The sequence below is a fragment of the Franzmannia qiaohouensis genome (assembly GCF_031451695.1).
In the GTDB taxonomy this organism is placed as follows: Bacteria; Pseudomonadota; Gammaproteobacteria; order Pseudomonadales; family Halomonadaceae; genus Franzmannia; species Franzmannia qiaohouensis.
Genome location: NZ_JARWAM010000005.1, coordinates 1 through 56,300 on the forward strand (window position 1 = coordinate 1; position 56,300 = coordinate 56,300).

At 66.0% G+C, this 56,300-nt stretch carries 52 protein-coding genes, 1 tRNA gene and 1 pseudogene; 38 read left to right on the forward strand and 16 right to left on the reverse strand.

The features are described 5' to 3' along the window. The first annotated feature begins 763 nt into the window (after positions 1 to 763). The gene (locus QC821_RS07480) at positions 764 to 1,450 is read left to right on the forward strand and encodes a YagK/YfjJ domain-containing protein (RefSeq protein WP_309719129.1); all 687 of its coding nucleotides are present in this window, start codon (positions 764 to 766) and stop codon (positions 1,448 to 1,450) included. 502 nt (positions 1,451 to 1,952) lie between these two features. Then, a complete protein-coding gene (locus QC821_RS07485; protein ID WP_309719132.1) occupies positions 1,953 to 3,407 on the forward strand; it encodes a YfjI family protein in 1,455 nt (484 codons plus the stop codon). A gap of 180 nt (positions 3,408 to 3,587) precedes the next feature. Here the strand turns inward: QC821_RS07485 and QC821_RS07490 are convergent, their stop codons facing one another. After that, entirely contained in the window at positions 3,588 to 4,316 is a 729-nt protein-coding gene (locus tag QC821_RS07490) for a hypothetical protein (protein ID WP_309719134.1), read from the reverse strand. Positions 4,317 to 4,687: 371 nt separating this feature from the next. Here QC821_RS07490 and QC821_RS21740 point away from each other — a divergent pair. Together QC821_RS21740 and QC821_RS07495 are read left to right on the forward strand one after the other, a co-directional pair. After that, a pseudogene (locus QC821_RS21740) lies at positions 4,688 to 4,831 on the forward strand (helix-turn-helix domain-containing protein); the annotation flags it as partial. 44 nt (positions 4,832 to 4,875) lie between these two features. Next, the gene (locus QC821_RS07495; protein WP_309719136.1) at positions 4,876 to 5,892 is read left to right on the forward strand and encodes a tyrosine-type recombinase/integrase; all 1,017 of its coding nucleotides are present in this window, start codon (positions 4,876 to 4,878) and stop codon (positions 5,890 to 5,892) included. 53 nt (positions 5,893 to 5,945) lie between these two features. On the opposite strand, the gene QC821_RS07500 is transcribed toward QC821_RS07495, so the two are convergent. Next, a tRNA-Leu gene (locus QC821_RS07500) sits at positions 5,946 to 6,032 on the reverse strand. A gap of 156 nt (positions 6,033 to 6,188) precedes the next feature. Between QC821_RS07500 and queA the strand changes: the two genes are divergently transcribed. The 5 genes from queA to secF all read left to right on the forward strand — a co-directional run bounded on the left by queA (position 6,189) and on the right by secF (position 11,708). Beyond that, positions 6,189 to 7,229: a tRNA preQ1(34) S-adenosylmethionine ribosyltransferase-isomerase QueA gene (gene queA / locus QC821_RS07505; RefSeq protein WP_309719922.1), complete on the forward strand. Its 1,041-nt coding sequence runs from the start codon at positions 6,189 to 6,191 to the stop codon at positions 7,227 to 7,229. 53 nt (positions 7,230 to 7,282) lie between these two features. Continuing rightward, positions 7,283 to 8,404: a tRNA guanosine(34) transglycosylase Tgt gene (tgt, locus tag QC821_RS07510; RefSeq protein ID WP_309719924.1), complete on the forward strand. Its 1,122-nt coding sequence runs from the start codon at positions 7,283 to 7,285 to the stop codon at positions 8,402 to 8,404. A gap of 53 nt (positions 8,405 to 8,457) precedes the next feature. Further along, on the forward strand, positions 8,458 to 8,790 hold the full coding sequence (yajC, locus tag QC821_RS07515; RefSeq protein WP_076749173.1) for a preprotein translocase subunit YajC: 333 nt from the start codon (positions 8,458 to 8,460) through the stop codon (positions 8,788 to 8,790). 135 nt (positions 8,791 to 8,925) lie between these two features. Continuing rightward, positions 8,926 to 10,779 (forward strand): protein translocase subunit SecD, encoded by a 1,854-nt coding sequence (gene secD / locus QC821_RS07520; protein ID WP_309719139.1) that lies wholly within the window; start codon positions 8,926 to 8,928, stop codon positions 10,777 to 10,779. Positions 10,780 to 10,790: 11 nt separating this feature from the next. Then, positions 10,791 to 11,708, forward strand: a complete 918-nt coding sequence (secF, locus tag QC821_RS07525) for a protein translocase subunit SecF (protein ID WP_422720097.1) — start codon at positions 10,791 to 10,793, stop codon at positions 11,706 to 11,708. A 74-nt stretch (positions 11,709 to 11,782) separates the two neighbouring features. Here secF and QC821_RS07530 read toward each other — a convergent pair whose 3' ends face one another. Next, complete coding sequence (locus QC821_RS07530; protein ID WP_309719144.1) at positions 11,783 to 12,676, reverse strand: LysR substrate-binding domain-containing protein; 894 nt, start codon at positions 12,674 to 12,676, stop codon at positions 11,783 to 11,785. A gap of 124 nt (positions 12,677 to 12,800) precedes the next feature. Here QC821_RS07530 and QC821_RS07535 point away from each other — a divergent pair, with 124 nt between their 5' ends. The 7 genes from QC821_RS07535 (at position 12,801) to QC821_RS07565 (ending at position 19,486) form a co-directional block, all read left to right on the forward strand. Further along, complete coding sequence (locus QC821_RS07535) at positions 12,801 to 13,844, forward strand: isopenicillin N synthase family dioxygenase (protein WP_309719147.1); 1,044 nt, start codon at positions 12,801 to 12,803, stop codon at positions 13,842 to 13,844. Then, positions 13,841 to 14,647 carry a hypothetical protein gene (locus QC821_RS07540; protein WP_309719150.1) on the forward strand — a complete coding sequence of 269 codons (807 nt, stop codon included), beginning with the start codon at positions 13,841 to 13,843 and terminating at the stop codon, positions 14,645 to 14,647. The genes QC821_RS07535 and QC821_RS07540 overlap by 4 nt, the downstream gene beginning before the upstream one ends. A 32-nt stretch (positions 14,648 to 14,679) precedes the next feature. Then, positions 14,680 to 15,816, forward strand: a complete 1,137-nt coding sequence (locus QC821_RS07545) for an ABC transporter ATP-binding protein (protein WP_309719153.1) — start codon at positions 14,680 to 14,682, stop codon at positions 15,814 to 15,816. A 72-nt stretch (positions 15,817 to 15,888) separates the two neighbouring features. Next, positions 15,889 to 16,998, forward strand: a complete 1,110-nt coding sequence (locus QC821_RS07550) for an ABC transporter substrate-binding protein (protein WP_309719156.1) — start codon at positions 15,889 to 15,891, stop codon at positions 16,996 to 16,998. 22 nt (positions 16,999 to 17,020) lie between these two features. Beyond that, positions 17,021 to 17,854 carry an ABC transporter permease gene (locus QC821_RS07555; protein WP_309719158.1) on the forward strand — a complete coding sequence of 278 codons (834 nt, stop codon included), beginning with the start codon at positions 17,021 to 17,023 and terminating at the stop codon, positions 17,852 to 17,854. Between the two features lie 15 nt (positions 17,855 to 17,869). Further along, on the forward strand, positions 17,870 to 18,685 hold the full coding sequence (locus tag QC821_RS07560) for an ABC transporter permease (protein WP_309719161.1): 816 nt from the start codon (positions 17,870 to 17,872) through the stop codon (positions 18,683 to 18,685). 27 nt (positions 18,686 to 18,712) lie between these two features. After that, complete coding sequence (locus tag QC821_RS07565) at positions 18,713 to 19,486, forward strand: class II aldolase/adducin family protein (RefSeq protein WP_309719164.1); 774 nt, start codon at positions 18,713 to 18,715, stop codon at positions 19,484 to 19,486. 130 nt (positions 19,487 to 19,616) lie between these two features. Here QC821_RS07565 and QC821_RS07570 read toward each other — a convergent pair whose 3' ends face one another. Next, complete coding sequence (locus QC821_RS07570) at positions 19,617 to 20,411, reverse strand: inositol monophosphatase family protein (RefSeq protein ID WP_095622262.1); 795 nt, start codon at positions 20,409 to 20,411, stop codon at positions 19,617 to 19,619. 197 nt (positions 20,412 to 20,608) lie between these two features. Between QC821_RS07570 and trmJ the strand changes: the two genes are divergently transcribed. The 14 genes from trmJ to der all read left to right on the forward strand — a co-directional run bounded on the left by trmJ (position 20,609) and on the right by der (position 33,993). Beyond that, positions 20,609 to 21,385, forward strand: coding sequence for a tRNA (cytosine(32)/uridine(32)-2'-O)-methyltransferase TrmJ (gene trmJ, locus QC821_RS07575; RefSeq protein ID WP_309719170.1), 777 nt, complete (start codon positions 20,609 to 20,611; stop codon positions 21,383 to 21,385). Between the two features lie 40 nt (positions 21,386 to 21,425). Further along, a complete protein-coding gene (gene cysE, locus QC821_RS07580) occupies positions 21,426 to 22,328 on the forward strand; it encodes a serine O-acetyltransferase (protein ID WP_309719173.1) in 903 nt (300 codons plus the stop codon). Between the two features lie 87 nt (positions 22,329 to 22,415). Continuing rightward, positions 22,416 to 22,886, forward strand: a complete 471-nt coding sequence (gene iscR, locus QC821_RS07585; protein ID WP_309719176.1) for a Fe-S cluster assembly transcriptional regulator IscR — start codon at positions 22,416 to 22,418, stop codon at positions 22,884 to 22,886. Continuing rightward, the gene (locus QC821_RS07590; protein ID WP_309719179.1) at positions 22,883 to 24,031 is read left to right on the forward strand and encodes an aminotransferase class V-fold PLP-dependent enzyme; all 1,149 of its coding nucleotides are present in this window, start codon (positions 22,883 to 22,885) and stop codon (positions 24,029 to 24,031) included. Before iscR ends, QC821_RS07590 begins: the two co-directional genes overlap by 4 nt. A gap of 86 nt (positions 24,032 to 24,117) precedes the next feature. Further along, positions 24,118 to 24,444, forward strand: a complete 327-nt coding sequence (locus QC821_RS07595; protein WP_095622267.1) for a HesB/IscA family protein — start codon at positions 24,118 to 24,120, stop codon at positions 24,442 to 24,444. A gap of 249 nt (positions 24,445 to 24,693) precedes the next feature. Further along, positions 24,694 to 25,119, forward strand: a complete 426-nt coding sequence (ndk, locus tag QC821_RS07600) for a nucleoside-diphosphate kinase (RefSeq protein ID WP_095622268.1) — start codon at positions 24,694 to 24,696, stop codon at positions 25,117 to 25,119. A gap of 65 nt (positions 25,120 to 25,184) precedes the next feature. Continuing rightward, positions 25,185 to 26,312, forward strand: a complete 1,128-nt coding sequence (gene rlmN / locus QC821_RS07605) for a dual-specificity RNA methyltransferase RlmN (protein ID WP_309719185.1) — start codon at positions 25,185 to 25,187, stop codon at positions 26,310 to 26,312. 130 nt (positions 26,313 to 26,442) lie between these two features. Beyond that, entirely contained in the window at positions 26,443 to 27,189 is a 747-nt protein-coding gene (gene pilW, locus QC821_RS07610) for a type IV pilus biogenesis/stability protein PilW (RefSeq protein ID WP_309719188.1), read from the forward strand. 30 nt (positions 27,190 to 27,219) lie between these two features. Beyond that, positions 27,220 to 28,287 (forward strand): RodZ domain-containing protein, encoded by a 1,068-nt coding sequence (locus QC821_RS07615; RefSeq protein ID WP_309719191.1) that lies wholly within the window; start codon positions 27,220 to 27,222, stop codon positions 28,285 to 28,287. Positions 28,288 to 28,297: 10 nt separating this feature from the next. After that, on the forward strand, positions 28,298 to 29,413 hold the full coding sequence (ispG, locus tag QC821_RS07620; RefSeq protein WP_309719194.1) for a flavodoxin-dependent (E)-4-hydroxy-3-methylbut-2-enyl-diphosphate synthase: 1,116 nt from the start codon (positions 28,298 to 28,300) through the stop codon (positions 29,411 to 29,413). 10 nt (positions 29,414 to 29,423) lie between these two features. After that, positions 29,424 to 30,731, forward strand: coding sequence for a histidine--tRNA ligase (gene hisS, locus QC821_RS07625; RefSeq protein WP_309719197.1), 1,308 nt, complete (start codon positions 29,424 to 29,426; stop codon positions 30,729 to 30,731). A 54-nt stretch (positions 30,732 to 30,785) separates the two neighbouring features. Continuing rightward, on the forward strand, positions 30,786 to 31,445 hold the full coding sequence (locus QC821_RS07630; RefSeq protein ID WP_309719200.1) for a YfgM family protein: 660 nt from the start codon (positions 30,786 to 30,788) through the stop codon (positions 31,443 to 31,445). Continuing rightward, a complete protein-coding gene (gene bamB / locus QC821_RS07635) occupies positions 31,442 to 32,593 on the forward strand; it encodes an outer membrane protein assembly factor BamB (protein ID WP_309719202.1) in 1,152 nt (383 codons plus the stop codon). The genes QC821_RS07630 and bamB overlap by 4 nt, the downstream gene beginning before the upstream one ends. Then, complete coding sequence (gene der / locus QC821_RS07640) at positions 32,590 to 33,993, forward strand: ribosome biogenesis GTPase Der (RefSeq protein ID WP_309719204.1); 1,404 nt, start codon at positions 32,590 to 32,592, stop codon at positions 33,991 to 33,993. Before bamB ends, der begins: the two co-directional genes overlap by 4 nt. 59 nt (positions 33,994 to 34,052) lie before the next feature. Here the strand turns inward: der and QC821_RS07645 are convergent, their stop codons facing one another. Continuing rightward, positions 34,053 to 35,144, reverse strand: a complete 1,092-nt coding sequence (locus QC821_RS07645) for a PQQ-dependent sugar dehydrogenase (RefSeq protein WP_309719207.1) — start codon at positions 35,142 to 35,144, stop codon at positions 34,053 to 34,055. Then, complete coding sequence (locus QC821_RS07650) at positions 35,141 to 35,563, reverse strand: hypothetical protein (RefSeq protein ID WP_309719210.1); 423 nt, start codon at positions 35,561 to 35,563, stop codon at positions 35,141 to 35,143. Before QC821_RS07650 ends, QC821_RS07645 begins: the two co-directional genes overlap by 4 nt. A 171-nt stretch (positions 35,564 to 35,734) precedes the next feature. Between QC821_RS07650 and QC821_RS07655 the strand changes: the two genes are divergently transcribed. Next, positions 35,735 to 36,358, forward strand: coding sequence for a hypothetical protein (locus QC821_RS07655; RefSeq protein WP_309719213.1), 624 nt, complete (start codon positions 35,735 to 35,737; stop codon positions 36,356 to 36,358). A gap of 8 nt (positions 36,359 to 36,366) precedes the next feature. Here QC821_RS07655 and QC821_RS07660 read toward each other — a convergent pair whose 3' ends face one another. Next, positions 36,367 to 37,230: an ATP-binding protein gene (locus QC821_RS07660; RefSeq protein WP_309719216.1), complete on the reverse strand. Its 864-nt coding sequence runs from the start codon at positions 37,228 to 37,230 to the stop codon at positions 36,367 to 36,369. A gap of 105 nt (positions 37,231 to 37,335) precedes the next feature. Here QC821_RS07660 and QC821_RS07665 point away from each other — a divergent pair, with 105 nt between their 5' ends. Both QC821_RS07665 and QC821_RS07670 read left to right on the forward strand, forming a co-directional pair. Next, positions 37,336 to 38,139 (forward strand): M48 family metallopeptidase, encoded by an 804-nt coding sequence (locus tag QC821_RS07665; RefSeq protein ID WP_309719219.1) that lies wholly within the window; start codon positions 37,336 to 37,338, stop codon positions 38,137 to 38,139. A gap of 15 nt (positions 38,140 to 38,154) precedes the next feature. Beyond that, a complete protein-coding gene (locus QC821_RS07670; protein WP_309719222.1) occupies positions 38,155 to 38,412 on the forward strand; it encodes a hypothetical protein in 258 nt (85 codons plus the stop codon). A 56-nt stretch (positions 38,413 to 38,468) separates the two neighbouring features. On the opposite strand, the gene QC821_RS07675 is transcribed toward QC821_RS07670, so the two are convergent. The 9 genes from QC821_RS07675 to QC821_RS07715 all read right to left on the reverse strand — a co-directional run bounded on the left by QC821_RS07675 (position 38,469) and on the right by QC821_RS07715 (position 50,033). Then, positions 38,469 to 40,787: an ABC transporter ATP-binding protein gene (locus QC821_RS07675; RefSeq protein WP_309719224.1), complete on the reverse strand. Its 2,319-nt coding sequence runs from the start codon at positions 40,785 to 40,787 to the stop codon at positions 38,469 to 38,471. Continuing rightward, positions 40,784 to 42,520, reverse strand: a complete 1,737-nt coding sequence (locus QC821_RS07680) for an ABC transporter permease subunit (RefSeq protein ID WP_309719226.1) — start codon at positions 42,518 to 42,520, stop codon at positions 40,784 to 40,786. Before QC821_RS07680 ends, QC821_RS07675 begins: the two co-directional genes overlap by 4 nt. Next, a complete protein-coding gene (locus tag QC821_RS07685; protein ID WP_309719229.1) occupies positions 42,517 to 43,497 on the reverse strand; it encodes an ABC transporter permease in 981 nt (326 codons plus the stop codon). The genes QC821_RS07680 and QC821_RS07685 overlap by 4 nt, the downstream gene beginning before the upstream one ends. Before the next feature lie 96 nt (positions 43,498 to 43,593). Beyond that, positions 43,594 to 45,162 carry an ABC transporter substrate-binding protein gene (locus tag QC821_RS07690; protein ID WP_309719232.1) on the reverse strand — a complete coding sequence of 523 codons (1,569 nt, stop codon included), beginning with the start codon at positions 45,160 to 45,162 and terminating at the stop codon, positions 43,594 to 43,596. A 238-nt stretch (positions 45,163 to 45,400) separates the two neighbouring features. Next, a complete protein-coding gene (aroE, locus tag QC821_RS07695) occupies positions 45,401 to 46,213 on the reverse strand; it encodes a shikimate dehydrogenase (protein WP_309719235.1) in 813 nt (270 codons plus the stop codon). Beyond that, positions 46,210 to 47,136 (reverse strand): oxygen-dependent coproporphyrinogen oxidase, encoded by a 927-nt coding sequence (hemF, locus tag QC821_RS07700; protein WP_309719238.1) that lies wholly within the window; start codon positions 47,134 to 47,136, stop codon positions 46,210 to 46,212. Before hemF ends, aroE begins: the two co-directional genes overlap by 4 nt. 42 nt (positions 47,137 to 47,178) lie before the next feature. Continuing rightward, positions 47,179 to 47,748: an L-threonylcarbamoyladenylate synthase type 1 TsaC gene (gene tsaC, locus QC821_RS07705; protein WP_095622289.1), complete on the reverse strand. Its 570-nt coding sequence runs from the start codon at positions 47,746 to 47,748 to the stop codon at positions 47,179 to 47,181. 90 nt (positions 47,749 to 47,838) lie between these two features. After that, a complete protein-coding gene (gene dprA, locus QC821_RS07710; RefSeq protein ID WP_309719241.1) occupies positions 47,839 to 48,915 on the reverse strand; it encodes a DNA-processing protein DprA in 1,077 nt (358 codons plus the stop codon). 26 nt (positions 48,916 to 48,941) lie between these two features. Next, a complete protein-coding gene (locus QC821_RS07715; protein WP_309719245.1) occupies positions 48,942 to 50,033 on the reverse strand; it encodes a LysM peptidoglycan-binding domain-containing protein in 1,092 nt (363 codons plus the stop codon). Positions 50,034 to 50,202: 169 nt separating this feature from the next. Between QC821_RS07715 and def the strand changes: the two genes are divergently transcribed. The 5 genes from def (at position 50,203) to QC821_RS07740 (ending at position 56,094) form a co-directional block, all read left to right on the forward strand. Continuing rightward, positions 50,203 to 50,715, forward strand: a complete 513-nt coding sequence (gene def, locus QC821_RS07720) for a peptide deformylase (protein ID WP_309719248.1) — start codon at positions 50,203 to 50,205, stop codon at positions 50,713 to 50,715. Positions 50,716 to 50,832: 117 nt separating this feature from the next. After that, complete coding sequence (fmt, locus tag QC821_RS07725; protein WP_309719251.1) at positions 50,833 to 51,819, forward strand: methionyl-tRNA formyltransferase; 987 nt, start codon at positions 50,833 to 50,835, stop codon at positions 51,817 to 51,819. Next, the gene (rsmB, locus tag QC821_RS07730; protein ID WP_309719253.1) at positions 51,816 to 53,147 is read left to right on the forward strand and encodes a 16S rRNA (cytosine(967)-C(5))-methyltransferase RsmB; all 1,332 of its coding nucleotides are present in this window, start codon (positions 51,816 to 51,818) and stop codon (positions 53,145 to 53,147) included. Before fmt ends, rsmB begins: the two co-directional genes overlap by 4 nt. Positions 53,148 to 53,228: 81 nt before the next feature. Beyond that, positions 53,229 to 54,602: a Trk system potassium transporter TrkA gene (gene trkA / locus QC821_RS07735; protein ID WP_309719257.1), complete on the forward strand. Its 1,374-nt coding sequence runs from the start codon at positions 53,229 to 53,231 to the stop codon at positions 54,600 to 54,602. 43 nt (positions 54,603 to 54,645) lie between these two features. After that, positions 54,646 to 56,094 (forward strand): TrkH family potassium uptake protein, encoded by a 1,449-nt coding sequence (locus QC821_RS07740; protein WP_309719259.1) that lies wholly within the window; start codon positions 54,646 to 54,648, stop codon positions 56,092 to 56,094. Positions 56,095 to 56,300: the final 206 nt, after the last annotated feature.

Genomic DNA, 56,300 nt, shown 5'->3' on the forward strand with positions numbered 1-56,300 from the left:
CTTTGGTCGGTAAAGCAGGGAGGGTACCGGCGCTGGCCCTCCTGCTTCTACCGGGTGGTCCAAAGTGCTGCGGTTATTCTATGAATCTAGGATCACAGGGGTGATATAGATCTCAATAAAAGTTTACTGGCATACACAATGCTTTGAGCTTGACGGCTTTCTCATTATCTCTCTGATTAAATGGAATTATTTTTTCGAACTCCGAGAGAACCTCCTCAACATATACCCCCGATAATCATCGTGCCTCGAACAAGGCTGATGCCACCATCAGGATCGGTATTGTGACGGTAATAGTAATATGCGTCAGCTAAACCATACCCAATAGTAATAACAGGGTAGAGGAGAAAGAGAGATACCCCCCATAGGGAGGAGGCCTACCATAGCCTCCGACCCTCCTTAGGAAGAGATCAGTGGAGATCATTATAGGGAAGGAAGACATCACCATAGGGAAAGGCATGGCAAACAGACCATGCACATTACGGTACCGACAGGAGTAATCACAACGACATGATGGCAAACGCGACCATCACAATCAGTCCAACACAGAGCATCGCGTTACCAGAGGCGCCCCACACAAGCCCCTACTGACTAGCGCCCCATAGCGCTGCACATGAGCGTTGTTGTCCCTTGATCGCCATGCGGCCCCTATCGAGGGGGCCAGTGATGACAGACCCACACCCCACCCATGACCACCCTATAGCCACCGCTTTACGGCGGATAGCCGTGTGCGCGTGTGAAATGCATACTGAGCCAGGAGAGACCCATGATCATGACAGGCCCCAAGCGCCATCCCGACAATCCCAAGCTGCGCTTCTACTACGACAGTTGGTACAAAGGACTACCGGCTCAGCAGCATGAACTTGGCCCGCTGATCGAGAACTACCTAGAGACCACCTTGCGGGTACTCCAGCACACCACTTCCCAGCAGAACCGCACCTTGGCGTTTCGCCTTGACCTGCGCTTCCCCCAGGCCATGCCGATAGGTCCGATACACGCCGACAATGCCTGTCTGAGCCGTTTCTTCTACGCGCTGCGAAAGGAGCTAGATGCAGCAGGCACCAAGTACCACACCGAGATCCGCTATCTGTGGGCCCGTGAGCAAGACGCTAGCCCCAAGCCTCACTACCACCTGATGCTGCTGCTCAACTACGACGCCTTTTGCTCGCTGGGCTGTTTCTCTCCCTCATTCGGCGGGGGATACGAACTGGACAATCTCTATCACCGCTGCGTCCGGGCCTGGAGCTGGGCCATCAACTGGCCCCACCATGCCATGGCAGGGAGGGTTCATGTCGCCACAGACAAGCTGACCCAGCAACCCTACGTGTACTGCTTGCACCGCGATGGCGCGGCGACCTTTGCCCAGGTGTTCTACGCCGCCAGCTACCTGTGCAAGGCCTACTCTAAGCCGATTGCTCAGGGCATACGCTGCCACGATAGCAGCCGCCGGTAGGCTTCACATTTAAGTGACCTCATCCTTGAGCCATCTGGCAGGTCCCACTGAGCTCAGATCGGCTCATCACCTGCGTTATGTCGCGTGTTCACCGTCCCCTTTCGACGGTCGGCGACAGTGCCGGACTTCAGGGTAAACAGAATGACAGGCCAGGCAACTCCATCCAATAGGACTGCATAGAGACATGTATATAACCAAACATTCTAGTGTATTTTTCAACCACCCCCTGCCAGGTTTCCCACAGCCACGCGGCGTGTGCCCCAGATGTCACTTGAAAACCGGTGATTTTGGCTACCAATAGCAGGAATAACCACATCGTCAGAGCTCATGCTCGCAGCACGATGGTTTATGGATAGCATTCCCCCCCTTATGTCAACAGCTATGCTTTTCAGGTTCTCGTCAAATAAGCATTGCTAATCCCATTCATTACTAGGGGTGTCACTCTCTTCACTGCCAGACGAATAGGCCTGATGGCAATTTCAACCCCCACAGGAGAGTGACAATGAGCTATCCCTTCCAGCCGGTACTGCCTGCCCCCGGCAGCTTCAACCCCCTGCGCATCGAACCTACTTTATTATGGCGATCCAGTAATGAGCTGAGCCGCAACTGTCAGGTGCCGATTGATCTCACCTTCCTGACCCTGCTGGGGGGGGTCGGCATAGTGGCTCAGGGCCGCTACGACGTGAAGATGCCCTATGGCGCGAGCAAGCCCCCCTCACTCAACGTGCTGGGCGTGGCAGGCTCTGGTGAGGGCAAATCCATCCTTATCGAAAAAGTGACGCATCCCATTCACGAGGAGCAGCGCAAACAGCGCCGGGAGTGGCGTAAACGGCTGGATGCCTATCTGGGAGAGCTGGAGGAGTGGCGCACCGAGGTGAAGGTATTGACCCAGGCGATCTACCGAAAGCAGACCAAAGGTGGTATAGCGGAGCATGAACGTCGATTGCTGCAAGAACTGCATCAGCGTAAGCCCGAGCCTCCCCGCGAGTTCCGGCTGATCTATCAGGACACCTCACCGGAAGCACTCTTTCTGGGAATGGAAAAAGCGATTCCAACCGCCGCTCTGGCCACTGACGAGGCGGAGATCTTTTTCAAGGGCGCCATGAACCGGGCACGCGGCCACATCAGCACCCTGTGGAGTGGCGGCAGCGCGCTCATCACAAGGGCCACCAAGGAAGATATCGTGCTGGACGATGCCCGCCTGATGCTGCTGCTGATGGTGCAGCCCGGCATCCTGCAAAAGTACATGGAAACCCAGGGTCAGCAGGCAAGAGGTTCTGGCATGCTCGCCCGCTTCATCGTCTGCGCACCGCCATCATTTCGTGGTCAGCGTTTCTACTCGCTGCACACTCCTCAAGAACAGGAGGCCTGGAAGGAGGCTGAGTCACGGCTTGCCACCTTGACGCAGGAGAACCTGATTTTGGTCCAGTCGCCGGACACGCCGCGAGAAGTGCTGGAATTTACACAGCAGGGGGCAGCCTGTTGGATACAGGTGGCCAATGAAATCGAGCAACAAATGGGGCCAGGCGGGTATTTCGAGGAGTGCCCCGATCATGGTTCGAAGCTTGCAGAAAATGTGGCTCGCGTAGCGGCCTTGATACATATTTTTGAAGGCTACGAGGGGGGGATAATCCCCGAGACAGTACTGATGGGAATGGACATTTGTCTCTACTTCTCCGGCCATTTCCGGCAGGTGTTCATGCCACCTCCCCAGGAAGAACAAGATGCCTATCGCCTATCAGAATGGTTTAATGAACTCCGGCAGTTCAACTGGCGTGTCATGCGCTACAACGATGCGCGCCAAAGAGCCCCACGTCCGCTGCGTGATAAAAAGCGCCTCAAAAACGCTCTGGACGTGCTGATAGCTCGACAGCAGGTATGGGTGTTTAATCACAACCGAACACGTTACATCGACTTGATGCCTTGGCAAGGGCCGCCAGACCTGAGCACTCTCTGATTCTCGCTTTAACTTGTCGCCCACCCAGGGCGGCAAGGCTTTTCCAGCTGGGAGTTTAATATAGCTCACCACGGCTCAATCGTAGGGTGAGTAGGAGTCACGCCTGCCTCCTTGCACATTAGCAACTGTCCCCTATACATATGCCGATCTTATATTCACAAACATCACCAGCCACTATACTCACCCGCCACGGGAACGAGAGTTGTTTTTATAGATGCTAGCCACATCTTTATTTTCATCTATCAATATAATAACCTCATGCTGAAGATCATCTCCTTTTTTTGAAATGGGAAAATTTTGCTCCTCCGCAATTTCTTCAATTTTCTTTCCGATAATTTCGGCTGTGTCATACATATTTGACCACCCCTTTTTTCTCTGGGGGTGGTGTTCCAACTGTGACTTCACCAGACACTTCAACAATGTTTTCTCTTCATTTCTTTTAGAGGATTTTGCTTCACCTCCCATCTTGGCTCGCTTAGATTCAAATTGAGCAATTCTTCCAAAAAAATCTTCGGCAAATGCCCAATGATAGAAACCCCAGCCCAAAGTTTCACCCATCTCAACAGTCAACTCAATCATTCGTCTCTTATTATAATCCCTTTCACCTCTTTCTGACCATAGATCATAATGCTCATGATAAAGGGATCCAAAATAGACCACTTGAGTCAGTGAAGCACGCCTATGGTAGCGCATCTCTTCTCTCAACTTCATCTTTTCATCAAGCACCTCGAACTCCACAATTTTCCAATAATCTTTCGGGTTGATATTTCCCGAAACGATATTATCTCTAATCTCATATAACGGGGGGTCACTACTAATACCATTATGAGCCAACCTCCTATCTCTAAGAACCTTTCTAAGTTGTATACACTTCTCCATCAAGGCCGTAACAATATCCAATGAAACCATTTTACCCTCCTTTGTAAAAGTACAAGACACAGCATTAGAAGAGCCACAGAATAATCCCATATTGTAAATGAAATGCTCACCCCCTTCTACCATAAACCTATGAAAATCTAACGCTGATATTCCCCACGGTTAGGGGAATATCTTGCCACAGATGAAATCGAAGCTGATTACATCAGGTGCAGCTCTATAAAAATAATGCTGCAATTATTCTAAGGCATGTCGTGCTACTCCTTGACCAAGGCCTCTATATCACACACAAAAAACCAGGTCAATGCCCTGCTTGTTTTGTAGAAGCAAAAAAAAGCTCAACAATTCAATCAATCCCTACGCCTCGTCATGATTTCTCAAACTGAGAAACTAGAGTCGAGATCATGAACAAAGCATTACTCCGACCAGAACAAGTGGCTGCAAGGCTAGGAATGAGCCTGAGCTGGGTCTACGGCAACAAGCACCGCATCGGCTTCGTCCAAATAGGCACAGCAGTGCGCTTTGAGCAAAGCGCCGTTGAGAGGTACGCTGAGAGCTGCAAGCGCGGCCCTCAGCCTGAGGAACGCGAAACATGGGAATCACAGTCAGATACAGGGAAAAGAGGAACCGTTGGGTGGTCACGGAAACGTACCACGGTCACCGATATCAACGAACGTTTGCAGGGAATCGAGAAGGGGAGCGCCAGGCGCGGGAGTATGCAGCGAAGCGTCAGGCAGAGCTGAACGAAGCAGCTTTCCAGGGAGAGGCCATGGGGCGCCAACCGCGGCGCACCTTTATCGAGGGGCTCGAAAGATGGATCGACGAGTACGACGTGGCCAGTCAGGCGAAGGCCATTCGCCCAGTGGCTCGCTACATGGGCGACCGGGTACTACTCGGAATGGACAGCGTCGACAAGGCTCGCGAGATGGCCCGAGACCTTCGCAAGCAGGGGCGCGCGCAGAGCACCATCAACAATCATCTGCAGGTGGTCAAACGGGTGCTGAACCTTGCCTATCGGGAATGGGGATGGCTAGATCGCCCCGTGGGCGACAAGATCCGCAAGAAGATGCCAAAGAACGAACGGCATGTGTACCTGACCATCGAGCAGGTGAGTCAGCTGCTGCACGCCATCCCCGATCAATCGATTGTCGAGAAGCGGGTGATCGCCCTGGCAGCACTCACCGGGCTACGTCAGGGTGAGCTGCTGGCTCTGGACCCTCAGAACGTCCAAGGTGGTCGCATTCTGCTGCGACCAGACCAGACGAAGAGCGGCAAGGCCCGGGTGGTGCCGGTACCAGAGGACGCACGGGCATGGCTGGAGGATCTGCCGTTCGCTACGACCTACTCTCGACTGCGAACGGTGTGGGAACATGCCCGCCAGGCCGTTGGGCGGCCCGATCTACGCTTTCACGACCTGCGTCACAGCTATGCCAGCATGCTGGCCCAAGCCGGTGAGAGCATGACCACGGTGCGCGATCTGCTGGGGCATTCCAGCCTGATCGTCACCAGCCGCTACTCGCACATGTTCGATGCGGGACTGGACGATATCGGCTCCCGCCTGCCGAGCTTGAGCGGGGCCTTCTGCGACCAAACTGCGACCACACACTAGAAATAGGGAGGGTAGAAACACAAACAGCCGGTCGTAAGCGACTGTTTTTCAAATGGTACCGGCGGTCGGACTCGAACCGACAAGGGCTTGCACCCGGCGGATTTTGAATCCGCTGCGTCTACCAATTCCGCCACGCCGGCAACGCGCGATGCATTATACGTGGGCCGCTTGGCAGGTCAATCGGGCGGCCTGACTTTGCGCGGTGAAACGGGTATCCTGTGCCGCTTGTCCAGGCGGTCGAGTCGGCGGCTGTGGGCAAGGTATCGATGCCACTATCACTGCGAGTCATGGCCTTCATGCTGCGTGCCGATTTCCATTACGACCTCCCCGAGGAGCTGATCGCTCGCTATCCTTCCGAGCAGCGCAGCGACTGTCGTCTGCTGTGCGTCGACGGTGCCAGCGGGGCGCTCAGCCACCGCCGCTTTCCCGACCTGCTCGAGCTGCTCGAGCCCGGCGACCTGCTGGTATTCAACGACACCCGGGTGATTCCGGCGCGCCTGCACGGCCACAAGGCCAGCGGCGGCAAGGTGGAGATGCTGCTGGAGCGCCCGCTGGACGCTCACCGCGGCCTGGCCCACATCCGCGCCAGCAAGTCTCCCAAGCCGGGCACCGAGCTGATCTTCGAGGGCGACGTGCGCGCGGTGGTCGAGGGCCGCCGCGAGGCGCTGTTCGAGCTGCGCTTCCTCGGCGAGACGCCGATGATCACGCTGCTCGAGCGCCACGGCCATATGCCGCTGCCGCCGTATATCACCCGCGAGGATGAGCTCGCCGACCGTGAGCGCTACCAGACCGTCTATGCCCGTCGCGATGGCGCGGTGGCCGCACCCACCGCGGGGCTGCACTTCGATGAGCCGCTGCTCGAGGCACTGGCCGACAAGGGCGTGGAGAGCGCCTTCGTGACCCTGCACGTCGGCGCCGGCACCTTCCAGCCGGTGCGCGCCGACGATATCCGCGACCACCATATGCACAGCGAGTGGATCGAGGTCGACGAGGCCGCCTGCGCCAAGGTGCAGGCGGCCCGCGCCGCGGGCCGGCGGGTGATCGCGGTGGGCACCACCAGCGTGCGCTGCCTGGAGTCGGCGTGCCAGAAGAGCGGCAGCGGCGAGATCGCTCCCTATCGCGGCGAGACCGATATCTTCATCTACCCCGGCTATGAGTGGCTGTGCGTCGACGCCCTGATCACCAACTTCCACCTGCCGGAGTCGACGCTGCTGATGCTGGTATCGTCCTTTACCGGCTATGACACCATGATGGCGGCCTACCGCGAGGCGGTGGCCGAGCGCTACGCCTTTTTCAGCTACGGCGATGCCATGCTGTTGACGCGCAAGACGCCTTGAGTCGCCAAGCCGCTCAGTGAGAAAACGAGATTTCCATGCGTAACCAATGCTTCATGAGCTTCGAGCAGCTGGCCAGTGACGGGCGCGCCCGCCGCGGCCGCCTGACCTTCCCGCGTGGCACGGTGGAGACGCCGGCCTTCATGCCGGTAGGCACCTACGGCACCGTCAAGGGCATGACCCCGGCCTCGGTGGAGGAGATCGGCGCCGAGATCATCCTCGGCAACACCTTCCACCTGTGGCTGCGCCCCGGCACCGAGGTGATCGAGGGCCACGGCGACCTGCACGACTTTTCCCAGTGGCACAAGCCAATCCTCACCGACTCAGGCGGTTTCCAGGTCTTCTCGCTGGGCGAGATGCGCAAGATCACCGAACAGGGCGTGCACTTCCGCTCGCCGGTGGACGGCGCCAAGGTGTTCATGGGCCCCGAAGAGTCGATGGCGGTGCAGCGCTCGCTGGGCTCCGATGTGGTGATGATCTTCGACGAGTGCACCCCCTATCCGGCTACCGAGCAGGAGGCCGAGGTCTCCATGCAGCGCTCGCTGCGCTGGGCGCAACGCTCCCGCGACGCCCACGGCGACTCGCCCTCGGCGCTGTTCGGCATCATCCAGGGCGGCATGTACCCGGCGCTGCGCGAGGCCTCGCTCAAGGGCCTGCTCGAGATCGGCTTCGACGGCCTGGCCATCGGTGGCCTGTCGGTGGGCGAGCCCAAGGAGGAGATGATCAAGGTCCTCGACTACCTGCCCAACTGGATGCCCGACGACAAGCCGCGCTACCTGATGGGCGTGGGCAAGCCCGAGGACCTGGTCGAGGGGGTACGCCGCGGCGTCGACATGTTCGACTGCGTGATGCCGACCCGCAACGCCCGCAACGGCCACCTGTTCACCGCCGAGGGCACGGTCAAGATTCGCAACGCCAAGCACCGCCACGACACCAGCCCGCTGGAGGCCGACTGCGACTGTTATACCTGCCAGCACTTCTCGCGCGGCTACCTGCACCATCTCGACCGCTGCGGCGAGATGCTCGGCTCGATGCTCAATACCATCCACAACCTGCGCCACTACCAGCGACTGATGGCCGGTTTGCGCGGGGCTATCGAAGCGGGTACATTGGCGAACTTCGTGGAAATGTTCTATGCGCGACGCGGCCTGCCCGTGCCTCCGGCCCCCGAGCAGTGACGCGGCGCGCTGACCCTTGCCGTAACCTTTCGTTTCTCAGGAGATAACGTCTCATGCTGGACTTCTTCATCTCGCCGGCCTATGCCGAAGGCGGCGCCGCCGGTGGCGGTATGGCCCAGATCATCATGCTGGTCGGTTTCGTGGCCATCTTCTACTTCCTGCTGTGGCGCCCGCAGGCCAAGCGAGCCAAGCAGCACAAGCAGCTGGTCTCGAGCCTCTCCAAGGGTGATGAAGTGGTGATCGGCGGCGGCGTACTGGGTCGCATCACCAAGGTCAGCGACGACAGCGAGTTCTTCACCATGGAAGTCGCCGAAGGCACCGAGATCAACGTGCAGAAGAACGCCGTGGCCGCCGTGCTGCCCAAGGGCACCCTCAAGTCCATCTGATTTGCGGTGCAGTGACAGCCTGCCGTGCCCTGGCGAACCCCAGGGCACGGCGTCTGTCCAAGCGCCGAACCCTTCTGGTAAACGCCACGTCACTGCGTCAGCGTCGCCGTCAGTCAGCTACAAGGCAGGGCCTGCATGCTCAACCGATATCCCCTGTGGAAGTATCTGCTCATACTTCTCGTACTCGTCGTGGGCCTGATCTACTCGCTGCCCAATCTGTTCCAGGCGGACCCCGCCGTACAGATCAGCAGCGCCCGCAGCGAGGCCCCGATCAGCGAGCAGCAGCTGGAGCAGATCCAGTCCGCCCTCGATGAGGCCGGCATCCGCGTCAGCGCCACCGACATTACCGATGACGCCGTGCTGATCCGCCTGGCCGAGGCCGATGACCAGCACGCCGCCCGCGAATTGATCGGCGAGATCATCGATGGCGACGACTACGTCATCGCCCTCAATCTCGCCGAGTCCACACCCCAGTGGCTGTCGAACCTGGCCGCCTCGCCGATGACCCTCGGCCTCGACCTGCGCGGTGGGGTGCACTTCCTGCTCGAGGTCGACATGGACGCCGCCGTGGAGCAGCGCCTCGAGGTCAACGCCAGCGCCATGCGCGAGATGCTGCGCGGCGAGCGCATCCGCTACCGCAATACCGAGATCGACGGCCGTGACCTGACGCTGACCTTCATCAACGATGAAGATCGCGACCGCGCGCGCACCCTGATCAGCCGCGAGTTCCCCGACTTCGACTACAGCAACCAGGGCGACGGCCGCGGCGCCAGCCTGGTGATGACCATGACCGACCAGGCGGTCAACGAGCTGCAGGACTATGCGGTCAACCAGAACCTGACCACCCTGCGCAACCGCGTCGACGAACTCGGCGTGGCCGAGCCGATGGTGCAGCGCCAGGGGCCGGATCGCATCGTGGTCGAGCTGCCCGGCGTGCAGGACACCGCCGCTGCCAAGCGCGTGGTGGGCGCCACCGCCAACCTCGAGTTCCGCCTCGAGGCGCGTTCCGATACGCCGGACAACGAGATCGAGACGTTCAGCTTCCGCAACGATGAGTCACGCACCGCCGACCTGATGCGCGACGTGATCATCACCGGCGACAGCGTCTCCAACGCCAGTCGCAGCTTCGACGAGAACGGCCGCCCGCAGGTCAATATCAACCTCGACGGCACCGGCGGCACGCTGATGAACCGCGCCACGCGCACCAACATCGGCCGCAACATGGCGGTGCTGTTCATCGAGCACAACACCCGCACCACCACGGTGATCGAGGATGGCGAAGAGGTGGAGGTGCGCGAGCCCTACACCGAGCGCGGCCTGATCAGCCTGGCGACCATCCAGAGCGCGCTGGGCAACAGCTTCCGCATCACCGGGCTCGACTCGCCCACCGAAGCCGCCGACCTGGCCCTGCTGCTGCGCTCCGGCTCGCTGGCCGCGCCGATCTACTTCGTCCAGGAACGCACCATCGGGCCAAGCCTCGGCCAGGACAACATCGACCGCGGCGTGACCTCTATCATGGTCGGCCTGGCGCTGGTGGTGCTGTTCATGCTGGTGCGCTACAAGGTGTTCGGGGTGATCGCCAATATCGCCCTGACCATCAACCTGACGCTGCTGGTAGCGGCGATGTCGATGCTCGGCGCCACCCTGACGCTGCCCGGCATCGCCGGCATGGTGCTGACACTGGGCATGGCGGTAGACGCCAACGTCTTGATATTCGAGCGAATACGCGAAGAGTTGCGCGGCGGGCTGTCGGTACAGCAGGCCATCCATGCCGGCTATGAGCGCGCCTTCACCTCGATCATCGACGCCAATATCACCACCCTGCTGGTGGCGGTGATCCTGTTCTCGATCGGCACCGGGCCGGTCAAGGGCTTCGCCGTGACCCTGTCACTGGGCATCCTGACGTCGATGTTCACCGCCCTGCTGGTCACCCGTGCCATGGTCAACCTGACCTACGGCGGCAAGCCGGTGAAGAAGATCTGGATATGAGGAGCCTCGCGATGCGACAGTTCGATTTCATGGGCAAGCGCCGCCTGGCCTTCATCGTCTCAGCGATTCTGCTGCTGGTGTCGATCGGCTCGCTGGTGGTGCAGCAGCTCAACCTGGGCCTCGACTTCACCGGCGGCACGCTGGTCGAGGTGCGCTATGCCACGGCCCCGGCGCTGGATACGGTGCGCCAGGCGCTGGAGGGCGAAGGCTTCCGCGACGTTTCGGTGCAGACCTTCGGCGCCTCCAACGAGATCCTGATCCGCCTGCAGCAGGACTTCGACCCCGACGTCGGCCAGCAGGTGGTCAGCCTGCTGCGCGGCGACGGCGCCGAGGTCGAGCTGATCCGCGCCGAGTTCGTCGGTGCCCAGGTCGGCGAGCAGCTGCGCGACCAGAGCGGCATGGGCATGCTGGTGGCACTCGGTATCGTGATGCTCTACGTGGCCTTCCGCTTCCAGTACAAGTTCGCCATCGGCGCGCTGCTGGCGCTGATCCACGACGTGATCATCGTGGTCGGGGTGTTCTCGCTGTTCCAGCTCGACTTCGACCTCACCGTGCTGGCCGCGCTGCTGGCGGTGATCGGCTACTCGTTGAACGATACCATCGTGGTCTACGACCGGATCCGCGAAACGATACGCAAGTCGCGAATCGACGATATGCCGGCGATCTTCAACGAAGCGATCAACATGACCCTGTCGCGCACGCTGGCGACGTCTGGTACCACCTTGCTGGTGCTGATCGCGCTGCTGCTGCTCGGCGGCGACATGATCCACTACTTCTCCATCGCCCTGATCATCGGCGTGGTGGCGGGTACCTTCTCGTCCATCTACGTGGCCGCCGCCCTGCTGCTGCTGGTCAAGCTGCAGCGCCAGGACCTGATCCCGGCCAAGAAGGAAGACCCGGAGGAAGAGGGCGAGGAGCAGCTGCCCTAGCGGCAGCGCACCACCCTGCGCAGTTCTCAAGGCCCTGCCATTTGGTGGGGCCTTGTTGTATTGGAGGCCAGCTACTAGCGATTAGATCGCAGCGTGCGCTCGATGCGCGCCTGTATCCAGTCACAGAACAGCAGGATGCGCGGTTCATCGACACGATGGGCCGCACACACCAGGTAGTAGGCCTGGGGGGCTGGCACTTCAGCGTCGAACAGCCTCACCAGGTTGCCCCGCGCAAAGTCCTGGGCACAGACGATGCGATCCCCCAGGGCCACGCCGAACCCTGCCGCCGCCGCCTCCAGCGTCAGGTGGGCGCCCCACAGGTGGGTACCATGGCCCAGGTCGCGGATATCGGCCCCCGCCGAGGCCAGCCAGCGCTTCCAGTTGCCCCCACCGTCCTCATGCAGCAGCCAGCCGCCGCGCAATTCGCTCACCTGGCGAGGCTGATCGCTGGCGGCGAAGAAGCGTGGATGGCACACCGGCGTCATGTCGAAATTGGCCAGCAGCCTGACGTGCTTGCGCTCCCACTCGCCGTCGCCGTAGACCACCGCCAGGTCGTAGTCGGCGGTGGCCACCTCCTCGTCATCGAGGTTGCGCGGCACCACGCTGAGGTCGATGTCGGGAAAGGCGGCGCGGAAGTCGCGTAGCTGATGCGCCAGCCACTTGGTCGCCAGGGTCGGCGGGCAGGCGACATGCAAGCGCCCCTCCACCGACGGCAGACCCAGCTTGAGGGTGCTCTCGGCCAGCAGCCGCAGCGCCTCGCGGACCTGTCGCGAGTAGACCAGTCCCGCCTGATTCAGCCGCAGCTGGCGTCGATCACGATGAAACAGGCTGACGCCCAGCGCCTCTTCCAGCGACTTGATGTGATGGCTCACCGCGCCATGGGTGACGTGCAGCTCCTCGGCCGCCTGCTTGACGCTTTGCAGCCGCGCCACGGCCTCGAAGGCACGCAGGGCATTGAGCGGTGGCAAGGGTCTCCTCATGGCAATTTTTCTCACATGTCGGGACAAAAAATATGAATTTTATTATCAACACATTGTTGCCAATCTGAAAGCGGCTCCACGCCACCTGCGCCACTTTCCCGAGGACTCTGTGATGAAGGCACCCGACACCGCCGCCACCCGCCGACCACGCAATCCCGATCGACTGGCCCGCGACAAGGGGCGCGCCTTCTCTCACGTGCCGGTGATCGACTTGGCCGCGGTGCTCGGCCCCGAGGCCACGGCCGAGAGCCGCCAGGCGGTCGCCGACGAGATCGGCCAGGCTTGCGAACAGGTCGGTTTCTTCTACGTCGCCAACCACGGCATCGCCGACGACACCATCGCCGCCGCCTGGGCCGCCTCGCGGCGCTTCTTCGCCCTGCCGCTTGAGCACAAGCAGGAGATCCATATCAGCAAGCTGCCCAACCACCGCGGCTACCTGGGCATCGGCGAGGAGACCCTCGACCCCTACGCCGCCGACAGCAAGGAAGTCTTCAAGGTGGGGCTCGAACTGCCGGCGGACGATCCCGACTTTCAGAACGGCATCATCATGTATGGCCCCAATACCTGGCCACGCGACCTGCCCGGCTTTCGCCAAGACGTCTATGCCTACTACCAGCAGATGTTCGGCCTCTCGCGGGAGCTGTTTCGCCTCTTCGCCCTGGCCATCGGCATCGATGAGCGTTTCTTCGATGACAAGATCGATAAGCCCATGGCGCAGCTCAACCTGATCCGCTATCCGGCCCACGAGGGCGAGCCGCGGGTCGGCATCGGTGCCCACAGCGACTACGAGTGCCTGACCCTGCTGGCCCAGGACGACGCCGGGGGACTGGAGGCGCGCAATGCCAAGGGCGAGTGGATCGCGGTACCGCCCATCGCGGGTACCTTCGTGGTCAATATCGGCGACATGATGGCGCGCTGGACCAACGACCGCTTCGCCTCGACGGTGCACCGGGTATTCAACCGCTCGCAGCGCGAGCGCTACTCGATGCCGTTCTTCTGCGGCTGTAACTACCACACCGTGGTCAGTTGCCTGCCCAACTGCTCGAGCGACAGTGAGCCGCCACACTATCCCGATACGGTGGCAGGCGAGCATCTGGTTGGACGGCTAGACGCCACCAATGCCCACCGCCAGCCGCCCCAGGGGTCGCCAGGATGAGCGCCACGGTTCCCGATTGGCTGCGCGGTGTCTGGCAGCGAGTACGCATCGACCACGCCGATGGAAGGCGCGACACCAGCACGCGAGTGTTCTGGTTTCAGGGCCTGAGCCACTACGGCGACCTGCGTATCGCGGCCTCGCGCCCGCAGGTGAGCCAACTTGGTGCTTCTCCCTCCGCCGACCTGGCGCTGGCGCACCAGCAGGGTGCCACCGGGCGCTGCCACTGCCCCGACCATCAAGCCACCTGGCAGCGCGAATGGGGCTACCAGCCGGTGGTCGATTTCCCCGAACCGGGTGACCTCGAAGCGCACGGTTCAGTGGTGATCGAGCGCGCCCCCTCCGGGGCCTACGAGGAGGAGTGGCATCGGCTGACGCCGCCCGCTCCCAGCATCCAGGTGTGGCGACGCGATGACAGCCGCGCCCGGCTGCTGGTCATCGATGGCTACGCCATGCTGATCGCGCGTCGCCCGGTGGAGCCGCCACCGCGGCCCTTGGCGACACTGCTCACTGAGGGCACGGCCACCGCACACCAGCTGCTCGACTGCGAGATCTCCTGCGCGGTGCGCGCCGCCCCCGGCGAGGCCTTCGTGATACAGCTGTCGACCCTGCCCTGGCGCGAGCAGCATCCGCTTGCGCTGTGCAATGGCCGCGGCGAGATCACCGCCCCCGGCTGGCAGCTGGAGGAGCACCATCCTGGCAGTCCTGCTACCGACTATTCCGACAGCGCCTCTGCGACAGGCCCCCGGCCAGCGTCTACGAGCGCGAACGCCAAGATGGTACGCGCCTTGCAGGTGAAACGATGATCGACACCCTCCGACGACCGCCAGGTACCACAATGACAAGCTCTCCCTCGCCGCTGCGCGATGTGCCCCCGGTCACGGCGCTGCCCCATCCGGGCGACGTGCAGCTCAGCGTAGAGGGGATCCAGCAGCGCTACGGCAGCTTCCTGGCGCTGGATGATATCTTCATCGATATTCGCCGCGGCGAATTCCTGACCCTGCTCGGCCCCTCGGGCTCGGGCAAGACCACCCTGCTGATGATTCTCGCCGGCTTCGTCACGCCGAGTGCCGGGCGGCTCAAGTCCGCTGGCCAGGACATCACGCTGCGCCCCGCGGAGAAGCGCAACTACGGCATGGTCTTTCAGGGCTATGCGCTCTTTCCGCATATGAGCGTGGCCGAGAACGTCGAGTTTCCGCTACGCATTCGCGGCATGGACCGCACCACGCGCCGCCAGCGCGTGGCCCGCATGCTGGAAACGGTAGGGCTGACCGAGCACGCCAGGAAGAAGCCCAGCGCGCTATCGGGCGGCCAGCAGCAGCGGGTCGCCCTGGCCCGGGCGCTGGTCTTCGAGCCCGAGATGCTGCTACTCGACGAGCCCTTCTCGGCGCTGGACAAGAACCTGCGCGGCCAGCTCCAGGACGAGCTCAAGCGTATCCACCGCGAGATGGGCACCACCTTCGTGTTTGTCACCCACGATCAGGGCGAGGCGCTGGCCCTCTCTTCGCGCATCGCCATCTTCAATCAGGGCCGTATCGCCCAGCTCGATACGCCGGAGCGGCTCTACACCTCCCCCCACGACCGCTTTGTCGCCGAGTTCCTGGGGCGCATGAACCTGCTGCCACTGAGCGACGTGCAGCGCAACGGCCGCCGCGTGACGGGCCGCTTCGGCGCGGCGCCGCTGTCGGCGCTGGGCGAGCGCCATTTCTCCCACGACGCGCTGCTGATCGGGATTCGCCCCGAACAGCTCGAGGTCGCGCTTGAACGCGACGCCGCCGGTGCACGCAACTGGCTGGAAGTGACCCTCACCGAGCGTACCTACCAGGGCCATAGCCTCGACCTAAGGCTTGCCAGCACAGACCACAGCGTGCTGACCACCAGCATCGCCATGACCCACCCCGCCGCCGCGCTGCCGCTGGGCGAGCGGCTGTGGCTGCACTGGGGGATCGATGAGGGCATCGTGCTGGAGGCCTGAGCGACGCCCCGTAACACGCGCATCATCACCGCCGATGTCGGCTTGTCACAACACCAACAAGGATCCATAGCCATGCATCAGTCCCATCAGCAAGACTGTATCGAACTGCTGGTTGAAAAGGCCCGCCGCGGCCAGATCGACCGGCGCAGCTTCCTCAAGGCCGCCGGCATGCTGGCGGCGCTGCCGCTGGCCATGCGCAGCGGTATCGGCTGGGCCCAGGAGCGCCCGATCGTACTCGTCAACTGGGGCGGCGACGCCATCGATGCCTACCGCCGGGCCTGGACCGAGCAGTTCAGCCGCGAAACCGGGATCGCGGTGCGAATCGATGGCAGCGGCCCCACCGAAGGCGCCATTCGCGCCCAGATCGCCTCGGGCCGCCCGAGCTGGGATGTGGTGGATGCCGAGCCCTTCACCTCGCTGACCCTGGGGCGCGAGGGCATGATGCGCCCGCTCGACTACTCGATCATCGAGCGCGCCAAGGTCAACGAGGAGTTCGCCACCGACTACGGCGTGGCCAGCTACCTCTATAGCTATGTCATCGCCTGGGACAAGCAGCGCTTCGAGGAGACACCGCGCACCTGGGCCGACTTCTGGGACGTCGAGCGCTTCCCCGGCAAGCGCACCATGTACAAGTGGATGAACGGCGTACTCGAGGCCGCCCTGCTGGCCGACGGCGTGGCTGTCGCAGACCTCTACCCGCTGGATATCGCCCGTGCCATGGACAAGCTGGACGAATTGCGTCCGCATATCCTCGCCTACTGGGGCTCCGGCGCCGAGAGCCAGCAGCTGTTCCTGGATGGCGAGGTGAGCATGGGCCAGATCTGGAATACCCGTGCCATCGTCCTCGAGCGCGATACCGAGGGCCGGGTCGGCTGGCACTACGACAACGCCTGCGTCACCCCCAGCAGCTGGGCGGTACTCAACGACAACCCGGCCGGGGCCGAGTCGACCATGCGCTTTATCGACCACGCCCTCGAGCCCGAGGGGCAGGTGGAACTCCTCGAGCTGCTCGGCAACGGCCCTTCCAATCCTGCGGCGGCGGATCTGATTCCCGAGGAGCTCGTCGAGCTCAACTGCGGCTCCGAGGAGAATCTCGCCAAGCAGTTCAAGCTGGATATCGAGTGGTATGCCGATCACTACGGCAGCGTGCTCGACGACTTTCTGACCCGCACCGGGGCTTGAGCGCCCCCTGAGGAGAGCGAGCATGGCGAGAATCTCCGAGCGTTGGCAGCACCGCCTGCTGCTGTGGCCGCTGCCGGCCGTGCTGCTGCTCTGCTACGTACTGCCGTTCGCCGGCATCGCCGTGTGGAGCGTCACCCTGCCAGAGCCAGGGATGGCCAACTATGCGCGGCTGGCAACCGACGGCTCCATCCATGCCGTGCTGTGGCGTACGCTCTACCTGTGCGCCACGGTCGGCGTGCTCGCCCTGCTGCTGGCATTCCTGATGGCCTACTGCTGGCTCTACAGCTCTCCCGGCTGGCGCCGCTGGGTAGAACTCTGCGTGTTCCTGCCGTTCTGGATCTCGGTGCTGGTGCGCACCTTCGGCTGGCTGATTGCGCTGCGCAGCAACGGGCTGGTCAATGGCTGGCTGGAGGCGCTGGGGGTGATCGATTCGCCGCTGGCCCTGACCCGTAACTCCCTCGGCGTGGTGATCGCCATGGTCCACTTCATGGTGCCCTTCGCCTTCTTTCCGCTGGTCTCGTCGATGCGCCAGATCGATGACCGCGTGCTGCTGGCAGCGCGCGGTCTGGGGGCTTCGCGGTGGCGGGTGTTCGTGTCGATCTTCCTGCCACAGACGCTACCCGGCCTGCTCGGCGCCTTCATCATGGTGTTCGTGTTCTGCCTGGGGTTCTTCGTGATCCCGGCGATCCTCGGCGGCGGGCAGACCGTGATGGCCGCCGAGTACGTCTTCCTGCAGATGTTCCAGACCTACAACTGGGGCATCGGCGCGGCGATCTGCATGCTGATGCTGGCGCTGGTCTCCGGCCTGGTCTGGATCCTGCTGCGCTTCTCCCGCGTTGAGCGCCTGGTCGGCTAAGGGGCAAACCAAACCATGAACATCTATCGTGCCGGCTGGCTGGCCAAGCTGCTCGCCCTTGTCACCATGGGCTTTCTGATGCTGCCGCTGATGGCCGTCATACCGGTCTCGTTTACCGGCAAGCGCTATCTCTCGATGCCCGAGGGGGACTGGTCGTTGCGCCACTATGCGTCGCTGCTGAGCTCTCCCGAGTGGCTCGGCAGCCTGCTGCACAGTAGCGTGGTGGCGGTATGCGCAGCGCTGCTGGCGACGCTGCTGGCCACCGCCTTCGTGATCGCCATCTGGTACCGCAGCGGCGCCTGGACACGCTGGCTGATCGGCCTGTGCATGCTGCCGTTGATCGTGCCGCCGGTGGTCTCGGCGATGGTGCTCTATTTCATGACCACGCGAATCTCGCGCATCGCCCCCGGGCTCGGCTATGACTCGCTGCCCGGGGTGATTCTGGCGCACACGCTGTTGATCGTGCCCTTCGGCGTGATCAACATGCTGGTCGCCATCAGCCGCATCGACAGGCGCATCGAGCTGGCCTCGCGCAACCTCGGCGCCAGCCTGTGGCAGACCACCTGGATGGTGATCCTGCCCAACCTGCGTCTGGCGATGCTGACCACCTTCCTGCTCTGCTTCGTGCTCTCATGGGAGGAGATTGCCGTCACGCTGTTCATCACCAGCTGGGAAGTCGTCACCCTGCCACGCCAGATATGGGGCGGCCTGCGTGATAACGTCGACCCCGTGGTGGCGGCCATTTCCACGCTGCTGATCGGCATCGTCCTGCTCTTGCTGCTGACGCGCATGGCGATCGAAAGCTGGCGAAATGCTCGTCGCATTGGCTAATTCACGCTGGAACTCACCGGGAGCACCATGACGGCACCACTATCATCCCAAGCGCCGCGCGGCTGCAGCAGCGAGGAGTGGCAGGCACGCTGCGAGCTTGCCGCACTCTACCGCCTGATCGCCTACTACCGCATGACCGATCTGATCGACACCCACCTGACGCTGCGCGTGCCCGGGTCGGCAGAGCACTTCCTGATCAACCACTACGGGGTGCCCTTCGAGCAGATGCGCGCCTCGGACCTGGTGCGCATCGACCATCAAGGCCGGGTCGCGGATCCGCTCAATCCCGATGGTCGAATCAACGTCGCCGGCTTCGTGATCCACTCGGCGATTCATGCCGCACGCCCCGAGCTCGCCTGCGTGATTCATACCCACACCGCCGCGGGGATGGCGGTCTCGGCCCAGGCCGAGGGGCTGCTGCCGCTGACGCAACATGCGATGAAGTTTCACGGCAAGCTCGCCTACCACGAGTATGAAGGCGTCGCCCTGGACGTCGCCGAGCGCCAACGGCTGGTGGCCGATCTCGGCCCGCACAAGGCGATGATTCTGCGCAATCACGGCCTGCTCGCGGCGGGAGAAAGCGTCGCCGAGGCGTTCATGGAGATCTACTTCCTCGAGCGCGCCTGCCAGGCCCAGGTGCAGGCCCTGGCCGGCGGCCGCGAGCTGCATCTGCCCAGTGAAGCCGTGCAGCGGCATACCGCGGCCCAGTTCGCGGCTGAGGGCGAACGCGAGATCGTCGACCTTGCCTGGCGCGCGGCGCTGCGCCTGATCGAGGAGCAGCGCCCAGACTACTGCCGTTGAGCCTGCCGTAACGCAAAACGCCCCCGCCGACGGTGCGTCAGCGGGGGCGTTCGTGTCATGCAGGAGTACTTAGGGAAGCGCTGCACAATTTGTTGCCAAGCAAACGTGCTGTCATTTGTGCAGTGTTTTCTTAGAAATGTGGCGCCAGCTGCTGCACCAGCGCCTTATAGAGGCGCGGGCTGGCGGCCATCAGCTGGCCTTCGGTGTCGACGCTGGGGCGGCCGTCGAGGCTGCCCATCAGCGCGCCGGCTTCCTTGAGCAGCAGCGTACCGACCAGCTTGTCCTGCTCCTCGAGGCCCAGCACGAAGGCGGCATCGGCGCGCCCGGAGGCCAGCTCGACGATATCCAGCAGGCCGCTGCCGGTGGCGCGCTGCACTTCGATCTGCGGGCCGAGCTGCTGGATCAGCGTCAGGTAGGCCGGCAGGTGGCGCGGCCGCAGCCAGCTCTCGGGCAGGCTCATGGCGATCCGCGCGCCACCGATGGCCGAGGTCTTGGGCACGCGGATGCGCTTGCCGTTGTACTGGGCACCGCGGCCACGACTGGCGAGAAACTCGTCGTCGCTGAACGGACAGATCACCACCGCGTGCTCGGGACGCCCCTTGACCAGGCAGACCAGCGACAGGGCGAAGCCGGCGCTGGCCACGCTGAGGTTGGAGTAGCCGTGGAAGGGCTCGATGACCCAGTGCATGTCGCGGCCTTCACCCTCGCCTTCGCGGTACGGGGTATAGCGGCCAGAGATGCCGTGCTGCGGGTAGCCCCGCGCCAGCTGACGGGCGATCAGGGTCTCGGCGTTGCGAGCGGTGTCTTCCAGCAAACGCTCGATATTGTGTTCTTCGTGGGCGTTCTCGATACGCTCACGAATGCGCAGAAACTGTTCGGCGGCGCTGCGCGCAGCGCGCAACCCGAATTGGACCATCGGATGCATGATCGGGCCTTGAGAAGTCGGTAGCTGTTAAAGAACGTGTTGCACGATTGAGCCGCGCTAAGAACTTGGCTGACGGGCGACGCCGCGCATGCTAGCAGAAAGCGCCGTCGGGGGCCATCGTCGACGCCTACGGCCTGCGCAGCGCGCCGCCGTCATGCTAGACTGTGCGCCCTTAATGCACTGCGCCAAGGCTCTCCATGCTCGACTCCATCCGCATCGTGCTGATCGGCACCAGCCACCCCGGCAATCTCGGCGGCACCGCGCGCGCCATGAAGAACATGGGGCTCGGCGACCTGGCACTGGTGGCACCGCGCAGCGAGCACCGCTCGGCGGAGGCGATTTCGCGCGCCTCCGGCGCCGATACCATCCTTGCCGCGGCACAGCGGGTCGAGACCCTGGAGGAAGCGGTCGCCGACTGCAGCCTGGTGGTGGGCGCCAGCGCCCGCTCGCGCACCCTGCCGTGGCCGATGCTCACCCCGCGCCAGCTCGGCGAGCGCTTGCCCAGTGAGCTGGCCGCCGAGGGCACCCGGGTGGCGCTGGTCTTCGGCCGCGAGGATAGCGGCCTGACCAACGCCGAGCTGCAGCGCTGCCACGCCCATGTGCATATTCCCTCCAATCCCGATTTCAGTTCGCTCAACCTGGCCGCCGCGGTGCAGGTACTGGCCTACGAGTGCCGCTTGGCTTGGCTCGCAGCCGAGCACGGCGAAGCGCCCGAGATCACCGAACAGCAGCAGCCGTTCGGCGTGGCCTGGGACAATCCACCGGCCAGCCACGCCGACCTGGAGCGCTTCTTCGAGCATCTCGAGCGGGTACTGATCGACGTCGACTTCCACGACCCGGCCAAGCCGCGCCACCTGATGGCGCGGCTACGGCGCCTCTATCTGCGCGCCCGCCCCGACCAGATGGAAGTCAACATTCTACGCGGCATGCTCAGCGCAGTGGAGAAACGCTGTAGCGAGCCCCCGCGAGGCTAGCCCACGCGCTGCCTTGCAGGGGGCCGACCCCACCCCAATAATGAAACCAGCCGTCAACGGCCGTGCCTATGCGACCGGCTCAACATTATTCAAGGATTGCCGCATGTTTGCCCGACTGCGTGAAGACATCAACAGCGTATTCGCCCGCGACCCCGCGGCGCGCAACTTCCTCGAAGTGCTGACCAACTACCCCGGTCTGCACGCCCTGCTGCTGCATCGTTGCGGCCACTGGCTGTGGCAGAAGAACCTCAAGTGGCTGGCGCGCACCCTGTCGACCTTCTCGCGCTGGCTTACCGGCATCGAGATTCACCCCGGTGCGACCATCGGCCGGCGCTTCTTCATCGACCACGGCATGGGCGTGGTGATCGGCGAGACCGCCGAGGTCGGCAACGACGTGACCCTCTACCAGGGCGTCACCCTGGGTGGCACCAGCTGGAACCAGGGCAAGCGCCACCCGACGCTGGGCGACGGGGTGATCGTCGGCGCCGGCGCCAAGATCCTCGGCCCCTTCACCGTCGGCGCCGGCGCCAAGGTGGGCTCCAACGCGGTGGTCACCAAGGAGGTGCCGGCCGGCGCCACGGTGGTCGGCATTCCCGGCAAGGTCGTCAAGCGCGCCGACCCCGATGTCGAAGCCGTGCTCGACGTCGACCCGGCCCGCCGCGAAGCGATCTGCCAGAAGTTCGGCTTCGATGCCTACGGGGTCAGCCAGGACATGCCCGACCCGGTAGCGCGCTCGATGCAGGCGATGCTCGACCACATGCACGCCGTCGACGAGCGCATCGAGCAGATGTGCGGCACGCTGCGCAAGCTCGACGCCAGCTATCGCGATGGCCGCCTGCCGGAGCTGCGCGACGAGGACTTCGCCGAGATTCTCGATGACGTCGACAGCTGCTGCCCGCCGCGCGACGAGCAACCACCCCGCGATGGCGGCGACAACCGCTGAGCCAGGCAGAGCGGCTAAAGTTGACCGGGGTGCTGGGTTTTTCCCATAATGGCGCTTTGCGATACGCCATCAGGCTGCGATGACCCTATGCGCTTGACCACCAAAGGACGCTACGCCGTCACCGCGATGCTCGACCTGGCCCTCAACGCCAGGCACGGGCCCTCCTGCCTGGCCGATATCTCCAAGCGCCAGGAGATCTCGCTGTCCTACCTCGAGCAGCTGTTCGCCCGCCTGCGCCGGGCTCAGCTGGTCAAGAGCGTGCGCGGCCCCGGCGGCGGCTACCAGCTGGCCCATCCGCCGGCCAGCATCTCGGTGGCGCGGGTCATCGACGCGGTCAACGAGTCGGTGGACGCGACCCGCTGCCAGGGGCTGTCCGACTGCCAGCGCGGCGATGTCTGCCTGACCCACCACCTGTGGTGCGAGCTGTCCCAGGAAATCCACGGTTTCCTCGACGGTATCACCCTCGGCACCCTGGTCGATCGCCACGAGGTGCAGCATATCGCCGAGCGCCAGCGGCGCCGCACCGACGACGCCACCATCGCGGTGTCGCCGCAATGAGCGCTCCGGTCTACCTCGACTACGCCGCCACCACCCCGGTCGACCCCCGCGTCGCCGAGGTCATGGCCGGCCACCTGACCATGGGCGGCACCTTCGCCAATCCCGCCTCGCGCAGCCATATGCCCGGCTGGCTGGCGGAGCAGGCGGTGGAAGGCGCGCGGCGCCAGGTCGCCGACCTGATCGGCGCCGACCCCCGCGAGATCGTCTGGACCAGCGGCGCCACCGAGGCCGACAACCTGGCGCTGATCGGCTTCATGCGCGCCAATCGCGCCCGCGGCCGCCACCTGGTGACCTCGCGCATCGAACACAAGGCGATCGTCGACACCGCCAAGGCACTCGAGGCCGAAGGGTTCGAGGTGACCTGGCTCGACCCGCAGCCCGACGGGCGCGTCACGCCCACCCAGCTGGCCGAGGCGCTGCGCGACGACACCGTGCTGGTGTCGCTTATGGCGGTCAACAACGAGCTCGGCGTGATCAACGACCTGGCCGCGCTGGCCGAGGTCAGCCACGCTCGCGGCGCGGCCTTCCACGTCGACGCCGCCCAGGCCGCCGGCAAGCTGCCGCTGGACGTCGCCGCCATGGGCATCGACCTGCTATCGCTGTCGGCGCACAAGCTTTATGGCCCCAAGGGCATCGGCGCGCTCTATGTGCGACGCAGCCCGGACATCCGCCTCGAGGCGCTGATCCATGGCGGCGGCCACGAGCGCGGCATGCGCTCCGGCACCCTGGCCACCCATCAGATCGTCGGCATGGGCGAAGCTTTCGCCCTGGCCAGCGCCGAAGGCGAGGCCGACCAGCGTCACATTACTGAACTGCACGACCGCTTCCTGGCCGGCCTTGCCGACCTCGACGGCGTGCATCGCAATACCGCGGTCGAGGTGGCGGTGCCCAACATCGTCAACCTGGCCTTCGACGGCGTCGACGGCGAGTCGCTGCTGATGGCGCTGCGCCATCTGGCGATCTCTACCGGCTCGGCCTGCAACTCGGCGAGCGTCGAGCCATCTTATGTACTGAAGGGTATCGGGGTGCCGCGCTCCCGGGCACTGGCCTCGCTGCGTTTCAGCTTCGGCCGCTTTACCCGGCGCGAGGATGTCGACACCGCCATTCACGAACTGCGTCACGCCATCACCGCGCTGCGCCGCTGAGCGGCGAGCCGTCGACACCCCGTTATGCCACGCCCTTTATGCTAGAGTGGCTGCCATCGGGCAGCGTTTCTCAAGGAGACAACATCATGGCCCATCTTTCGATCACTACCGCCGCCGCCCAGCAGATCCAGCAGGTGCTGGAGGAGCGTGGTCAGGGCCTTGGCCTGCGCGTCACGGTCAAGCCCAGCGGCTGCTCGGGCTACAGCTACGTGCTCGACTTCGCCGACGAGGCCGCCGCCAACGACGTGTCCTTCGAGGAGCACGGCGCGCGCGTCTTCGTCGCCCCCGAAGCACTGGAGATGCTCGACGGCAGCGAAGTCGACTACGTCTCGGAAGGACTCAACCGTTTCTTCCGCTTCAACAACCCCAACGTCAAGGATCAGTGCGGCTGTGGCGAAAGCTTCACCGTATGAGGCCCCGTGGCGCGATGATTGTTGGATGCCACGAGAAAGCGTTATAATACGCGGCTAATTGGAACGGCGGCGCTCGCACCGCCAGCCCTCGCGCCGATCTTGATTCACGTCGCGCCGCCCGCGGCTCCATGTTCGTCATGGTTGCCGCGGGCGGCGCGATGTCATCCGCGATGAGCCGATTGCACCCTTTCGCTTTTACGCTGTCCTTTTTCACACAGCCCATCACACTACCCAACGGAGACACGCCCCATGGCTACCGAACGCACCCTGTCCATCATCAAGCCCGATGCCGTCGCCAAGAACGCCATTGGCGAGATCATTGCTCGCTTCGAGAAGGCCGGCCTCCAGGTCGTCGCCGCCAAGATGCTGCATCTCGATGAAGGCAAGGCCGGCGGTTTCTACGCCGAGCACAAGGAGCGTCCCTTCTTTGGTGATCTGGTTGGCTTCATGACCTCCGGCCCGGTAGTGGTTCAGGTGCTCGAAGGCGAAGGCGCAATTGCCAAGAACCGCGAGCTGATGGGCGCCACCAATCCCAAGGAAGCCGCCGCCGGTACCATCCGCGCCGACTTCGCCCAGTCCATCGATGCCAACGCCGTGCACGGCTCCGACTCCGCCGCCTCGGCCGAGCGCGAGATCGCCTACTTCTTTGGTGCCGACGAGATCTGCCCGCGCTGAGGAAGCGCGTCACGCCTTCCCGCAGGGGCGCCCGGCGCCCCTGCCCCACCGACTCGCTGACCGCCATGACTGCCACTACCGCTCCCCAATGCACCAACCTGCTGGGCCTGTCTCGTGAGCAGATGGAGGCCTTCTTTCTCTCCATCGGCGAGAAGAAGTTCCGTGCCGCGCAGGTCATGAAGTGGATCCACCACGAAGGCTGCGACGACTTCGAGGCCATGACCAACCTCTCCAAGGCGCTGCGCGCGCGACTGGCCGAGGTCGCCGAGATCCGCGGGCCGGGGGTGGTCTATGAAGGCACCTCCAGCGACGGCACCCGCAAGTGGGTGCTCGAGGTGGAGGACGGCAGCTACGTCGAGACCGTGCTGATCCCCGCCGACAACGGCTCGCGCCGCACCCTGTGCGTGTCGTCCCAGGTCGGCTGCTCGCTGGACTGCAGCTTCTGCTCTACCGGCAAGCAGGGCTTTCAGCGCAACCTCACCGCCGCCGAGATCATCGGCCAGGTGTGGGTCGCCAGCCGCAGCGCGGGGCCGCAGAAGGATACCGCCCAGCGTGCCGTCACCAACGTGGTGATGATGGGCATGGGCGAGCCGCTGATGAACTACGACAACGTGGTGCCGGCGATGAAGCTGATGCTCGACGACAGCGCCTACGGCCTGTCCAAGCGTCGCGTCACCCTGTCCACCTCGGGCGTGGTGCCGATGCTCGACAAGCTGGGCGACGACATCGACGTGAGCCTGGCGATCTCGCTGCATGCCGCCACCGACGAGCTGCGCAGCGAACTGGTGCCGATCAACCGCAAGTACAACATCCGCGCCCTGCTCGACGCCTGCCATCGCTACCTGGCCAAGTGTGACAGCGCCCGCGTGGTGACCATCGAATATACCCTGATCAAGGACGTCAACGACCAGCAGCAGCACGCCACCCAGCTGGCCGAACTGCTGCGCGAGCTGCCGTGCAAGATCAACCTGATTCCGTTCAACCCCTTCCCGCACTCGGGGTATGAGAAGCCGTCGCGCAACCAGGTGATGCGCTTTCAGCAGTGGCTCTACGAGCTGGGCTACAATGCCCCGGTTCGCACCACCCGCGGCGACGACATAGATGCCGCCTGCGGCCAGCTGGTGGGGCGCGTCAAGGATCGTACCAAGCGCCATGCCCGCTACATTCAATCGATTCAGCTCGACGCAGACTGAGGCGGGTGGCGACCTTGACTTCAACCGGACACAGCGCTTTGATGGGTAGGTTTTTCAAGCTGTTGTTGCATCCTGCAGCCTTCGCACGGCGGCCCGATGCGACCCTACACCCATGCGCCGAGAGGACTCGATGATTCGTCGCTACGCCCAGCCAGGATGCCGCTCGCTACGGCCGCTACTGATCGGCCTGTTCGGCGCCGTCTGGCTGACCGGCTGTAGCAGCCAACCGGCACAGCCTGACAGCGGCACCAGTCCGGCCGATGCCTATACCCAGCTGGGTATGGCCTACCTCGAACGCGACAACCTCCCGCGCGCCCAGGGCGCCTTGAACCGTGCCCTGGCCGTGGCGCCCAACGCCCCCGAGACGCTCCAGGCGCTGGCCATGGTCTATCAGCGCCAGGGCGAGGACGAGCTCGCCGACGAACACTTCCAGCGCGCCCTCTCGGCCGATGCCGGCTACACTCGGGCGCGCAACAACTATGCGGCCTTCCTGTATGATCAAGGCCGCCTGAGAGAGGCCTGCACGCAGCTCGAGCAGGCCACTCAAGATACCCAATACGACAATCGCGCCCAACTGTTCGCCAATCTGGGGCAGTGCCAGCGCGAAATAGGCAATCTCGGCGCGGCAGTCACCAACCTCGAGCGCGCCCAGGCCATCGACTCGCGCAGCCCGCGCAGTTATTTCACGTTGGCCGAGATCGAATATGCCCGGGGCAACCATGCGCGGGCCTGGGAGCAGCTGCAATCGTTCATGCGCCTGGCCGGCACTACGCCGGCCAGTCTCGAACTGGCCCGCGACATCGCCGATGCGCGCGGCGATATCGAGAATCGGCGTTTCTTCACCGAGCAGCTCAATGCCCTGGGTCATGCACCCTGATCACCGAATATTGACGAAGGATGCTCAGCCATGAGCGACACTCACGATAACGACGTAGCGGACTTTGCCCCCCAATCGTCACCCGGCGACATGCTCAAGCGCGAACGCGAGCGTCAGGGCATGCCCCTCGACGAGGTCGCCACCGCCCTCAACCTGCGCCCGGCGGTGGTGCGCGGCCTGGAGAGCGACAGCTACGACGAAGTGCCGGTGGCCGCCTATCGACGCGGCTACCTGCGCGCCTACTCACGGCTCCTGGGCATCGACGACAAGCCGGTCGTCGCTGCCTACAATGCGCGCTTCGGCAGCGCCGAGGCCGAGCGCAAGGTGACACCGGTACACGTCACCAAGCCGCCCTCCAAGCTTGGCGCCTGGCTATTCAAGCTGGTCACCCTGCTGGTGATCGTGGCGCTGCTCGGCCTAACCCTGCTGTGGTGGCAAAGCCGTGAAGGCACCGACCTGCTGGGCATGGGCGGCGGCGAGCCGGTGGCCGTCGACACCCTCGACGGCACCACCATCACCGAAGGCGAAAGTGACGAGGACCTCGCCTCCGGCAGTGAGCCGCTGCCGCCGCTACCCGATGATGAAAGCGACCTGGGGCTGGTCGACGACGCCCCGCTCGATGGCCCCACCGGCGTTGACCCGCTGCTCCCCGAAGAGCCGCTGCTCGACGCCCCTGCCGATGAACCGACCACCGAGCCGTTGGTCGAAGATCCGGCACTGGCCGAAGCCCCCGGCGACGTGGATGCCGCTGACGATGCCGCGAGCGACGACGAGTCGGCCGTGGGCGACCTCGCCGAGGCGGCCAGCGCCGAGGTCGAGGAAGCCGACGCCGCCGATGACAGCGCCGCCGCCGATCCTGGCGTCCTGCAGTTGACCTTCAACGAGCAGTCCTGGACCGAGATCTTCGACGCCGGCAACCAGCGCGTATTCGTCGGCCTGCAGGAGCCCGGCACCCAGGCCACCGTCGAGGGCGAGCCGCCCTTCCGTCTCACCGTAGGCAACGTGACCGGCGTCGAGCTGCGCTATCTCGGCGAACAGGTCGACCTGACCGGCTATGCCGGCAGCAACAACGTTGCCCGCTTCACCCTGGGAGAATGACCTAGTCACTATGCACGCTCAGTCTCCAATCACACGTCGTCAGTCACGCCAGATCCACGTCGGCAATGTGCCGGTGGGCGGCGGTGCGCCGATCTCGGTGCAGAGCATGACCAATACCGACACCCTCGACGTGGCCGCCACCGTGGCGCAGATCCGTCAGCTCGAGGCCGCCGGTGCCGATATCGTGCGCGTCTCGGTCCCCGACATGGACGCCGCCGAAGCCTTCGGCAAGATCAAGCGCGAAGTGGCGGTACCGCTGGTCGCCGACATCCACTTCGACTACAAGATCGCCCTGCGCGTCGCCGAACTGGGCGTCGACTGCCTGCGCATCAACCCCGGCAACATCGGCCGCGAGGAGCGCGTCCGGGCGGTGGTCTCGGCAGCCCGCGACAACGGCATCCCGATCCGCATCGGCGTCAACGCCGGTTCGCTGGAGAAGGATCTGCAGAAGAAGTACGGCGAGCCGACACCGGCGGCGCTGGTCGAATCGGCGATGCGCCATATCGACCACCTCGAGCGCCTCGACTTTCCCGACTTCAAGGTCAGCGTCAAGGCCTCCGACGTGTTCATGGCGGTGGCCGCCTATCGTGACCTGGCCAGCCGCATCGAGCAGCCGCTGCACCTCGGCATCACCGAGGCCGGCGGTCTGCGCTCGGGCACCGTCAAGTCGTCGATAGGCCTGGGCATGCTGCTGATGGATGGCATCGGCGACACCATCCGCGTATCGCTGGCCGCCGACCCGGTCGAGGAGATCAAGGTCGGCTTCGACATGCTCAAGAGCCTGCGGCTGCGCAGCAAGGGCATCAATTTCATCGCCTGCCCCAGCTGCTCGCGCCAGAATTTCGACGTGATCGGCACCATGAATGCCCTCGAGGAGCGCCTCGAGGACATCATGACCCCGCTCGACGTGTCGGTGATCGGCTGCGTGGTCAACGGCCCCGGTGAGGCCAAGGAAGTCGACGTCGGCCTGACCGGCGGCAGCCCCGCCAACCTCGTCTATATCGACGGAAAACCGGCCAGCAAGCTGCGTAACGATCACCTGGTCGACGACCTCGAGCGTCTGATCAGGGAGCGGGTACGCCTCAAGGAGCAGGCCGAACAGGACGTGCTCGCCAGGGACGCCTGAGCGCCCGGCGATGAGTAAGGAGCAAGCGTTGAGCGACAAGAAGATCCAGGCCATTCGTGGCATGAATGACCTGCTGCCCGACCAGTCGCCGTACTGGCAGTACTTCGAGGCCCAGGTGCAGGGACTGATGCAGCGCTACGGCTATGCCGAGATGCGCATGCCGATCGTCGAGCAGACCGCGCTGTTCGCGCGCTCCATCGGCGAAGTCACCGACATCGTCGAGAAGGAGATGTACACCTTCGACGACCGCAATGGCGACAGCCTCACCCTGCGCCCGGAGGGCACCGCCAGCTGCGTGCGTGCCGCCATGCAGCACGGCCTGCTGCACAACCAGACCCAGCGGCTCTGGTACCAGGGGCCGATGTTCCGCCACGAGCGCCCGCAGAAGGGCCGCTACCGGCAGTTCCACCAGGTCGGCGTGGAGACCTTCGGCCTCGAGGGGCCGGACATCGACGCCGAGCTGATCCTGCTCTCGGCGCGGCTGTGGAAGCAGCTCGGCCTGCTTGAGCACGTGACCCTGGAGCTCAACTCGCTTGGCTCGCTCGAGGCCCGCGCCGCCTACCGCGAGACTCTGGTGGCCTACTTCGAGCAACACCTCGAGCTGCTCGACGAGGACTCGCGGCGGCGCCTCAACAGCAACCCGCTGCGTATCCTCGACTCGAAGAACCCCGACATGGCGGCGATGCTCGACGCCGCACCGCAGCTGATGGATCACCTCGACGCCGAGTCCCGCGAGCACTTCGAGGCGCTTACCGCGACCCTCGATGCCGCCGGCATCGGCTATGTGATCAACCCGCGGCTGGTGCGCGGTCTCGACTACTACTCGCGCACCGTGTTCGAGTGGACCACCAATGCGCTGGGCAGCCAGGGCACGGTGTGCGCCGGCGGCCGCTACGACGGCCTGGTCGAGCAGCTCGGCGGCAAGCCGACGCCGGCGGTGGGCTTCGCCATGGGCATCGAGCGGCTGATCCTGCTGCTCGAGACCCTCGACCTGGTGCCCGCCGAGGCCACCCCGACCCTCGACCTCTACCTGCTGGGCATGGACGCCGCCGCCGGCCGCGAGGCGCTGCTGCTGGGCGAGACGCTGCGTGAGGCGCTACCTGAGCTGCGCGTTCAGGTACACTGCGGCGGCGGCAGCTTCAAGAGCCAGATAAAGAAGGCCGACAAGAGCGGCGCGCGGCTGGCGCTGCTGCTGGGCGAGGATGAACTCGCCGGGGGCACGGTCACCGTAAAATTCCTGCGCGACGATCGCCAACAGTGCAGCCTGCCGCGTGACGGCCTGGCCGCGGCGCTGAGCGAACTGCTGAACGTTGCTTGATCGCCGCGGCGCAGCGGCGCCGTGGCACGCATTCCGATTGAGAGGAGACCGCCCGTGGCGGAGCTGAGAAGCGAAGAAGAACAGCTTGATGCCATCAAGGCCTGGTGGAAGAAGAATGGTACCTCGCTGATTGCCGGGGTGGTGATCGCTATCTCCGGCGTACTGGGCTGGAACGCCTGGCAGAACTATCAGGAGAATCAGGCCGAGGCCGCCTCGCTGCGCTATCAGCAGCTGCTCAACCTGGCCGCCGACCCCGAGCTCGACGAGGGTGGGCGCGCCGAGGCGCGCGGGCTGATCGACGAGATCACCGACAACCATGGCCGCACGCTCTACGCCGATCTGGCGCAGCTGATCGAGGCGCGCCTGGCCGTCGCCGAGGGCGACCTGGCCGCGGCGCGTGCCGCGCTCGGCGACGTCATCGACGGCAATGCCCGCGACTACGTCCAGGCCCTGGCGCGGCTGCGCCTGGCACGGGTACAGATTGCCGACGGCAATCCCGAGGCCGCCCTCGAGGTGCTCGACAGCGGCCTGCCCGACTCGCTGTCGGCCCAGCGCGAGGATATCCGCGGCGACGCCTTCGTTGCTCTGGAGCGCGACGACGAAGCCCGCGACGCCTATCGCCAGGCCATGGCACTGGCCGTGGAACACGGCCAGTCGCTGTACGGCGTACAACTCAAGCTCGACAACCTCGGCGCGGAGGATGCCACCCTATGAAACCGACTCTCGTGATCGCCGCCGCGGCGCTGGCCCTGCTGGCCGGCTGTGCCGGCAAGGTGGAGCCGCAGTATCCGCCCAAGGACCTGACCAGTTTCGATGAGCAGGCCAGCTTCAGCACCGCCTGGAGTCAGCGCGTCGGCCGCGGCCTCGGGCGCGCCACCTACCCCATCGCGCCGAGCCGCGAAGACGGCGTGATCTTCGCCGCCGACGAGCGCGGCCAGGTCTACGCCATGGACGCCGAGAGCGGCGACACCCTGTGGCGCAGGGATCTCGACACTCCGGTCTCCAGCGGCCTCAACGCCGTTGCCGGCCAGGTCTACCTGGGCACCCGCAACGGCGAAGTACTGGCGCTGAGCCAGAACGACGGCGACGTCGTGTGGCGTACCCGCGTCTCCAGCGAGGTGCTGGCCGCACCCCAGGCCAACCAGCAGCTGCTCGTGGTGCAGAGCGTCGACGGCAACGTCACCGCCCTGGACCGCAGCAGCGGTAACGAGGTGTGGGTCCACACCAGCTCGCAGCCGGCCCTCACCCTGCGCGGCACCGGCACACCCCAGGTCATCGATCCGGTGACCTTCGTCGGCTTTGCCAACGGCCGCCTGGCGACCCTCGACAACCGCAGCGGCCAGCCGCTGATGGAGATGCGCATCGCCGTGCCCCAGGGCCGCACCGAGGTCGACCGCCTGGTGGACCTCGATGGCCAGCCGCTGCTGACCCCCGACGGGCGTCTCTACGTGACCAGCTACAACGGCCGCCTGGTGGCCATGGAGGCAACCTCCGGCGAGATCCTGTGGGAGCGCGAGCACTCCAGCTATCTCTCGCCGCTGCTGGTCGGCGACACCCTCTACACGGTCAACGAAGCGAGCCACATCCTCGCCCTCGACGCCCTCTCCGGCCGCCTGCTGTGGCGCTCAGAGGACCTCGAAGGCCGCTGGATCACCGCCCCGGCGCTGGCCGACAACAAGCTGGTGTTCGGCGATTTCGAGGGCTATGTGCACCTGCTCGACCGCAACAGCGGCGATTTTGTCGGCCGCACCCGGGTCAACCGCTCGGGCATCAGCCTGCGCCCGTTGACCGATGGCCGCTGGGTCTACGCCCTGGCCAACGACGGGCGCCTCGAAGCCCTGCAGATTCGCGAGACACAATGAACCCAGTCATCGCTCTGGTCGGCCGGCCCAATGTCGGCAAGTCCACGCTCTTCAACCGCCTGACCCGCTCGCGGGACGCCCTGGTGGCCGATTTTCCCGGCCTCACCCGCGACCGCAAGTACGGTAACGGCGCGCTCGGCGACAAGACCTACACGGTCATCGACACCGGCGGCATCAGCGGCGACGAGGACGGCATCGACGCGGCCATGGCCGAGCAGTCGCTGCTGGCCATCGACGAAGCCGACATCGTGCTGTTCATGGTCGACGCCCGCGCCGGGCTGATCGCCGCCGACGAGGCGATCGCCAACCACCTGCGGGTCAACCAGAAGAAGACCTGGCTGGTGGTCAACAAGACCGATGGCCTCGAAGAGCACTCGGCGATGGCCGACTTCTGGCAGCTGGGTATCGGCGATCCGCATCCGATTGCCGCCGCCCACGGCCGCAATGTCACCACCCTGATCGACGAGGTGCTGGCACCGTTCCCCGAGCGCGAGGTCAACGCCGCCCCGGCCGATCTCAGCAACGGTGTCCGCATCGGCGTGATCGGCCGCCCCAACGTCGGCAAGTCGACCCTGGTCAATCGCCTGCTCGGCGAAGAGCGGGTGGTGGTCTTCGATGAAGCCGGCACCACCCGCGACGCCATCGAGATCCCCTTCGAGCGCCGCGGCAAGCCCTATGTGCTGGTGGATACCGCAGGCGTCAGGCGGCGCAAGAACGTCAGCCAGATCGCCGAGAAATTCTCGATCATCAAGACCCTCGAGGCGATCAAGGAGTGCCACGTGGCGATCATGGTGCTCGATGCCCGCAGTGGCCTGGTCGAGCAGGACCTGCACCTGCTCGACTACGTACTGAGCAGCGGCCGGGCGCTGGTGCTGGCGGTCAACAAGTGGGACGGCCTGGAGGCCGAAGCCAAGGACAAGATGCGCGCCGAGATCAAGCGCCGCCTGGGCTTCGCCGACTACGCCGAGCTGCACTTCATCTCGGCGCTGCACGGTACCGCGGTGGGCGACCTCTACCCCTCCATCGACCGCGCCTTCGCCTCTGCCAACAGCCACTGGTCGACCAATCGCCTCACCAGCATCCTCCAGGACGCGGTCGGCGAGCACCAGCCGCCGCTGGTCCACGGCCGCCGCATCAAGCTGCGCATGGCCCACCAGGGCGGCAGCAATCCGCCGATCATCGTGGTCCACGGCAACCAGACCGAGTCGCTGCCGGATGCCTACAAGCGCTACCTGACCAACACCTTTCGCAAGGTGCTCAAGGTGCGCGGCACGCCGATCCGCTTCGAGTTCCGCTCGGGCAAGAACCCCTTCGACAGCAACGCCGGGGCCAGCGACCGCGAGAAAGCCAAGAAGCGCGAGCTGGGCCGCACCAAGGAAGCGCGCAAGAACCGCCGCTGACGGTTGCTGGTCATGTTCGATTGCCGAGGGGCGCCTTTTCAGGCGCCCCTCGACGTTTCTCACGACGCTGGCACCACCCGTATCAGCGCCCCGTCGGCGTGATCGGTGAGCAGGTAGAGATAGCCGTCGGGGCCGACCCGCACGTCGCGGATGCGCGCACCGAGCTCCTCGAACAGCACCTGCTGGTCGACCACCCGGCCCTCGTCGCGAATCAGTCGGCGCACCTGCTGACCGGCCAGCGCCGAGACGAACAGGTCGCCCTGCCAGTCGGGGAAGGCGTCGCCGCGATAGAGCGCCATGCCCGACGGCGCGATCGACGGCGTCCAGTGCAGCAGCGGCGGCGTGAACGCCGGCAGCTCGCGAAACGGCGTGATCCGCGCCCCGGTGTAGTCGACGCCGTGGGTGGTCAGCGGCCAGCCGTAGTTGGCGCCGGGCTGGATGCGGTTTAGCTCGTCGCCGCCGCGCGGACCGTGCTCATTGATCAGCAGCTCGTCGCGCTGGTCATCATAGACGATGCCCTGGACGTTGCGATGGCCGATGCTATACAGCTCGGGCCGCGCCCTGTCATCGCCGAGGAAGGGATTGTCGTCGGGCACTCGGCCGTCGAGGCTCAGCCGCACCAGGCTACCCAGATGATTGCCGGCATTCTGCGCCTGCTCGCGATAATCAAAGCCATCGCCCAGGGTCAGCACCAGGGTGTCGTCGGGCAGCAGCGCCATGCGTCCGCCGTAGTGGGCAGCACCGCGCTTGGCGGGGGAGGCGCAGAACAGCACCTCGCCACCGCTGAGCCCCTCGCCGTTGAAGCGCGCGCGCCCCAGGCAGGTGTTGTTGGCGGTGATATCGCCGTAGGCGTAGCTCAGGTAGAGCAGCCCGCTGTCGGCGAAGTCCGGTGCCAGCATCACCTCGAACAGCCCCGCCTGGGCCTCGGCGAACACCTCGGGCACGCCGGCGACCGGCGCCTCGCGCAGTGCGCCGTCGGCGTCGACCAGCCGCAGCCGCCCCGGCCGCTCGGTGACCAACATGCCGCCATCGGGCAGAAACGCCAGCGACCAGGGATGTTCGAGGCCTTCGGCCACGGTCTCGAGGCGATAGTCGGCGTGGGCCAACCCTGCCAGCAGCGGCGCGGCAAGCCATATACTCAAGCGCTTCATGACGTCCTCCCGGCACGACAGCAGGCATATACCAGACCACCCAGGGCAGCACCGCCGAGCATCGCCAGCGTCCCCGAGAGGCTGCGCGTTGCGGCAATCAGGGTCGGCATCGGCGCCAGGGTATCGGCGACCAGCAGCGCCAGCCACAGGCCCAGCGCGGCGGCCAGGGGGTACAGCAAGGCGGGCGGCAACGCTAGCCAGCGCCGACTCAGCGCCGCCAACGGTATCGACGCGGCCAGCGACAGCACCACCATGCCAGCATACAGCGGGGCGAAGCCGAGCAGATCCTGCAGGCTGGTCGTCAGCCGCGTGCTCAGGCTGATCTCGGCGCCTAATGCCGCGAGCGCCGCCAGATTGAACTGGGTCTGGATCAGCGACCCGCTCAGGGTCGTCACCAGCAGGGCCAGGACGAAGCCCATCAGCCGTGTTCTCCACTTTTCTATCATCGGCATTCCTTGGCAAAGCAACGGCGGTGGCGACGTGCGCGAAATTGCTTGGCAGCCAGCTACACTGGCCCTAGAATTCGCGCGCCCCGCGACCGCTCCCGGGAGCATCCCCGGCCATTATTCCATGCCCAGGAGTCCGTGATCATGTCGTTTGTTGTCCTACGTCTGCGCCGCCGTTGGCGCCTGCTGCTGCCCACCGGCCTGGCACTGCTGCTGGCCGGCTGCCTGGCAATGCCCCAGACCAGCCTGTTCGCGATGCGCCTGGCGGTGACCTCGCTGGGCGTGGAGGACGTGCGCATCGGCCCCTATGCCATCCGCGCCGGCCTCGACACCTCCGATATCACCTCGCTGATCGCCTCCAGCCTCGGCGCCGGCAGCCTGCCGGTGCAGGCCACCCTGGCCATGGGCCTGGGGCTACCACGGGGCATGCCACCGGTGGAGCTCAACGGCTTCCGCTGGACCCTCGACGTGCCCGACGCCGAGCCGATCAGCGGCAACTACGACGAGCGCGTGGCGCTGACCCCTGGCGACGACGCCGACCTGCGCCTGCCGGTGAGCTTCGACGTACTTGGCGACCGCCAGCGCTTCGCACCGATGGTGCAGCTGGCAAGCCAGCTGGCCAGTCGCGGCGAACTGCCGGCGGGCAGCGAGCTTGCCATCACCCCCGGCGGCGTCCGCGGCCTGGGGGTCACGCTACCGCCAGGGCTATGGATGCCAACGGTGCGCTTTAGCGTCAATCCGGACGGCAGCCTGACGCCCACCTCCTAAGGCTAGCGCTACGCGCCCAAGCGCTGCTCACCGATCCACTGGCAGGCGAACTGCCAGGCGGCGCGGCCGCTGCGGCCGCCGCGCAGGGTGGCGAAACGAATCGCCGCCTCGCGGGCCTCGGCGTGCCAGTCCTCGCCGCTGCCCAGCCGCGTCACCCAGTGCTCGCAGACCTCGAGGTAGGTGGCCTGGTTGAAGGGGTAGAACGCCAGCCACAGGCCGAAGCGATCCGACAGCGAGATCTTCTCCTCGACGGCATCGCCGTGGTGCAGCTCATCGCCGACCAGCTGGGTGGCCTGGTTATCGGACAGCGACTCGGGAAGCAGATGGCGGCGATTGGAGGTGGCGTAGAGCAACACATTGTCGGGCGGCCCGGTCAGGGTGCCATCGAGCACGCTCTTGAGCGCCTTGTAGGCGTCGTCGTTGGCCTCGAACGACAGGTCATCGCAGTAGACCACGAAACGCTGCGGCTGGTCGCGCAGCTGCTGGACCAGCCCCGGCAGGCCGGCCAGGTCGTGGCGATCGACCTGGATCAGGCGCAAGCCTTCGCCGGCCAGGGTATTAAGCAGCGCGCGTACCATCGATGACTTGCCGCTGCCCCGCGACCCCCACAGCAGCGCGTGGTTGGCCGGCAGGCCCTGCAGGAAGGCGCGGCTGTTGGCGAGCAGCGCGCGCTTCTGGCGCTCCACGCCGAGCAGGTCATCGAGGGTTGCCGCATCGCGAACCGGCACCGGCAGGAGTTGTCCACCCAGTGGGTGGCGTTGCCACAGCGCCGCCACGTCACGCGACCAGTCTATGCGCGGCGGCGAGGGCGGCAAGAAGGCCTCGACGCGGTCGAGCAGCTTGGCGAGTCGCGCGGACAGCTCGGCATCCATTGATGGAGTCTCCCTCTGGTTGACCTTGGTGGGCATCCGGGTATCTTGTGGCAGATCAGTGGCTTTCGTCCACTGCCTACGGACGGACTATGAGGACGCTTGACCATGCGCTGGATCCCCCGACTCGCCATTGGCGCGCTGTGCGTATCGCTCGCCGCCTGCGCCAGCTCGCCCACCGGGCGGCAGCAGTTCACCCTCTATTCGGATGAGCAGCTCAACCAGATGGGGCAGCAGGCCTTCGAACAGTATCAGGAGGATCTGACGGTGGTCGGCGGTGCCCACGCACGCTACGCCGAGTGTATCGCCGATGCGCTGGTGGCCGAGCTGTCCGGCCGCGACCGCGACTACAACTGGCAGATTCGCGTGTTCGAGGATGACTCGGCCAACGCCTTCGCCCTGCCCGGCGGCTACATGGGTATCCACACCGGGCTGCTCGACATCGCCACCGACCAGGATCAGGTCGCCGCAGTGGTCGGCCACGAGATGGGCCACGTGATGGCCAACCACGCCAACGAGCGGGTCTCGACCCAGTCGGCGACCCAGGTCGGCATGTCGGTGCTCTCCTCGGTGGCCGGGCTGCAGGGGCCCCAGGGCGAGCAGATGCTCGGCCTGCTCGGCGCCGGCGCCCAGTACGGCATCCTGCTGCCCTTCTCGCGCCGCCACGAGAGCGAGGCCGATGTGATCGGCCTGCGGCTGATGGCCGAGGCTGGCTTCGACCCGCGCGCCAGCGTGACGCTGTGGGAGAACATGCAGGCCGCCAGCGGCGGTCAGCCGCCGGTGTGGATGTCCACCCACCCCAGCCAGGGCCAGCGCATGGCCGGCCTCGAGGCCAACATGGACGACGCCATGGCGCGCTACGAGCAGGCGCGCAGCGCCGGACGTCAACCCAACTGCCAGCGCCCTGGCTAAGACGCTCCCGACCCGATGCTACGACTTGGACTACTGCTGCTGATCGTGCCCGTCATCGTACTGATGGGCGTCTATTTCTGGGAACTCGGCGATGTGCGCGAGTGCACCCTCTCCGGCGGCTATTGGGACTACCTGGACGGCGTATGTCGCGACACCCCACAGCCGTTCGTCTCCTGGCTGGAGCGCTACCCGCTGCTGGTCAACGGCGGCATGCTGCTGTCGGTACTCGGCCTGGTGCTGTGCATGGTGGGGTTCTACGTCAAGAAGCGCTGAACCCAACCGGCCATTTGTCCAGCGCCCCGCGGCTGACGCCGCGGGGCGCGTACGTTTTACCCCCCACTATCCACCGCCTCTTCGTAGAGATAGCAGGCCACCTGATGCTCGCGGGCAATCAGCCGCCGCTTTGGCGAGGCCTGGGGGCCGAACTGCACGCTCAGGCTCCCTTCCCTGCCCTCGACCCGGGCCGCCTGCCACAGCGAGGGGTGCTTGGCGGAGAGAATCGCCTGCAGCTCATCGCGGGCCGCCGCTTCGTCGGCGCCATCGACCAGCGCCAGCTGCGCGTTCAATCCGCTAACGCTGGCCCCGGCCAACTGCTGCGGCTCAGCGCCGCGAATCCGCCACTCGCTAAGCGCCGTGGCGACGTCGCGCCCCTCCCAGCCGCAGTGGGCCATGGCCTTGGGGCAGCGGGTGTGGAAGTGGCAACCGTTGGGCGGCTCCATCGCACTGGGGATCTCGCCGGCGCTCTCCAGCGGCGGCTTGACCACCGCCGGGTCCGGCTCGGGGCTGGCGTCCAGCAGCAGCTGGGTATAGGGGTGCTTGCGTTCGCGGATCAGGGTGTCGGTGGGCCCCACCTCGACGATCTCGCCGAGGTACATGATCGCGGTGCGATCGGCGACATAGCGAATCGTCGGCAGATCGTGGCTGACGTAGACGAAGGAGATGCCCAGCTCGTTGCGGAAGCGCCGCATCAGGTTGAGCACCCCGGCGCGGATCGATACATCGAGCATCGATACCGGCTCGTCGGCGACCATGAAGCGCGGCTCGAGGATGATCCCGCGGGCGATCGCCACCCGCTGGCGCTGGCCGCCGGAGAGCTCGTGGGGGAAACGCTCCTGGTAGGCACTGGCCGGCTTGAGCCCGGCGCGCTCCAGCGACTCGACCACGCGCTGCTCCAGCGCCTCGCCCTCGGCCAGGCGGTGGATGATCAGCGGCTCGGCGACGATGTCATGGATGGTGAAGCGCGGATTGAGCGTCTGGTACGGGTCCTGGAAGATCATCTGCGCGCTGCGCCGAAAGGCCTTGAGCTCGGGGCCCTTGAGCGCGGCGATGTTGACGCCGTCGAAGCGAATCTCACCGGCGGTGACGTCCTGCAGTCGCACCAGCATCTCGCCGGTGGTGGTCTTGCCCGAGCCCGACTCGCCGGCCAGCCCCAGGATTTCGCCCTCGCGCAGGTCGAAGTCGATATCGTCGACGGCGTGGACCTTGCGCTCCTTGTGCTTGCCGCGCAGGCCGTCGAGGAAGCCCTGCTCCACCGGGAAGTACTTCTTGAGCCCCTCAACCTCGAGAATCGGCGTCTCGCTCATGCGCCGCTCCAGGCTGCCCGCCCCCTGGACCTGCTCGCCGAGGCGCTCGCCGGCGATCTGCCAGGTGGCGTTCTCGGCCGCCCGCTGGCGAAAATCGACGGCCTGCTCGGGGTAGTGGCAGGCCGCGTGGCGCCCCTCGCCGACATCGATCAGCAGCGGCGTCTCCGACGTGCAGCGCTGGGTGGCGAAGGGACAGCGCTCGGCGAAACGACAGCCGGCGGGCGGGTCGAGCAGGTCCGGCGGGCTGCCGGGAATCGAGATCAGCTCGCGCTGGGCGCCCTCCAGGGTCGGGAAGGCGTTGGTCAGGCCCATGGTGTAGGGGTGGAAGGGGCTGGCGAAGACCTCGCGCACCGGCCCGGTCTCCATGATGTGGCCGCCGTACATCACCGCCACCCGGTCGCAGGTCTGCACCACCACCGAGATGTCATGGGTGATGAACATCAGCGCCAGGCCGCGTTCGCGACGCAGCTTGGTCAGCCGCGACAGGATCTGCGCCTGGGTCACCACGTCCAGCGCCGTGGTCGGCTCGTCGGCGACGATCAGCTGAGGGTCCAGCGCCAGCGCCATGGCGATTACCGCGCGCTGCTTCATGCCGCCACTCATCTCATGGGGATAGGCGGAGAGCCGCCCAGGATCGATGCCGACGTCGCGGAACAGCTGCTCGGCGTGGGCCCAGGCCGCCTTGCGCTCGATCTTGCGGTGCGCGCTCATTGCCTCGAGGATCTGGTCGCCGACGGTATATACCGGGTCGAGGGCGTTCATCGCCGCCTGGGAGATCCAGGCGATCTCGTCCCAGCGCACGCGGCGCATTGCCTCCGGGTCGAGGCCGAGCAGATCGCGGCCGGCGAAGTCGATATGCCCCCGCGGCACCTCGCCGTTGGGCGGCAGCAGCCGCAGCATGGCCTTTGCCGCAGTGGTCTTGCCACAGCCGGACTCGCCGACCAGGCCCAGCGCCTCGCCAGGAGCCAGCGAGAAGCTTACCCCGTCCACGGCCTGCACCGGGCCGGCCCCGGTGCGGTAGTGAATGGCCAGGTCATCGACGCTCAGTAATGGAGATGTGCTCATCGACGTGCCCTCAGTCGCGGATTGGCCACCAGCTCGAGCGAGCGGGAGATGAAGAACACGGAGAGCACCGTGATCATGATCAGCAGCCCGGGTGGCAGGTTCCACCACCAGGCCTCGCGCCAGGCCCCGGAGAGCCGCGCGTTGTGCAGGATGCCGCCCCACGAGATCGACTGCGGCGGCCCCAGGCCGAGGAATGACAGCGTTGCCTCGGCGATGATAGAGACGCCAACGATGATAGCCAGCTCGAGGAACACCAGCGGCATCACGTTGGGGAAGATATGCAGGTACATGATGCGCAGGTCCGACGCGCCGGCGACCCGCGCCGCCTTGACGAAGGGCCGCTCGCGCAGGCTCAGCACCTGGGAGCGAATCAGCCGCGCCACGGTGCGCCAGGTGAGCAGCGACACGGCGAGGATCACGATGAACAGGCTGGGCTCGAACAGCAGCACCAGGATCAGCGCGAAGGGCTCGAAGGGAATCCCGTACATCACATCCACGGTGCGCATCAGCACGGTCTCGGTGCGGCCGCGGAAGTAGCCGGCCACCAGCCCCACGTTGGCGCCGATCAGCACCACCAGGGCGGCGCCCAGAAAGCCCACCAGCAGGGCGATCTGCGAGCCGTGGACGTTCTGGCTGAAGAGATCGCGGCCGAGATGGTCGGTGCCGAACCAGTGCTCGCCGGAGGGCGGCGCGAGGCGATTGACGAAGCGGTCGGAGCCCAGCGCAAAGTAGTTGCTCTCGGTGACCATCAGCGTGCGCAGATGGCGCTCCTCGTCGCTGGGCATCAGCTGCCAGTCAGCGCCCGGCTCGCGCTCGAAGACGATGCCGCTGCGCCCCACCGCAAAGGCGTGACCCTCGTCGGTGATCCACCCGGCGCGCATGGCGCGGGAGTCCGGCGCATCCTGGCTCTGCCAGCTGGCCTCAATGTCATCGCGTACCAGCAGGGTGCCGCGCTCGCCGACGATCAGGCCGGCGCCGCTGTCGGCGATATGGATATGGTTGAGCTCGCGATTGCCGGGCAGCCGCTCCAGACTCGGCGTGTCCTCGCCCGGGGCGAGGCGCAGCGCCAGGCCACGATCGCCCACCAGCCAGGCACTGCCGTCGACGTCCAGCGCCACGCCGTTGAGATCGAAGCCACGTCCTACGGGACTCTGCAATGACTCGACCTCGCCGCTGGCCAGGTCCAGTCGCCAGATGGTTTCGCCGCCGCCCACCAGCAGCGCGGTATCGGCGTCGCGCCAGGCGATATCGTTGACGTCTAGCGGCTCGGGCATGGCGAAGGTCTGCCAGCTGTCGTCGGGCGTCCACAGCGCCACCGTGCCCTGGACGCCGGCCACCAGGGTGGCGCCGTCTTCGCGGATATTGACCGCATTCAGGGTCGCGGTAAGTGGCGTGTCGAGGCGCGACCAGTCACCCCCCGCATAGCGCCACACCACGCCGTCGCGTCCCACCGCCATGCCCAGGCCGTCGCGGTAGTCGGCGGCATTCAGGGTCGCCTCGCCCAGCGGCGGCGAGGCCTGCCAGCGCACCTGGCCATCGGCAACGCTGCGGGTGAACAGCGAGCCCTCCTCACGCTCGTTGACCGCCAGGGGAGCATGGGTAGAGAGCACCGGCGCGAACAGTGCCATGGCGATGATCGACAGCAGCACCGCCAGCCCCACCAGCGCCAGCCGGTCGCCGAGGATCGCCCGCAGTGGCTCCTGGGCACTTTTCATCAGTCGTGATCGGTTCATTTGAAGCTCACCCTCGGGTCCAGCATGGTGTAAAGGATGTCGACCAGCAGGTTGAGGGTGATGACGAAGGCCGCCATCACCAGGAAACTGGCCTGGGCGAGGGGGAAGTCGGAGGTGCGCACCGAGTTGAGGATTTCACGCCCCAGCCCCGGCCACGAGAACACCACCTCGACCACCACCTGGCCGCCGGCGGCCAGGCCGATGGTCACCGCCAGCTGGGTGACCACTGGCAGCAGCGCATTGCGCGCGGCGTGGGCGTAGAGGATGCGGCGCTCCGGCAGCCCCTTGGCGCGGGCCATCTCGATAAAGTCCTCGCCATACACCTCGAGCATGGTGTTGCGCATGATCAGCAGCGGCGAGCCGAGGTAGTAGAGCGCCACCACCAGCGCTGGAAGAATCAGGTGGTGCAGGAAGTCGAGGGTGAATATCTTGTCGAGGAAGCCCGATGCCTCGTAGGGCAGCGTGCGCATGCCGCTGGTGGGCAGCCAGCCGAGCCCGATACCGAAGATCAGGATGGCGATCATGCCGGTCCAGAACATCGGCGCCGAGCGAAACATCAGGCCGACGAAAATACCGCTGGTGTCGGCGCGACTGCCGCGCCGCCATGACAGCCAGGCGCCCAGTGGCGCGCCGATCCCATACGCCAGCACGATGGCCGGCAGCATCAGGATCATGGTGTTGGCCAGCCGCTCCCAGATGATATCCGCCACCGGCGCGCGATAGTGGAAGGAGTAGCCGAAATCGCCCTGGACGATATTCGCCAGGTAGATGAAATACTGCTCCCAGATCGGCCGGTCGAGGCCGAAACTGGCGCGGATCCTCTCACGCTCCTCGGGAGTCAGGCCCTCGGTGATCAGCGCGGCGGTGGGGTCGGGTAGCCCCAGGCGAAACAGGAAGAACAGCAGGGTGGCGATGATGAACAGCGCCATGAAGCCGTGCAGCACACGGCGTATCAGATAGCTTCTGCGTGACGACATGACGGACTCGCTATAAACGGCCGTTCACCCTGCGCCGCCTTGTGGGCAGCGCAGGGTGGCGGCAAGCACCTGGGAGAAAGTGGCTTGACGATGCGCTCAGCGCATCAGGCGACCGTCCTCGTCCCAGCTGTAACCGGCCTCTTCCAGCTCGGCACGGGCGGCGTCCATATCGAACTCGAAGCGCTCGATAAACGCCTCGTGCCAGAAGGTATTGACCGGCGCGATCACGCTGGAGCCCACTTCACCGCGGCCGTCGAGCAGTACGTTGACCATGCGTTCGCGATCGCTGGCCATGGTCAGCGCACGGCGTACGGCACGATCGTCGAAGGGCGCGCGGCGCAGGTTGTAGGTCATATGGAAGTAGCCAAAGTCAGGCACGTTGACCACGGTGAGGTGATCTTCGCTCTCGGCCAGGCTGATCTGACCCGGCTCCATGCGCCAGGCGGTGACGTCGATCTCGCCTGTCTGCAGGCCGGTATAGACGCCCTCCATGTCGGCATAGATGATGAACTCGACGCCGTCGACGGCGATCTCGTCGGCGTGGAAGTGGTCGTCGAACTTGCTGATGGCCATGAACTCGCCGCGGTCGAAGCGCTCGTGCTGGAAGGGCCCAGAGCCCACGGTAGGCACCTCGTCGGGGCTCAGCGTCGAGGCATCGTCGATCTGCGACCAGATGTGCTCGGGCAGGATCGGGATCTGCGACAGCGAGATGCTGGCAAACGACGCCGAGGGCTCGCTGAGATGGAAGTGCACGGTGCGCTCGTCGACCGCCTCAGCGTTGTCCAGCGCCGCCAGGTAGGAGTTGAAGTAGCTGTAGTCCTGGTCGAGGTAGTAGTTCCAGGTGAAGGCTACGTCGTCAGCGGTGACAGCTTCACCGTCGTGGAAGGTCATGCCCTCGCGTAGGGTCACCGCCACGGTGGTGTCGTCGACCTGCTCGACCGCCTCGGCGGCCCAGGGCAGCGGCTCGACGTCGGCCGACAGGCGCACCAGGCGGTCATAGTAGAGGCGCATCCACTTCCAGCCCCATACCGAGGTGGAGGCCAGCGGGTTGAGGTTGTCGGGCTCCTGGGGGCCGCCGATACGCAGGGTGCTGCGCTCGCCCACCGGGGTCGCCTCCATCGGGCCCCACTCGCTGTAGAGGCCCTCGCCGGCCATCGGCTCGAAGCCGTCGAAGGCCTCGTGGTTGTAGGCCACCACCTCGTCGCGATGGAACAGCACCACCAGCGGCGCATCCGGCTTGTAGAGCTCCTGCATCTCCATCACCAGACGCTGCCGCTCGTCCTGATCGAAGGCCTGGGACTGCTGGTCGAACAGCGCATCGAACTCGGGGTTGTCATAACCGCCGGGGTTGTTGCCGCCGGGGTTGGCCTGGCGAGAATCGAGGGTGCTGAGGAAAAACTGCGGGTCGAGGCGGTCCGTGCGGCCGCTCCAGCCGAGGATGGTAGCGTCGAAGTCCTGCTGGTCGTAGAACCGCTCCAGAGCGGTGCTGAACTCAGTGGGCTGGACGTTGACCTCGAAGCCCAGCTCCTCCCAGCGCTCGGCAATGATGAAGGCCGCCTCGTAGCGGATCGGGTCGTAGGACTCGGTGGTGGTCATCAGGTCGATGGAGGCCACCGGCTCCTGGGCCAGCGCCTGAGCGCCGAGCGAGGCCGCAGCCAGGCCCATGGCACTCGCTAGAAGCGTTCTCTTGAAACGCGTCGCTGCAATATTTTTCACTGTCATCTGCCTCATTGTGCGTTGTTATTCGGAGATTTGACGTCTTTGCAATAAAGACCTCTGGCCAGGCTAGGAAAGCTCAGCAGAAGCGTCAAACGATCGATTAAACGCAAGTCGGGCAGATGAACGTATACGCCCCGCCGGGGGAGGCCCGGCGGGGCGTATCACATCAAGCGTTGAGATTTGGTTATAACAAGCGGCGCAGCTCGGCGAGTACCGGGGCGGTGTCGGGGCGCTGGCCGCGCCACAGGCGATAGGACTCGGCGGCCTGGCCGACCAGCATGCCCAGGCCATCGACGGTGCGAGCACCGCGCGCGGCGGCCCAGCGCAGGAATATCGTGGGCTCGGCGGCGTACATCATGTCGTAGGCAGTGGCGCCCTCGGCGAAGAGGTCGTCCGGTAGCGGCGGGAGGTCGCCGGCGAGGCTCGCGCTGGTGCCGTTGATGACCACGTCGTAGGGGGCATCGACGGCCTCGAAGCCGCCGCCGCTGATCGCCCCCAGATCGGCGAAGTCGGCGGCCAGGCCTGCGGCCTTCGCGGCGGTGCGGTTAGCGACCAGGACGCTGGCCGGCTGGGCCGCCAGCAGCGGCTCGAGCACGCCGCGCACCGCGCCGCCGGCGCCCAGCACCAGCACCCGGGCGCCGGCCAGCGTCACGCCGTTGTCGTGCAGGTCACCGACCAGCCCGACGCCGTCGGTGGTGTCGCCGTGGGTGACGCCCTCGGCTCCCAGCACCAGGGTATTCACCGCTCCGGCGCGGCGGGCGCGCTCGCTGAGGCTGTCGCACAGCCGGTAGGCCTGCTCCTTGAAGGGCACCGTCACGTTGGCGCCGCGCCCCCCTTCGGCCATGAACCTTTGCCAGGCGCCGGCGAAGTCATCCAGCGGCGCTTCGATGGCGGTGTAGTCGATATCGTCACCCAGCTCGGCGGCAAAGGCGGCATGAATCGCCGGCGACTTGGAGTGCGCCACCGGGTTGCCGAATACGCAGTAGCGGTCGGTCATGAGGCCTCCTCTTCCCCCAGCCAGTCGCGGGGACGCAAATAATCGCGGTACAGCAGCGCCTCCGGGCTGTTTGGGGCCGGCGTATAGCCGTACTCCCAGGCCGCCAGTGGCGGCATCGACATCAGAATCGACTCGGTGCGCCCGCCGCTCTGCAGGCCGAACAGCGTGCCGCGGTCCCAGACCAGATTGAACTCGACGTAGCGGCCACGGCGGTAGAGCTGAAAGTCACGCTGCTGCTGGGTGTAGTCATCGCCGCGACGGCGCTGGACGATGGGCAGGTAGGCGTCGAGGAAGCTGTCGCCCACGGCGCGCTGGAAGGCGAAGCAGGATGCGAAGTCGCCTTCGTTGAGATCGTCGAAGAACAGCCCGCCAACGCCGCGGGTCTCGTCGCGGTGCTTGAGATAGAAGTAGTCGTCGCACCACGCCTTGTAGCGCGGATAGACCGCGTCGCCGAACGGCGCGCAGGCATCGCGGGCCACGCGGTGCCAGTGGCGCACGTCATCGAGCACCGGGTAGAAGGGCGTCAGGTCGTAGCCGCCGCCAAACCACCATACCGGCGCCTCGCCACTCTTCTCGGCAATGAAGAAGCGTACGTTGCCGTGGCTGGTGGGCACATGGGGGTTGTGGGGGTGCAGCACCCAGGAGACGCCCACGGCGTGAAAGCTGCGCCCGGTAAGCTCGGGGCGCGCCGCGGTGGCCGAGGGCGGCAGTTGCGCCCCATAGACGTGGGAGAAGTTGACGCCGCCCTTCTCGAACACGGCGCCGTTCTCGATCACCCGCGAGCGGCCACCGCCACCCTCCTCGCGGGTCCAGCTGTCTTCACGGAACTCGGCCTGACCGTCTTCAGTGGCCAGCCCTTGGCATTGCCGATCCTGCAGTTCGAGCAGGTAGTGCTTGACCTCGTCGAGATGCGCGTGGGCCACGCTACCTCCCTGGATTCATCGTTGAGTAGAAAGATATTGCCGTCAACCGCGTAGCACCCGACCGCTGACCAGGTCGCGAATGGTGCTGGGCGCCTCGCGGCCGCCCAGTTCGCCCTCGACGAGGCCAGCCAGGGCGGCACCGAAATAGGCATCGACCTGATCCGCCGAGCGCGCCTCGGGCTCGCCGGCGGGATTGGCCGAGGTCGACACGATGGGGCCGCCAAACGCCGCGCACAGCTCGCGCACCAGCGGATGATCGCTGACCCTCAGCGCCACGCAAGCGTGGCCGCCGCGCACCAGCGGGTGGCTGTGGCCGTTGTCCGGCACCAGCCAGGTGTTGGGGCCCGGCCAGCTGCTCACCAGCGGCGCGTGCAATTCGGCCGGCAGGCCCGCCAACCAGGGAGCGAACTGGGCGATGTCGCCGGCCACCAGGATCATGCCCTTGGCCGGGTCGCGCTGCTTGAGCCGCAGCAGGGCGGTAAGCGCCTCGCCGCTGGCGGGATCGCAACCCAGCCCCCAGACCGCCTCGGTGGGATAGGCAATCAGCTCGCCACGGGCCAGTGCCTTGGCCGCGAAGGCAGTCGATATGCGAGGTGTCGCGCGTTCACGCATGGCAGGGGCTCCAGGCCAATATCACAGGGCCCAGAGTCTACCATGGCCGCCCAGGCCGGTGATAAATCGACAAGCTCATACGCAAACTGCCTAGCGCGGCAGGCGGATCCAGCCGCCAACGGCCTGGGTGGCAAGCCCCTCGAGCTCGAGTTCGAGCAACCGCAGCTGGCACTCGCTGACGTCGTGGCCGCTCAGGGCCACCAGCGCATCGAGCGGCGTCGGGCGGTCGCTGAGCCAGGCCAGCAGCGGGTCCTGCTCGCCGGCAGCGGCGAGCGCTGGCAGTGCCTGACGGGGGGCCGCCCAGTGCCCCAGCTCGGCGAGGATATCCTCGACACAGGTGGCCATGGCCGCGCCGTCGCGAATCAACGCGAGACAGCCGCGCGCCTGGGGATTGTGGATCGAACCGGGCACCGCGAATACCTCGCGGTTCTGCTCGGTGGCCAGCCGTGCACTGACCAGCGAGCCGCTCTTCTCGGCGGCCTCGACCACTAGCACGCCCTGCGAGAGACCGGTGACGATGCGGTTGCGGCGCGGAAAGAACGCCGGATGGGCGCCCGTACCCGGGGGATGCTCGGCGAGCAGCAGCCCGCCCTCGTCGCGCAGGCGGGCATACAGCTGGCGATGACGCTGGGGGTAGATCACATCCACTCCGCAGCCGAGCACCGCCACGCTGGGCCCACCGGCATCCAGGGCCGCCTGCTGGGCGGCACCGTCGACGCCCAGCGCCATGCCGCTGATCACGCACCACCCCTGCTCGGCGAGTTCGCGACCGAAGCGCTGGGCGTTGTGCAGGCCGTCGCGGCTCGGACGCCGCGAGCCAACGATCGCCAGGCCCGGCGGCGCCAGCGCAGCCAGGTCGCCGCTGGCCCAGAGTACCGGCGGTGGGTCGGGTATCTGCGCCAGCAGCGCGGGCCAGTGGTCGTGGGCAGGGGTCAGCAGGTGATGGTGGTCGGCCGCGGCTTCCCAGCTCAGCGCCGCCTCGAGCTGGGCTTGCAATGGGCTGCGCGCGGGGTGGTGGAGCCAAAGTCGCAGATGGCTGCGCGCCGGTTCGGGGATCGCCGCCAACCAGCCGTCGGGCCAGGCCGCGCCGGCCTCGGTCAGCTGCGCCAGGCGCCGCGGGCCAAGCCCGGGTAGCGCCGCCAGTATCAGCCACTCCCTGGCCGTCATGCCCTCTCCTCCCTGTATCGGAGCCGTTAGCGCTGCGCTAGCGTGGCGCTGCTGTCGGGGTTGAAGATCCGATCGCCCACCGCCAGGCTGCGGCTGGCGCGCATCACCAGCGCATAGCTCATCCGCTCGTAGCTCTTGAACACCATCACCAGGCCGGCCTCTTCGCCGGGCAGGCGCAGCGACTCGTTGGTGACCGGGTCGGTGACCAGTTCGCCGCGCTGCTCGACGCTCAGCACATGGCCCGGGGTGAGGCCATCGCGACGGCCGCGGTCCAGCGCCACCACCTGCAGCCGGCCGATGAACTGGACGCCGCCCGGCACCGCCAGCAGCCGTCCGTCCACCGCCCGCTCGGGAGCCCGCGGCTGGAACTCCGTCAGCAGCTCGCCGCTCTCCAGCGGCAGCACCAGGTCGCCGTTGCGCACCTCCTGGTTGGCACTCAGGACGTCGAGGGTAGCGATGTCACCCTCGCCGCGCAGCCAGCGTGCCTGGCCGACGCCGACCAGCTCGAGCCCCAGGAACTCGCCGGTGACGCTATCTTCGTAGGTCTCGCCGAGGCGGTAGATACCCAGTCGGCCATGGTCTGCCAGGTCGCCGCGGGCGTAGATGCGATCGCCGGCGCCGCTGATCAGGCGGCGATCATCGCCGCCCACCACGTAGGCCTGCTCGTCGGCCTGCGCCGGGTCGTCGAGCACGCGGTACTCGGTGAGGAAATTCTCGACCCGCTCCAGCGGCAGCGGCGGCACCGCCTCGCGCCGCGGGGTGCGGCGCACCTCCGGCGACAGCCGGACTTCGCCGCGCCCGCGCTCCAGGCCGAGGCGCGGTCGACCGTCCTGGTAGTAAAGGTAGACGGTGTCGCCGGGGTAGATGAGATGCGGGTTGCGGATCTGCGGGTTGACCTCCCACACCTCCGGCCACTGCCAGGGATGGCGCAGGAAGCGCCCCGAGATATCCCAGAGGGTGTCACCGCGCACCACCGTATAGCGATCCGGCGCATCGCCGCGCAGCCCGGCGTCGCTGAGCCCTTGCCCCATGGCCGGCAGGCTCAGCAGCATGGCCAGCAGCGCCCACCCTGCGACCCAGCCATGCCACGCTCCCCGCCTTGCCCCACTCGTGCTCATCCTGTCTTCTCCCTGGCACCGCTGCGTGCAACGGCGTTATCGCTCTTATGTGCGGCCATGTGAGCGGCCATGCATGGCGCAAAACGCAACCGGCGGTTTCACTGCACGCGGCCGCCCACTACAATATGGCCATATCCTCTGATAACAGCACAACGGTGATTTCAACGCCATGGCCAAGTTACCCATCCTCGAATTTCCTGACGAGCGCCTGCGCACCAAGGCCGCACCGGTTGCCACGGTCGACGACGAGGTGCGCCAACTGGTCGACGACATGTTCGAGACCATGTACCACGCTCGCGGCATCGGCCTGGCAGCCACCCAGGTCGACGTGCATCGCCGCGTCATCGTCATGGACGTCAGCGACGACCAGAATGATCCTCGGGTGCTGATCAACCCCGAGTACACGCCCCTCGGCGACGCACGCGAGCCGCTTCAGGAAGGCTGCCTGTCGATCCCCGAATATTACGCCGAGGTGCCGCGTGCCCTGGGCGTCCACCTCAAGGCGCTGGATCGCGACGGCCAGCCCTATGAGCTCGAGGCCGACGGCTTGCTGGCACACTGCATCCAGCACGAATACGACCACCTCGAAGGGGTGCTGTTCGTCGACTACCTGTCGCCGCTCAAGCGCGAACGGGTACTCAAGAAGATGCAGAAGCGCCACAAGCTGATGCAGGACGCCTGACACCCGCCTGACGCCCCAGCCGGCTCGCAGCAGCGCTGCGAGCCGCATTGCGCATGAAGCGGGACGCCGCCCGCGGGTGGCCGATCCGCCGTATCCGACTTCTCGAGGCCCTACCGCATGCCCCAAGCGTTACGCGTGATCTTCGCCGGCACCCCCGACTTTGCCGCCGCGAGCCTGGCGGCGCTGCTCGACAGCCGGCACCGGGTGGTGGCCGTCTACACCCAGCCCGTTCGTCCCGCCGGTCGCGGTCGCAAGCTGATGCCCAGCCCGGTCAAGGCGCTGGCCCAGGCGCATCAGCTGCCGGTCTATCAGCCGGCGTCGCTCAAGGATGCCGACGCCCAGGCCGAGCTGGCCACCATCGAGGCTGACATCATGGTGGTGGTCGCCTACGGCCTGATCCTGCCCCAGGCGGTGCTCGATACCCCGCGGCTGGGCTGCCTCAACGTGCACGCCTCGCTGCTGCCGCGCTGGCGCGGAGCGGCGCCGATCCAGCGCGCCATCGAGGCCGGCGATCGTGAAAGCGGCGTGACCATCATGCAGATGGATGCCGGCCTCGATACCGGCGCCATGCTGCTCGAACGGCGCACGCCGATCACCGCCACCACCACCGGCGGCGAACTGCACGATACCCTCGCCGAGCAGGGTGGCGAGGCGATCGTCGCGGCCCTCGACGCCCTGGCCGGCGAGGGCCTGAGTGCCACGCCGCAGCCCGAGGCGGGGGTCACCTACGCCGCCAAGCTGACCAAGGCCGAGGCCGCGCTCGATTTCACCCAACCGGCGGCGCAGCTGGCCGCCAAGGTGCGTGCCTTCAATCCCTGGCCGGTGGCCTGGTGCACGCTGGGCGATGAGCGTCTGCGGCTGTGGTTGGCCGCCGCCGGCGAGCGCCGCGACGACGACCCTCAGCAGGCGCCGCCGGGTACCCTGCTGCCAAGCGACGCGGATGCCCTGCGCATTGCCTGCGGCGCCGGGGGTAGCGAGGTGCTGCGCGTCACCCAGGCCCAGCTGCCCGGCGGCAAGGCGCTGCCGATGCGTGAGCTGCTCAAGGCCCGCGGCGAGCGCTTCGCCGCCGGCACCCCGCTATCCCCCCCGGAGACGCCCCAATGAACGATGCGCCAACGCCCCAAGGCAGCGGCCAGCAGCTGCGTGCCGCCGCCGCTCGCGCCCTGCTGCCGGTGATCGATGCCAAGGGCTCGCTTGCCGCCCTCGACGACGGCGGCGTAGCGCCTCGCGACCGCGCGCTGTTCCGTGCCCTGTGCTATGGCGTGTGCCGCGCTCTGCCGCGCCTCGAGGCGCTCGCCGAGGAGCTGCTGCGCAGCCCCTTCAAGGCCCGCGACCGAGACGTCCAGGCGCTGCTGCTGGTCGGCATCTACCAGCTGCTCTATCTGCGCATTCCGGCCCACGCCGCGGTGGGCGAAACCGCCGGCGCCGCGCGGCTGCTCGGCAAGGCCTGGGCCACCCGGGTGCTCAATGGCTGCCTGCGTCGCCTGCAGCGCGAGCAGAGCGCGCTACAGGCCAAGGTCGACCGCGACCCCTGCGTCGCGCTGCTGCACCCGGCCTGGCTGCTCAAGGCGCTGCGCCAGGCGTGGCCCGACGACTGGCGCGAGATCGCCATCGCCAACAATACCCCCGGTCCGATGACGCTGCGCATCAATCGCCGCCGGGTCAGCCGCGAGGTGTATCGCGAGCGACTGCTGGAGAGCGGCCTCGAAAGCCGTCCCTGCGAGTTCGCCCCCGACGGCCTGACCCTCGCCACCCCCTGCGACGTCAAGGCGCTGCCGGGGTTCGCCGACGGCGACGTCAGCGTCCAGGACGAGGCCGCCCAGCTTGCCGTGGAGCTGCTCGGCCCGGCCCTGGCACCGCGCCCCGGGGCGCGGGTGCTCGACGCCTGCTGCGCCCCCGGTGGCAAGACCGCACACCTGCTCGAGGCCTTCGACATCGACCTCACCGCGCTGGACAACGATGCCCAGCGCCTGACTCGCGTCACCGACACCCTCGATCGGCTGGGGCTGACGGCGCGTATCGAGCACGCCGATGCCAGCCAGCTGGAAGGCTGGGAGACCGACTGCTTCGACGCCATCCTGCTCGACGCCCCCTGCTCCGGCAGCGGCGTGATTCGCCGCCACCCGGATATCAAGCGGCTGCGCCGCGCCGAGGATATCGCCGCACTGGCCACGCTGCAGGGGCGCCTGCTCGACCGCCTGTGGCAGACCCTGACCCCGGGCGGCACCCTGGTCTACGCCACCTGCTCGGTGTTCCCCGAGGAGAACGCCGAGCAGATCAAGGCCTTCCTGGCCCGCACCGCGGATGCCCGTGTCACCACCCCCGACAAGGTGGCGTGGGGCCGCCCGGCCGGCGACGGCCGCCAGCTGCTGCCCCGCGAGGCCGGTCACGACGGCTTCTTCTACGCGCGACTCGAAAAGTCACGCAGCTGATCCCACGCCGCGCCGCCGCCTGTCCTTCGCCAGGCGGCTGGTTTATGCTGTGCCGACGCATCGCAGGGGAACAGGCGTGGCATGAAGATCATCATTCTCGGTGCCGGACAGGTCGGCGGCACCCTGGCCGAGCATCTCGCCCACGAAGAGAACGACATTACCGTGGTCGATACCGACGGCGGGCGGCTGCGCGAGCTGCATAACCGCCTCGACATCCGCACCGTGTCCGGCCCCGCCTCCTACCCCATGGTGCTGCGCCAGGCCGGCTGCGAAGACGCCGACATGCTGATCGCGGTGACCAACTCCGACGAAGTCAACATGATCGCCTGCCAGGTCGCCCACACCCTGTTTCGCACCCCCACCAAGATCGCCCGGGTGCGCGCCACCGCCTACCTCACCCGCAAGGGCCTGTTCGCCCACGAGGCGGTGCCCATCGACGTGCTGATCAGCCCCGAGCAGGTGGTCACCGACCATATCCGCCGCCTGATCGAATACCCCGGCGCCCTGCAGGTGCTCGAGTTCGCCGGCGGCCAGGCCCAGCTGGTGGCGGTCAAGGCCTTCTACGGCGGGCCGCTGGTCGGCCAGGAGCTGGGCTTCCTGCGCCGCCACATGCCCAACGTCGACACCCGGGTGGCGGCCATCTACCGCCGCAATCGGCCGATCATCCCGCGCGGCGACACCGTGATCGAGGCCGACGATGAGGTGTTCTTCATTGCGGCCCGCCGCGACATCCGCGCGGTGATGAGCGAGCTGCGCCGCCTCGACCGCGACTTCCGCCGGGTGGTGATCGCCGGCGGCGGCCATATCGGCGAGCGCCTGGCGGAAAATCTCGAGCACAGCCACCAGGTCAAGATCATCGAGCACGACCTGGAGCGCTGCACCACCCTCTCCGAGCGCCTCGACCGCACCGTGGTACTGCACGGCAGCGCCACCAGCAAGCGCCTGCTGCTGGAGGAGAACATCGAGGACTGCGACATCTTCTGCGCGCTGACCAACGACGACGAGGTCAACATCATGTCGTCGATGCTGGCCAAGCGGCTCGGCGCCAAGAAGGTGCTGACGCTGATCAACAACGCCGCCTACGTCGACCTGGTGCAGGGCGGCGAGATCGACATCGCCATCTCGCCGCAGCAGGCCACCATCGGCAGCCTGCTGACCCACGTGCGCCGCGGCGACATCGTCAACGTCCACTCGCTGCGCCGCGGCGCCGCCGAGGCCATCGAAGCCATCGCCCACGGCGACTCGCGCTCGTCCAAGGTAGTGGGGCGCGCCATCGACGAGATCGACCTGCCCAGCGGCACCACCATCGGCGCCATCGTGCGCGGCAAGGAGGTGCTGATCGCCCACGACGACGTGGTGGTGGCATCCGGCGACCACGTCATCCTGTTCGTGGTCGACAAGCGCCGCATCCGCGACGTGGAGCGGCTGTTCCAGGTCGGGCTGACATTCTTCTGATGAGGGAGCAACGCGTGAACGCCCGGACTAGGAGCGTGACGGCATGAGCCTGCGCGTCATTCTGCGCATCCTGGGACTGCTGCTGATGCTGTTCAGCCTGACCCTGGTGCCGCCGATCCTGATCTCACTGCTGTTCAACGACGGCGTGTGGGACGCCTTTGCCATCGCCATGGCGATCACCGTGGCCACCGGTGCCCTGCTCTACCTGCCCAATCGCTATGCGCGCAAGGAGCTGCGCACCCGCGACGGCTTCCTGATCGCGGCGCTGTTCTGGACGGTACTCGGCACCTTCGGCTCGCTGCCGCTGATGCTCGACGGTCCCTATGCGCTATCGGTCACCGATGCGGTGTTCGAGTCCTTCTCGGGGCTGACCACCACCGGCGCCACGGTCATCACCGGCATCGACTTCCTGCCCGAAGCGGTGCGCTACTACCGCCAGCAGCTGCAGTGGCTGGGCGGCATGGGTATCGTGGTGCTGGCGGTGGCGATCCTGCCGACGCTGGGCGTTGGCGGCATGGCGCTGTACCGCACCGAGATCCCGGGGCCGCTCAAGGACTCGAAGCTGACCCCGCGCATCACCGAGACCGCCAAGGCGCTGTGGTACATCTATGCCAGCCTGACGCTGACCTGCATCATCGCCTACTGGGCCGCCGGCATGGACTGGTTCGACGCCATCGGCCACGGCTTCTCGACCGTGGCCATCGGCGGCTTTTCCACCTACGACGCCAGTATCGGCCACTTCGACAGCGCCACCATCGAGATGATCTGCGTGCTGTTCATGGTGATCTCGGCGATTAGCTATAGCCTGCACTTCGCGGCCTGGCGCGAGAAGCGCCTGTCCCAGTACCTGCGTGACCCGGAGGCGCGTTTCCTGCTGCTGTTCCTGCTCGGCCTGAGCGTGATCAGCGTGCTGACACTGTGGCTGACCGCCACCTACAGTGGCAGCGAGGGCCTGCGCAACGGCGTGTTCCAGGCGGTTTCCATCGCCACCACCGCCGGCTTCGGCGTCGCCGACTTCGCTGCCTGGCCCGGCGCCCTGCCCTTCCTGCTGTTCGTTGCCGCCTTCGTCGGCGGCTGTTCGGGCTCCACCGGCGGCGGCATGAAGGTGATCCGCATCATCCTGATCCTCAAGCAGGGCATGCGCGAGGTGATGCGCCTGATCCACCCCAACGCGGTGATCGCGGTCAAGGTCGGCAAGGTCAGCGTGCCCGACGGCATCGCCCAGGCGGTGTGGGGCTTCTTCTCGGTCTACGTGATGCTGTTCTTCCTGATGCTGATCGGGGTGATGGCCACCGGCGTCGACCAGGTCACCGCCTGGTCGACGGTGGCCTCGACCCTCAACAACCTCGGCCCGGCGCTTGGCGAGGCCGCCAGCCACTACGGCGAGCTGCCCGACCTGGCCAAGTGGATCCTGGTGCTGGCGATGATCCTCGGCCGCTTGGAGATCTTCACCGTACTGGTGCTGTTCACCCCGGCCTTCTGGCGGCGCTAGTCGAAGATGCTGCCAAGGGACGCCGGGGGCAGGTCGCAGCGAAGGTCTTTTGCCATGGGTGAGGAGCACTGCTCCGAACGGGCTGGCCATGGATGACCAGCACCGGTCCTGCAAGCGAAGCAGGATGCGAGAGCGAAGCAGGGCAAAAGTAGCGCCCAGGGATGGGTTCACAGCGCCTTCGCGTAGGCCTGCCGCCGGATCAGTCC

Bases quoted from the DNA above. Each gene is read 5' to 3' on its own strand.
- secD (WP_309719139.1), top strand. From the start codon at position 8,926: ATGCTCAACCGATATCCCCTGTGGAAGTATCTGCTCATACTTCTCGTA.
- def (WP_309719248.1), top strand. From the start codon at position 50,203: ATGGCCAAGTTACCCATCCTCGAATTTCCTGACGAGCGCCTGCGCACC.
- QC821_RS07680 (WP_309719226.1), bottom strand. From the start codon at position 42,520: ATGAACCGATCACGACTGATGAAAAGTGCCCAGGAGCCACTGCGGGCG.
- hisS (WP_309719197.1), top strand. From the start codon at position 29,424: ATGAGTAAGGAGCAAGCGTTGAGCGACAAGAAGATCCAGGCCATTCGT.
- QC821_RS07590 (WP_309719179.1), top strand. From the start codon at position 22,883: ATGAGCGCTCCGGTCTACCTCGACTACGCCGCCACCACCCCGGTCGAC.
- trmJ (WP_309719170.1), top strand. From the start codon at position 20,609: ATGCTCGACTCCATCCGCATCGTGCTGATCGGCACCAGCCACCCCGGC.
- QC821_RS07690 (WP_309719232.1), bottom strand. From the start codon at position 45,162: ATGGGCCTGGCTGCGGCCTCGCTCGGCGCTCAGGCGCTGGCCCAGGAG.
- ispG (WP_309719194.1), top strand. From the start codon at position 28,298: ATGCACGCTCAGTCTCCAATCACACGTCGTCAGTCACGCCAGATCCAC.
- cysE (WP_309719173.1), top strand. From the start codon at position 21,426: ATGAAACCAGCCGTCAACGGCCGTGCCTATGCGACCGGCTCAACATTA.
- QC821_RS07560 (WP_309719161.1), top strand. From the start codon at position 17,870: ATGAACATCTATCGTGCCGGCTGGCTGGCCAAGCTGCTCGCCCTTGTC.
- QC821_RS07655 (WP_309719213.1), top strand. From the start codon at position 35,735: ATGTCGTTTGTTGTCCTACGTCTGCGCCGCCGTTGGCGCCTGCTGCTG.
- iscR (WP_309719176.1), top strand. From the start codon at position 22,416: ATGCGCTTGACCACCAAAGGACGCTACGCCGTCACCGCGATGCTCGAC.
- bamB (WP_309719202.1), top strand. From the start codon at position 31,442: ATGAAACCGACTCTCGTGATCGCCGCCGCGGCGCTGGCCCTGCTGGCC.
- QC821_RS07615 (WP_309719191.1), top strand. From the start codon at position 27,220: ATGAGCGACACTCACGATAACGACGTAGCGGACTTTGCCCCCCAATCG.
- QC821_RS07570 (WP_095622262.1), bottom strand. From the start codon at position 20,411: ATGCATCCGATGGTCCAATTCGGGTTGCGCGCTGCGCGCAGCGCCGCC.
- QC821_RS07555 (WP_309719158.1), top strand. From the start codon at position 17,021: ATGGCGAGAATCTCCGAGCGTTGGCAGCACCGCCTGCTGCTGTGGCCG.
- trkA (WP_309719257.1), top strand. From the start codon at position 53,229: ATGAAGATCATCATTCTCGGTGCCGGACAGGTCGGCGGCACCCTGGCC.
- secF (WP_422720097.1), top strand. From the start codon at position 10,791: ATGCGACAGTTCGATTTCATGGGCAAGCGCCGCCTGGCCTTCATCGTC.
- rlmN (WP_309719185.1), top strand. From the start codon at position 25,185: ATGACTGCCACTACCGCTCCCCAATGCACCAACCTGCTGGGCCTGTCT.
- QC821_RS07495 (WP_309719136.1), top strand. From the start codon at position 4,876: ATGGGAATCACAGTCAGATACAGGGAAAAGAGGAACCGTTGGGTGGTC.
- QC821_RS07565 (WP_309719164.1), top strand. From the start codon at position 18,713: ATGACGGCACCACTATCATCCCAAGCGCCGCGCGGCTGCAGCAGCGAG.
- yajC (WP_076749173.1), top strand. From the start codon at position 8,458: ATGCTGGACTTCTTCATCTCGCCGGCCTATGCCGAAGGCGGCGCCGCC.
- QC821_RS07480 (WP_309719129.1), top strand. From the start codon at position 764: ATGATCATGACAGGCCCCAAGCGCCATCCCGACAATCCCAAGCTGCGC.
- aroE (WP_309719235.1), bottom strand. From the start codon at position 46,213: ATGACCGACCGCTACTGCGTATTCGGCAACCCGGTGGCGCACTCCAAG.
- dprA (WP_309719241.1), bottom strand. From the start codon at position 48,915: ATGACGGCCAGGGAGTGGCTGATACTGGCGGCGCTACCCGGGCTTGGC.
- pilW (WP_309719188.1), top strand. From the start codon at position 26,443: ATGATTCGTCGCTACGCCCAGCCAGGATGCCGCTCGCTACGGCCGCTA.
- QC821_RS07660 (WP_309719216.1), bottom strand. From the start codon at position 37,230: ATGGATGCCGAGCTGTCCGCGCGACTCGCCAAGCTGCTCGACCGCGTC.
- QC821_RS07650 (WP_309719210.1), bottom strand. From the start codon at position 35,563: ATGGGCTTCGTCCTGGCCCTGCTGGTGACGACCCTGAGCGGGTCGCTG.
- QC821_RS07675 (WP_309719224.1), bottom strand. From the start codon at position 40,787: ATGAGCACATCTCCATTACTGAGCGTCGATGACCTGGCCATTCACTAC.
- tsaC (WP_095622289.1), bottom strand. From the start codon at position 47,748: ATGCGTGAACGCGCGACACCTCGCATATCGACTGCCTTCGCGGCCAAG.
- der (WP_309719204.1), top strand. From the start codon at position 32,590: ATGAACCCAGTCATCGCTCTGGTCGGCCGGCCCAATGTCGGCAAGTCC.
- QC821_RS07550 (WP_309719156.1), top strand. From the start codon at position 15,889: ATGCATCAGTCCCATCAGCAAGACTGTATCGAACTGCTGGTTGAAAAG.
- fmt (WP_309719251.1), top strand. From the start codon at position 50,833: ATGCCCCAAGCGTTACGCGTGATCTTCGCCGGCACCCCCGACTTTGCC.
- tgt (WP_309719924.1), top strand. From the start codon at position 7,283: ATGAGCTTCGAGCAGCTGGCCAGTGACGGGCGCGCCCGCCGCGGCCGC.
- queA (WP_309719922.1), top strand. From the start codon at position 6,189: ATGCTGCGTGCCGATTTCCATTACGACCTCCCCGAGGAGCTGATCGCT.
- QC821_RS07540 (WP_309719150.1), top strand. From the start codon at position 13,841: ATGAGCGCCACGGTTCCCGATTGGCTGCGCGGTGTCTGGCAGCGAGTA.
- QC821_RS07665 (WP_309719219.1), top strand. From the start codon at position 37,336: ATGCGCTGGATCCCCCGACTCGCCATTGGCGCGCTGTGCGTATCGCTC.
- QC821_RS07535 (WP_309719147.1), top strand. From the start codon at position 12,801: ATGAAGGCACCCGACACCGCCGCCACCCGCCGACCACGCAATCCCGAT.
- QC821_RS07685 (WP_309719229.1), bottom strand. From the start codon at position 43,497: ATGTCGTCACGCAGAAGCTATCTGATACGCCGTGTGCTGCACGGCTTC.
- ndk (WP_095622268.1), top strand. From the start codon at position 24,694: ATGGCTACCGAACGCACCCTGTCCATCATCAAGCCCGATGCCGTCGCC.
- QC821_RS07645 (WP_309719207.1), bottom strand. From the start codon at position 35,144: ATGAAGCGCTTGAGTATATGGCTTGCCGCGCCGCTGCTGGCAGGGTTG.
- QC821_RS07545 (WP_309719153.1), top strand. From the start codon at position 14,680: ATGACAAGCTCTCCCTCGCCGCTGCGCGATGTGCCCCCGGTCACGGCG.
- QC821_RS07490 (WP_309719134.1), bottom strand. From the start codon at position 4,316: ATGGTTTCATTGGATATTGTTACGGCCTTGATGGAGAAGTGTATACAA.
- QC821_RS07670 (WP_309719222.1), top strand. From the start codon at position 38,155: ATGCTACGACTTGGACTACTGCTGCTGATCGTGCCCGTCATCGTACTG.
- QC821_RS07485 (WP_309719132.1), top strand. From the start codon at position 1,953: ATGAGCTATCCCTTCCAGCCGGTACTGCCTGCCCCCGGCAGCTTCAAC.
- QC821_RS07595 (WP_095622267.1), top strand. From the start codon at position 24,118: ATGGCCCATCTTTCGATCACTACCGCCGCCGCCCAGCAGATCCAGCAG.
- rsmB (WP_309719253.1), top strand. From the start codon at position 51,816: ATGAACGATGCGCCAACGCCCCAAGGCAGCGGCCAGCAGCTGCGTGCC.
- QC821_RS07715 (WP_309719245.1), bottom strand. From the start codon at position 50,033: ATGAGCACGAGTGGGGCAAGGCGGGGAGCGTGGCATGGCTGGGTCGCA.
- QC821_RS07740 (WP_309719259.1), top strand. From the start codon at position 54,646: ATGAGCCTGCGCGTCATTCTGCGCATCCTGGGACTGCTGCTGATGCTG.